46 protein-coding genes, 1 tRNA gene and 1 pseudogene are annotated in these 57195 nt (G+C 42.7%); 18 read left to right on the top strand and 30 right to left on the bottom strand.

All coding sequences use genetic code 11. The annotated features are described in order from the left end of the window. The 4 genes and pseudogenes from HWQ23_RS03215 to HWQ23_RS03200 all read right to left on the bottom strand — a co-directional run. Positions 1 to 227, bottom strand: a pseudogene (locus HWQ23_RS03215) (molybdate ABC transporter substrate-binding protein); the annotation flags it as partial. A gap of 368 nt (positions 228 to 595) precedes the next feature. Next, the gene (locus HWQ23_RS03210; RefSeq protein ID WP_292823445.1) at positions 596 to 1273 is read right to left on the bottom strand and encodes a hypothetical protein; all 678 of its coding nucleotides are present in this window, start codon (positions 1271 to 1273) and stop codon (positions 596 to 598) included. 789 nt (positions 1274 to 2062) lie between these two features. After that, a complete protein-coding gene (modD, locus tag HWQ23_RS03205) occupies positions 2063 to 2914 on the bottom strand; it encodes a ModD protein (RefSeq protein ID WP_292823442.1) in 852 nt (283 codons plus the stop codon). 537 nt (positions 2915 to 3451) lie between these two features. Beyond that, positions 3452 to 3522, bottom strand: a tRNA-Cys gene (locus HWQ23_RS03200). A 94-nt stretch (positions 3523 to 3616) separates the two neighbouring features. Between HWQ23_RS03200 and HWQ23_RS03195 the strand changes: the two genes are divergently transcribed. Continuing rightward, positions 3617 to 4819 (top strand): site-specific integrase, encoded by a 1203-nt coding sequence (locus tag HWQ23_RS03195; RefSeq protein WP_292823440.1) that lies wholly within the window; start codon positions 3617 to 3619, stop codon positions 4817 to 4819. 475 nt (positions 4820 to 5294) lie between these two features. On the opposite strand, the gene HWQ23_RS03190 is transcribed toward HWQ23_RS03195, so the two are convergent. Both HWQ23_RS03190 and thrC read right to left on the bottom strand, forming a co-directional pair. After that, on the bottom strand, positions 5295 to 5885 hold the full coding sequence (locus tag HWQ23_RS03190; RefSeq protein WP_292823438.1) for a chromophore lyase CpcT/CpeT: 591 nt from the start codon (positions 5883 to 5885) through the stop codon (positions 5295 to 5297). A gap of 103 nt (positions 5886 to 5988) precedes the next feature. Next, a complete protein-coding gene (thrC, locus tag HWQ23_RS03185) occupies positions 5989 to 7080 on the bottom strand; it encodes a threonine synthase (protein ID WP_292823436.1) in 1092 nt (363 codons plus the stop codon). 666 nt (positions 7081 to 7746) lie between these two features. Between thrC and HWQ23_RS03180 the strand changes: the two genes are divergently transcribed. Beyond that, a complete protein-coding gene (locus HWQ23_RS03180) occupies positions 7747 to 7938 on the top strand; it encodes a hypothetical protein (RefSeq protein WP_292823434.1) in 192 nt (63 codons plus the stop codon). A gap of 101 nt (positions 7939 to 8039) precedes the next feature. Here the strand turns inward: HWQ23_RS03180 and HWQ23_RS03175 are convergent, their stop codons facing one another. Further along, positions 8040 to 10415, bottom strand: coding sequence for a hypothetical protein (locus tag HWQ23_RS03175; protein ID WP_292823432.1), 2376 nt, complete (start codon positions 10413 to 10415; stop codon positions 8040 to 8042). Positions 10416 to 10724: 309 nt separating this feature from the next. Between HWQ23_RS03175 and HWQ23_RS03170 the strand changes: the two genes are divergently transcribed. Continuing rightward, complete coding sequence (locus HWQ23_RS03170; RefSeq protein WP_292823454.1) at positions 10725 to 12398, top strand: iron uptake porin; 1674 nt, start codon at positions 10725 to 10727, stop codon at positions 12396 to 12398. Between the two features lie 1068 nt (positions 12399 to 13466). Next, positions 13467 to 14123 carry a DUF2996 domain-containing protein gene (locus tag HWQ23_RS03165; protein ID WP_292823430.1) on the top strand — a complete coding sequence of 219 codons (657 nt, stop codon included), beginning with the start codon at positions 13467 to 13469 and terminating at the stop codon, positions 14121 to 14123. Between the two features lie 64 nt (positions 14124 to 14187). On the opposite strand, the gene HWQ23_RS03160 is transcribed toward HWQ23_RS03165, so the two are convergent. Then, entirely contained in the window at positions 14188 to 14685 is a 498-nt protein-coding gene (locus HWQ23_RS03160; protein WP_292823451.1) for a TM2 domain-containing protein, read from the bottom strand. 610 nt (positions 14686 to 15295) lie between these two features. Between HWQ23_RS03160 and acsF the strand changes: the two genes are divergently transcribed. Beyond that, on the top strand, positions 15296 to 16372 hold the full coding sequence (gene acsF / locus HWQ23_RS03155) for a magnesium-protoporphyrin IX monomethyl ester (oxidative) cyclase (RefSeq protein ID WP_292823428.1): 1077 nt from the start codon (positions 15296 to 15298) through the stop codon (positions 16370 to 16372). A 101-nt stretch (positions 16373 to 16473) separates the two neighbouring features. Here the strand turns inward: acsF and HWQ23_RS03150 are convergent, their stop codons facing one another. Beyond that, the gene (locus tag HWQ23_RS03150; RefSeq protein ID WP_292823426.1) at positions 16474 to 17649 is read right to left on the bottom strand and encodes a type I restriction endonuclease; all 1176 of its coding nucleotides are present in this window, start codon (positions 17647 to 17649) and stop codon (positions 16474 to 16476) included. A gap of 489 nt (positions 17650 to 18138) precedes the next feature. Continuing rightward, complete coding sequence (hisD, locus tag HWQ23_RS03145; protein WP_292823424.1) at positions 18139 to 19419, bottom strand: histidinol dehydrogenase; 1281 nt, start codon at positions 19417 to 19419, stop codon at positions 18139 to 18141. 354 nt (positions 19420 to 19773) lie between these two features. Here hisD and HWQ23_RS03140 point away from each other — a divergent pair, with 354 nt between their 5' ends. The 4 genes from HWQ23_RS03140 (at position 19774) to HWQ23_RS03125 (ending at position 23523) form a co-directional block, all read left to right on the top strand. Next, positions 19774 to 20040, top strand: a complete 267-nt coding sequence (locus tag HWQ23_RS03140) for a Precorrin-3B methylase (protein WP_292823422.1) — start codon at positions 19774 to 19776, stop codon at positions 20038 to 20040. A gap of 444 nt (positions 20041 to 20484) precedes the next feature. Then, positions 20485 to 21336, top strand: coding sequence for an alpha/beta hydrolase (locus tag HWQ23_RS03135; RefSeq protein WP_292823420.1), 852 nt, complete (start codon positions 20485 to 20487; stop codon positions 21334 to 21336). Between the two features lie 922 nt (positions 21337 to 22258). Continuing rightward, on the top strand, positions 22259 to 22441 hold the full coding sequence (locus HWQ23_RS03130; protein WP_292823418.1) for a hypothetical protein: 183 nt from the start codon (positions 22259 to 22261) through the stop codon (positions 22439 to 22441). A 386-nt stretch (positions 22442 to 22827) separates the two neighbouring features. Next, the gene (locus HWQ23_RS03125; RefSeq protein ID WP_292823416.1) at positions 22828 to 23523 is read left to right on the top strand and encodes a pentapeptide repeat-containing protein; all 696 of its coding nucleotides are present in this window, start codon (positions 22828 to 22830) and stop codon (positions 23521 to 23523) included. A 96-nt stretch (positions 23524 to 23619) separates the two neighbouring features. Here HWQ23_RS03125 and HWQ23_RS03120 read toward each other — a convergent pair whose 3' ends face one another. From HWQ23_RS03120 to HWQ23_RS03085, 7 genes are all read right to left on the bottom strand, one after another. Further along, entirely contained in the window at positions 23620 to 24591 is a 972-nt protein-coding gene (locus HWQ23_RS03120) for a polyphosphate kinase 2 family protein (RefSeq protein ID WP_292823414.1), read from the bottom strand. 161 nt (positions 24592 to 24752) lie between these two features. After that, positions 24753 to 25829: a molybdopterin-dependent oxidoreductase gene (locus HWQ23_RS03115; protein WP_292823412.1), complete on the bottom strand. Its 1077-nt coding sequence runs from the start codon at positions 25827 to 25829 to the stop codon at positions 24753 to 24755. A gap of 70 nt (positions 25830 to 25899) precedes the next feature. After that, on the bottom strand, positions 25900 to 26685 hold the full coding sequence (locus HWQ23_RS03110) for an ATP-binding cassette domain-containing protein (RefSeq protein WP_292823410.1): 786 nt from the start codon (positions 26683 to 26685) through the stop codon (positions 25900 to 25902). Between the two features lie 146 nt (positions 26686 to 26831). Next, positions 26832 to 27617 carry an aliphatic sulfonate ABC transporter permease SsuC gene (ssuC, locus tag HWQ23_RS03105; RefSeq protein WP_292823408.1) on the bottom strand — a complete coding sequence of 262 codons (786 nt, stop codon included), beginning with the start codon at positions 27615 to 27617 and terminating at the stop codon, positions 26832 to 26834. Between the two features lie 222 nt (positions 27618 to 27839). Then, positions 27840 to 28916 carry a sulfonate ABC transporter substrate-binding protein gene (locus tag HWQ23_RS03095; protein WP_292823406.1) on the bottom strand — a complete coding sequence of 359 codons (1077 nt, stop codon included), beginning with the start codon at positions 28914 to 28916 and terminating at the stop codon, positions 27840 to 27842. 736 nt (positions 28917 to 29652) lie between these two features. Then, positions 29653 to 30633 (bottom strand): aldo/keto reductase, encoded by a 981-nt coding sequence (locus HWQ23_RS03090; protein WP_292823404.1) that lies wholly within the window; start codon positions 30631 to 30633, stop codon positions 29653 to 29655. A gap of 553 nt (positions 30634 to 31186) precedes the next feature. Further along, a complete protein-coding gene (locus HWQ23_RS03085) occupies positions 31187 to 31687 on the bottom strand; it encodes a hypothetical protein (RefSeq protein WP_292823402.1) in 501 nt (166 codons plus the stop codon). Between HWQ23_RS03085 and HWQ23_RS03080 the strand changes: the two genes are divergently transcribed. After that, entirely contained in the window at positions 31667 to 32041 is a 375-nt protein-coding gene (locus tag HWQ23_RS03080; protein ID WP_292823400.1) for a hypothetical protein, read from the top strand. The two genes, HWQ23_RS03085 and HWQ23_RS03080, sit on opposite strands and share 21 nt — an antisense overlap. Before the next feature lie 462 nt (positions 32042 to 32503). On the opposite strand, the gene rpsU is transcribed toward HWQ23_RS03080, so the two are convergent. Beyond that, positions 32504 to 32647 carry a 30S ribosomal protein S21 gene (gene rpsU, locus HWQ23_RS03075; protein ID WP_375466538.1) on the bottom strand — a complete coding sequence of 48 codons (144 nt, stop codon included), beginning with the start codon at positions 32645 to 32647 and terminating at the stop codon, positions 32504 to 32506. Between the two features lie 152 nt (positions 32648 to 32799). Then, the gene (locus tag HWQ23_RS03070; protein WP_292823398.1) at positions 32800 to 33111 is read right to left on the bottom strand and encodes an RNA recognition motif domain-containing protein; all 312 of its coding nucleotides are present in this window, start codon (positions 33109 to 33111) and stop codon (positions 32800 to 32802) included. A 396-nt stretch (positions 33112 to 33507) separates the two neighbouring features. On the opposite strand from HWQ23_RS03070, the gene ilvA reads away from it, so the two are divergent. After that, the gene (gene ilvA, locus HWQ23_RS03065) at positions 33508 to 35019 is read left to right on the top strand and encodes a threonine ammonia-lyase, biosynthetic (protein WP_292823396.1); all 1512 of its coding nucleotides are present in this window, start codon (positions 33508 to 33510) and stop codon (positions 35017 to 35019) included. A gap of 163 nt (positions 35020 to 35182) precedes the next feature. Here the strand turns inward: ilvA and HWQ23_RS03060 are convergent, their stop codons facing one another. From HWQ23_RS03060 to HWQ23_RS03040, 5 genes are all read right to left on the bottom strand, one after another. Beyond that, positions 35183 to 36217: a hypothetical protein gene (locus HWQ23_RS03060; RefSeq protein ID WP_292823394.1), complete on the bottom strand. Its 1035-nt coding sequence runs from the start codon at positions 36215 to 36217 to the stop codon at positions 35183 to 35185. A gap of 10 nt (positions 36218 to 36227) precedes the next feature. Further along, positions 36228 to 36473, bottom strand: coding sequence for a hypothetical protein (locus HWQ23_RS03055; RefSeq protein ID WP_292823392.1), 246 nt, complete (start codon positions 36471 to 36473; stop codon positions 36228 to 36230). 342 nt (positions 36474 to 36815) lie between these two features. Further along, positions 36816 to 37064, bottom strand: a complete 249-nt coding sequence (locus HWQ23_RS03050) for a hypothetical protein (protein WP_292823390.1) — start codon at positions 37062 to 37064, stop codon at positions 36816 to 36818. A 425-nt stretch (positions 37065 to 37489) separates the two neighbouring features. Then, on the bottom strand, positions 37490 to 40057 hold the full coding sequence (gene glgP / locus HWQ23_RS03045) for an alpha-glucan family phosphorylase (RefSeq protein WP_292823388.1): 2568 nt from the start codon (positions 40055 to 40057) through the stop codon (positions 37490 to 37492). A gap of 657 nt (positions 40058 to 40714) precedes the next feature. Beyond that, on the bottom strand, positions 40715 to 41038 hold the full coding sequence (locus HWQ23_RS03040; RefSeq protein ID WP_292823386.1) for a hypothetical protein: 324 nt from the start codon (positions 41036 to 41038) through the stop codon (positions 40715 to 40717). A gap of 594 nt (positions 41039 to 41632) precedes the next feature. Here HWQ23_RS03040 and HWQ23_RS03035 point away from each other — a divergent pair. The 4 genes from HWQ23_RS03035 to HWQ23_RS03020 all read left to right on the top strand — a co-directional run bounded on the left by HWQ23_RS03035 (position 41633) and on the right by HWQ23_RS03020 (position 46557). Continuing rightward, on the top strand, positions 41633 to 41761 hold the full coding sequence (locus tag HWQ23_RS03035) for a hypothetical protein (RefSeq protein ID WP_256091202.1): 129 nt from the start codon (positions 41633 to 41635) through the stop codon (positions 41759 to 41761). A 646-nt stretch (positions 41762 to 42407) separates the two neighbouring features. Beyond that, positions 42408 to 43103, top strand: a complete 696-nt coding sequence (locus HWQ23_RS03030; protein ID WP_292823384.1) for an acyltransferase — start codon at positions 42408 to 42410, stop codon at positions 43101 to 43103. 227 nt (positions 43104 to 43330) lie between these two features. After that, on the top strand, positions 43331 to 43447 hold the full coding sequence (locus tag HWQ23_RS03025) for a photosystem II reaction center protein I (RefSeq protein ID WP_292823448.1): 117 nt from the start codon (positions 43331 to 43333) through the stop codon (positions 43445 to 43447). Between the two features lie 197 nt (positions 43448 to 43644). Continuing rightward, positions 43645 to 46557 carry a DUF3769 domain-containing protein gene (locus HWQ23_RS03020; protein ID WP_292823382.1) on the top strand — a complete coding sequence of 971 codons (2913 nt, stop codon included), beginning with the start codon at positions 43645 to 43647 and terminating at the stop codon, positions 46555 to 46557. A 190-nt stretch (positions 46558 to 46747) separates the two neighbouring features. Here HWQ23_RS03020 and HWQ23_RS03015 read toward each other — a convergent pair whose 3' ends face one another. Then, the gene (locus HWQ23_RS03015; protein ID WP_292823380.1) at positions 46748 to 47032 is read right to left on the bottom strand and encodes a hypothetical protein; all 285 of its coding nucleotides are present in this window, start codon (positions 47030 to 47032) and stop codon (positions 46748 to 46750) included. Positions 47033 to 47162: 130 nt separating this feature from the next. Here HWQ23_RS03015 and HWQ23_RS03010 point away from each other — a divergent pair, with 130 nt between their 5' ends. Next, the gene (locus tag HWQ23_RS03010; RefSeq protein WP_292823378.1) at positions 47163 to 47315 is read left to right on the top strand and encodes a hypothetical protein; all 153 of its coding nucleotides are present in this window, start codon (positions 47163 to 47165) and stop codon (positions 47313 to 47315) included. A gap of 22 nt (positions 47316 to 47337) precedes the next feature. Here the strand turns inward: HWQ23_RS03010 and HWQ23_RS03005 are convergent, their stop codons facing one another. Both HWQ23_RS03005 and murJ read right to left on the bottom strand, forming a co-directional pair. After that, positions 47338 to 47850, bottom strand: a complete 513-nt coding sequence (locus HWQ23_RS03005; protein ID WP_292823376.1) for a porin family protein — start codon at positions 47848 to 47850, stop codon at positions 47338 to 47340. Between the two features lie 207 nt (positions 47851 to 48057). After that, positions 48058 to 49662: a murein biosynthesis integral membrane protein MurJ gene (murJ, locus tag HWQ23_RS03000; RefSeq protein WP_292823374.1), complete on the bottom strand. Its 1605-nt coding sequence runs from the start codon at positions 49660 to 49662 to the stop codon at positions 48058 to 48060. 422 nt (positions 49663 to 50084) lie between these two features. Between murJ and HWQ23_RS02995 the strand changes: the two genes are divergently transcribed. Continuing rightward, entirely contained in the window at positions 50085 to 53102 is a 3018-nt protein-coding gene (locus HWQ23_RS02995) for a GAF domain-containing sensor histidine kinase (RefSeq protein WP_292823372.1), read from the top strand. A 324-nt stretch (positions 53103 to 53426) separates the two neighbouring features. On the opposite strand, the gene HWQ23_RS02990 is transcribed toward HWQ23_RS02995, so the two are convergent. Together HWQ23_RS02990 and HWQ23_RS02985 are read right to left on the bottom strand one after the other, a co-directional pair. Then, the gene (locus tag HWQ23_RS02990; protein ID WP_292823370.1) at positions 53427 to 53933 is read right to left on the bottom strand and encodes a pentapeptide repeat-containing protein; all 507 of its coding nucleotides are present in this window, start codon (positions 53931 to 53933) and stop codon (positions 53427 to 53429) included. Between the two features lie 251 nt (positions 53934 to 54184). Continuing rightward, positions 54185 to 55705 carry an LCP family protein gene (locus HWQ23_RS02985; RefSeq protein ID WP_292823368.1) on the bottom strand — a complete coding sequence of 507 codons (1521 nt, stop codon included), beginning with the start codon at positions 55703 to 55705 and terminating at the stop codon, positions 54185 to 54187. 115 nt (positions 55706 to 55820) lie between these two features. On the opposite strand from HWQ23_RS02985, the gene HWQ23_RS02980 reads away from it, so the two are divergent. Beyond that, positions 55821 to 56885 carry a mannose-1-phosphate guanylyltransferase gene (locus tag HWQ23_RS02980; protein ID WP_292823366.1) on the top strand — a complete coding sequence of 355 codons (1065 nt, stop codon included), beginning with the start codon at positions 55821 to 55823 and terminating at the stop codon, positions 56883 to 56885. 42 nt (positions 56886 to 56927) lie between these two features. Here HWQ23_RS02980 and HWQ23_RS02975 read toward each other — a convergent pair. Continuing rightward, positions 56928 to 57195 (bottom strand): hypothetical protein (locus HWQ23_RS02975; RefSeq protein ID WP_292823364.1); only part of this gene is annotated, 268 nt, incomplete at its 5' end.

The following is a 57195-nucleotide window of genomic DNA, read 5'->3' as shown; positions in this document are numbered from 1 at the left end:
CCCAGTTGGAGTTCTGTTTCTATTGCTTGCTCTCTAATCCCTGATGGGCCAAATAATGTATTCGTTCCTATTCCTGTTTCTTGGGTGAAGTCTTGGCTGACTTCCGTTAGTGCATTTCTTAAACTACCTGCTCCATATAAGTTGAGATTAGCTGCAAAAGCTTGATTTGGTATCAGAACACTAAAGGCACAAGCTGCCAAAGAACCTGTCAAAAAATATTTTTTCATCTGTTCGCTAAAATCTTCAAGTTTTTGGGTATTTTATCCTCAAAGCTAACATTACCAACTTAATTGGATAAATGTCAATCAATTACTTTATATAGACAAATGTTGACTTTGTTACTTATAATCCTCGGTTAAGAAAGTTATCAGTTGAGGCAAGCAGTTATTGAGCAGTTCTTGAGAAAGAATTATTACTCAATAACTCTTTTCCCTCCCCTGCCTCAACAGCTTATCCAAACCGTATTGGGCTTTGTTAATTATTGAAGATATGGTGGGCGTAAAACAAGTTTTACACCAGTCATACTCAATAGACTTACAAATGTCTCCAGAAGTTATTGCTGATATTATTGAGATTGACAACCTTAGTCTCTATATCAGAAATATTTTGGTTTCAAAGGAGAAGCAGGAGCAGATAATATGACGATGTTTGTCACATTACTAACGTAACGACCTCCAGCTTTGTCACCTGGAACTACTAAACGAGCAAATCCTTCGTCTGTTAAAGGCACGATTTTACCATCATTACCTTTTTTTGCAAATGCAACTAGCACTGTTTTCCCTTCAAAGTTAGGTTGAATTTCACCAATAGCTACGACTGCACCATAGCAATCTGTGGCGTCAACTAGAACATATTGCCTCAAAAAAGAGTTTTTAGAATTCACCCCAGAATTCCCAGGTTTTAGACCACCTCCGGCTTTCGGATTATTAATTAATTCCCATAGAGGGATTCCATAGTATGTTTCTGTTCGTGGCCCTGAGCCGGTTTGAAAGCTCACAGTGATTTCAGTAACTAATGCTGGATTTTGTTTTTTTAAAGTATCTCGTAACTTTTGCAGTTTTTGCAAGTTATAAGTGGTTGGATTATTGAGTTCTCCACCTAAGCGAAAACTTTGCGAATCACCTCCAAGACACTTATTTTTATCCCAGACAGAAGGTGTTTTTTCTTCTTTTTCTGAGGGAAGACTACTTCTTGAGTCAGCTAAAGTAGGCTGCCATAAAACCAGTATCGATAGCATTAAAGACGCAATGGGTATCGTGCGGGTAAAACGCATAAAACATTTCTCCGTTTACTATTGAATATTGAAAAAACTAGATTGTTTTGCTGAAAGCTGTTTGCTCACCAAAAATTAGTATCGTTATCGCCAAAATTGAGCAATTTGACAATAGGTTCTGTTAGATAAAAATCAAAACGGTTCTATCGTTAAACTTTCAACTCCTTACCAAACGCTACTAAATAGTTAGTTTTTAATAACTCATATTAAAAACTAATGAATCCTGACGCCAAAGTTAGCCGCAAACCTCTTGTTAGATTTGCGTTTTTCCAAATGGATAAGTGTATCTGTGTAATCTAATGAAGATAATACCAACTTATTGAGTAAATTACCATCTTATTTGGTAATCAAACGCTAACAAAATTAATTGTTATTTCTTTTTAAAATAGTGAAGCTTAATCTTGTATATAAACTTGCTGTGATTATTTGCTTTATAAATAGGTTACTATCAAGCTAATAAAGTGTTCATAAGTGAGATTTACCTGTAAATTAGAAAACTGTCCGATTTATGGAGAAGGGTTGTAGTTGTGCCGACACTATAGTTGGAGCAAAACTATCCAGCTACTAGACTCGTAGTGTATGCAACCAATAGACTAGTGGAACGGTTCACAGGTGCGGTGAAGAGAGCGATATAACCGTCTATCGCTCTATTTCATCAACTACTTAAGAGCTTCGTAAAACGCCTACTCTACTTCCGTTCTAAGCCTTGCGTAAACACTATTCTTTCTGGCTCAACTCCTGCGTTTTAACAACTGCAATCTTAAGTATTCAAACTAAATTAAAAATGCACTACTGTGCCATCGTCATTTTGACTGCAATATCGCACGGTTTACCAAAGTACGGTGAACTTGTCACTAAAATATCTACACCACTGCTAGCATAATCTTTTATATTTTCAGAGGTAATACCACCAGCCGCTGCTAGTTTTAAGTTTGGATACTGCTGCTTCAACTTCAAAACTAGAGGCTCAAGGTCTGGTAGGGGAATTTTATCAAACTGAATTAAATCTACACCTGCTTGAACAGCCATCCAAGCATCTTTTGGTGTATCTACTTCAACGCAAATACGTTGTTCTGGAAACTGTCGTCGCAGTTCATTCATGCGCTCAATTAGCGCAACTATACCTCCCAGGAATATCAGGTGTTGGTTAAAGATCAGAACTGTTTCAGATAATCCTAAGCGATGAAAAAATCCCCCGCCAGCTAGAACTGCTTTGATGGAAAGCGCTCTAGTACCTGGAAAACATTTACGAGTAGTCACAATAGAAACAGACTGATTTACTGATAAAGCAGTATCTACTAATACTCTTGTACGCGAAGCAATGCCGGAGGCGTATTCCATCAAATTTAAAGCAACTCTCCAGCCACTGTGCAAAGCTTCAGCAGTGCCACTAGCTTGAAGAATTAATTGCTTTTCTTGGCAGACTGTACCACTTTCGACTTGATAATGAACTTCGGCACCACAATATTTTAATACTCTGGCTGCTTCTTCAGTAGCGCAAATGGTCATCGGATGACGGGTAGAAAACTCGATTTCACCAGGTTGCTTGCCAATGCCAAGTCCGTAGGTTGTCAAATCTAGGTAGGAAACATCTTCCTGAATTAACTTAGCGATCGCCTCATCTGAGAAGAAAACACTCATTTTAGTTTTATGATCGGCTGACAAATAAATAGCTTAATCAAGATTCACACTCAACCTAATCTCATTCAGTTGTAGGAATTGTAATAATTACTACTATTCTCCCAAATAGTTGGTAAAAAAATAACTTTATTAATAAGGATTTGATTTAATCAACTGACTTTTAAGCGCCCAATCACAGCAAGCATTTATGTTTGTCAAAGTACGTTTAGCTGCATTAGCGCTAAGATTTGCAATGAGATAATCTGGAATTGCGATCGCATCATCCAATGTTTTATTTGGGAAACTGGCGATGTGATTGCGATACTTTGAGATTTTTTAGACTGCATAAGGTTAATTAACTGGGGTAAAAATCTTTACCTTGTTCCTTTACCCCAGAAATGTATATTGGGGTAAATACCTTTAGCTTACAAATTTACCCCAGTTCTTTACCCAAACTACCCAAAATTACTCCAAAAATATTGGAAGGCTCTGGAAACAAGCCCTACAACTACCATTAAAAAAGGGCTTCAAAGCCCTGTAATGCTTATATTTCTTAGAAGGCGGCACCCGGATTTGAACCGGGGGTGGAGGTTTTGCAGACCTCTGCCTTACCACTTGGCTATGCCGCCATCCTTTCTGTAGACCTGTTTTGAGCTTTCCTCTTGCTATTTAGCTACCCTTTAGCTACCATTAGGTAAGGCAAAGGTAGTAGGCTAGCTTAATATGGTACAACCCATAAGAACTAGACAAGCCAGAGGTACAGTAGGCATAGAAGACCATAGAGGTAAACTAAGGCTTAGGTTGCCTACCATGCTGACCAAGCAAGGTCAGAGCAGGTATATGATGACAGGTCTAGATGCATCTGACTATAACAGAAAACAGATGAGAATGCTAGTCGCACTAATGGATGAGGAAATAGCTACCGGACTGTTTGACTGCACACTAGAGCGCTACAAGAACAGACTAGAGGGTTACAACAGACCTCAGCTAACCATAGTCAAGCCTCATCAACCTCAGCAAGACTTAGCACAGCTATGGGCGGCATATTGTGCTTATATGGAACCTCAACTCGCTGCAACTACCTACCGAAGGGACTATGCAAGGAAATATACTAACCATATTGCTGCATTACCTACTAAGGACTTGAATGAGGCTATTGCTATCAGAGACCATCTATTAGCTACCCTATCCCCTAATGCAGCTAAGAGAGTCATAACCTACCTTGCCGCTTGCTGTAAATGGGCTGTAGGCTCTGGTATGGTCAAGGATAACCCATTTGCTGGCATGTCAGAGGATATTAAGCTACCAAAGCATGATGCGGATGCTATTGACCCATTTAGTAGGGAGGAAATGCATAGCATCATTAAGGCATTTGAGGTGACTAGACCGCATTATGCCCCATTTGTCAAGTTCTTATTCTGGACAGGTTGCAGGACAGGAGAGGCAATAGGGCTAACATGGGGGCATATTAACCAGGAATGTACTCAGATAACCTTCTGCGAGTCCTATGACTCTGGGTTGAAGGTTAGGAAGGGTACTAAAACAGGTAAGGCTCGAAAGTTCCCCTGTAATAGCCAACTCAGAGAGCTATTACTATCCATTAAACCTGCTGATGCGGCTAAGGATACATCAGTATTTACCAGTCCTAATGGAGGCATGGTTAACAATACCAAGTTCAGTACTCAGGTCTGGAAAGGCGGTAGAGCAGGCGATAAGACTTACAGAGGGGTAATACAAGGCTTAATGGACTCAGGCGCTATTAACCGCTACAGATGTCTTTACAATACTAGGCATACTTTCATTACTTTAATGTTGGCACAGAGGTATCCAGTCTCTACAGTTGCTAGGTTGGTAGGAAACAGCCCAGCTATCATTCTTAAGCATTATGCGGGTAATGGAATACCTATAGAGCTACCAGAAATGTAATAGCGGCTAAGGAATATTGAACCCTCTTAGTAATGTACTAGAGAGGGTATTTTAATGGGTAGTATCTTGGGTATTAACCGGGTATTGACCGGGTATTGACTTCAGTAGTAGCTATAAATAGTATATAGTTAGTACCTAGTTAGCATGGTTAGTATAGTAGGTAAGGTTGACTCTTTGCAACCTCTGCCTTACCACTTGGCTATGCAGCCACACCAGGATTCCCTGAACTACTCTAATGTTTCTAAGATGTTTTAGTCACCATTCAGTAGCTATAGGGCGCTAGTTAAACCATGATTGCATAGGATTGTGAGCTAGAGATAGTGGGTTAACTCGATGTTTCTGGTAGTCTTTAGGCGATCGCTAGAAAATTCTGATCACAAGTTGACTATATGCTACAAACAACTCCTAGTAGATTCAGGAGAGTGATGAGTTTTAATTCCTAACTTTTAACTCCTAACTCCTAACTTCTCACTTGTTACACCTTAACTTCATCGGCAAAACTGCTCCAACGGACAAAGTGAAATGGGCCGGCGATAGAACCCCACAGATGTTCATTTGTGTCTAAATCCCTTCCGCGATCGAGGCTGAAAAATTCTTTAGCGTCAATCTCAAATTCGTTATCCAGATAAGTATTTTTGCCGTCACGAACCACAATGCAGCCTTTACCAGGTTCAACCTTACCTTTGAAGCTATTACCTGTCCACTCTACAACCATGTTGCAACCTGGCATTTTTTCCAATTGATCAACGGATAAAACTTTTAAACGTTCGGGATCACGAGATGCGCCGTAAAATTTTTGTTCTTCTTTAACCGTGTAGTGTTCAATAACAATGTGGTTTTCTGCCGGAATCAACTTCATTACCCGCATCCGGTAGGGTTGATTGAGCATAAAATCATAAGCTTGTTCGAGAAACAAACTTACCCCTGAGAACAATTCCAAGGGAAGGGGACGGATACACACGCGAATGTGGGCATAAAAAGGCGGATTTTCAAAAGCTTGTTCTTGATTGCTAAAGTCAGCTGCCATCCACCCGGCTAAGGTGGCAATATCAGTAGAATGAGTCACGTCGCTTCGCTCCGAATTCAAAATTCAAAATTCCTCTGGGAAAGTTCTGATGCCTACGCAATTTTTCAATTAGCTTCAGTAGATCGCTTTTAGTGCCAGAGTGCTAAAATCCCATTGCCTGGGCTACTGCGCCCAATTCTGCTGCAATACCCTGTTGAAATTGACTGTAATTGTGTTTAATGGCTGTATCTGGGTCTTTTAGACCATTGCCTGTGAGGACACAAACCACTGTCGCCCCTGTAGGAATTTGGTCTTTCACCTGCAACAACCCGGCTACAGAAGCGGCGCTAGCAGGTTCGCAGAAGATACCTTCTGATGCTGCCAAAAGTCGATAAGCATCGAGAATTTCTGCATCGGTAACGGCGTGGAAATTTCCCTGACTTGCGGTTTGCGCTGCAACAGCTAACTCCCAACTAGCAGGGTTGCCAATCCGAATTGCTGTCGCTAGGGTGTCGGGATGCGCCACTCGCTGACCGTGTACTAAGGGGGCTGCACCTGCGGCTTGGAATCCCATCATTCGGGGTAAGCGATCGCACTTCCCATCTTGATGATATTGACAAAATCCCATCCAATATGCTGTGATATTTCCCGCATTGCCCACGGGGATACACAGCCAGTCTGGCGCATCACCCAGCACATCAACTATTTCAAAGGCTGCTGTTTTCTGTCCTTCTAGGCGGTAGGGATTGACGGAATTCACCAAAGTGACCGGATAGCTTTCGGCCATTTCGCGGACAATTTCTAGCGCTTGGTCAAAATTACCTTTAATTGACAATACTTCTGCACCGTAGAGTAATGCTTGGGCTAACTTGCCCAGCGCCACATAACCTTCGGGTATCAACACAAAGGCATTCATTCCCCCACGCCTTGCATAAGCGGCGGCGGAGGCTGAGGTGTTGCCCGTACTGGCACAAATCACTGCTTTTGCCCCTGTTTCCTTAGCTTTGGAAATTGCCATAGTCATCCCCCGGTCTTTGAAGCTACCGGTGGGATTGAGACCGTCATATTTTACAAAAACACGCACTTGTCTGCCAATGCGTTCTGCGATCGCTGGCACTGGTATTAGGGGTGTGTTTCCCTCCAACAGAGTGACAGTCGGTGTTTTTTCGCTGACGGGCAAGTATTCACGATAGGCTTCTATCAGTCCGGGCCAGGGTTGGCGATGAGATTTAGCAGTAGACAGGCTCAAAGTCACGGGATTTAAAATTTCTTAATGTAAGGATCGGATATTTAGAAAGTGTGGGAAAAGGAACCGCAGAATCGGGAAGAGGAAGAAAGTAAATTTTTCTTTGCCAGTTCGCAGTTGAGAGTTCCTTAATTCCAAACGTATATTATTAAGAATATTATTTTTTGTGGTGCAGGCGTTTTACTTGCTATTTTTATTTTATTTGAGAATGTCAGTTTATCATAACCGCGACCGCGACCTTCGGTTTAACGAAATATAGTCTATCTAATTTCTTGCGTAAATTTCCTTAAAGTACAAAATAATTTATACAACCATAATTAAGGACTGAGAAATAAAAAAATACTCAACTACTTCTTGTGCGGTGGGTGAAAAAGGCTGCCCATAGCTTAAGGCGGGCTTTTCGTCCCACCCCAAAAGATGGATAATTTATTTATTGGAAATCCCTTAACAGGCTATCAATTAAGTATTGCTAAGTACCGTCGAGTGGAACGAAGCTTTGCACACTTGGGGCGATATATTCTCTGGAACACAGCCATTATGATCACCGTCTCTTATGATTGAACCTGAAATCCATTAGAGTAATTGATTGAAAATATCCAATATTATAATAAAGCTGAAAAGAGAATTATTATAATATTTCTAATGGTGTGAGTTAAATTGTGGATTTAATTAGCGATGCCTACTTGTTTATCTAGTGTTTCCGATCGCGAGTCCCAGACTACCTGGGTGACTCAGTTAACCAAGTCTTATTATCAAGACGATCAGCAAGCTAAATTTATGCATTTACAAGCAGAGGTAGACTCCCTGTTGCAGCAGTTGGAAAACCTGAAGCACCAACGTCTAGCCGACACTAACCAACAAGAATAAGTCACTCTTGTAGATAGCGATGTCTACGACGGGCTACGCCGGAGCTTTTCCCCTCTCTAATCTAAATTTTAGTCAGGGGCTAAATTTTGGTAAGGAACCTGCTATTCAAAGCGCTGATTTTTCTCTGACCAGCGCCTCAAACTGTAGTTATGGGCATTTTCTACAAGTAAAGCTAAGGATTGCCCGCCTGAAAGCTTGGCGATCGCAGAGAGTTTTTGTAAGTAATTTCCTGTAAAATCTGTGTAAATAACTTTATTACTATCAGACAAAATTATAGTCCGTTCACGGCGTTGCTCTGTGTTTTTCCCCGGAATTCCAGGTTTAGGCTGATTCAAGGATGCTATTTCTTCTACTGAGATAGTCAGTATTATTTCTGGTTGAGCGTTATTTGTTAAATCAATCACTTGAACCGGCCAATCACCCAAGTTTTCTTGCATCTGCTCAAAGGTAGGAATAGCACCACCTGGAAGTTCACCAGATTGCTGTAAAGATTGCCACAGACTCGATAAAATTACCTTCACCCCTTGCGGATTATGTTGATACACTTGTTGTAAAGTGATTGGAGATGGTTGCACCCATTCCAGTGCTGCATTTGTCAAGGCTAAAGATTTGGGTTGGAGAACATCGTTTCGATTCTCTAGAATTTTTGGGCCAGCAGCTAATAGGCGCAAAACTTTCCCCCGTAGTTGCACCGCTTTGATAGCGGCTATAGTAATTTTTTGTTCTCCATTTGGCAACCAGGACACAATCTGGATTTCAGGGTCAGAAGTGATTCCCAAAGTTTCCCAGAAAAATTTGGCGGGGGGAGTTTTGGGTGGGTTGAAATTCTCAAAGGGGGAATTTAGCCAGCGTTTCCCGTCATTAAATGCACTCACTTCCACCTGATACCAAGCTTGGTTATTTGTGAGTTTCAAATCTGCTGGGGAATTTAGTTGCAGCCATTCGCTGTTGATGACTTGAGTAATTGGTTGCACTGTACCAACAATTTGACTAGGGTGAGTAGAGGATGACTTTGTACTCTCACCATTGAGTCTTGCTAACAAACCTTGAATATAGACAAGATTATCTTTTGTAATTTCTGGTTGCGCCTTTAACCAGGAATTAGCATGTTCTTCTCCCTGCTGAACTGTTAAAATCAAAGCGAACCAAGCTTGCACGTCTGTCCTATTTGGGTTCACCCGCAACGCCGCCACTGTGCGATTCCACAACCGTTTTTCATCAGCTTTGAGTAGGGTAGCAATTTCTTGGGCATTATGTGGCGACGCTTGAAATAGCTGTAAAGCTTTGCCCCAGCGACCATCAATCAAATCTGCCAGCACTTCTTGACTAGGACTTGCCCAAATTTTCTGGGCTTGGGTTTTAGTAAGTTGGGAATGCAAGCGAATCAAATCCATTTGCGCTTGCGCCGCCTCTGGCAAAACTCCTTTGCGCTGTTTCTTGATGAATTTCAACCATTCAAAGGCTGGTGTCCACAGTCCACTACGGGCAATTGACAGGGCGTTTTGGTATGCATAATCCTTGAGGGCTGGTGAGTTGAGAGTAATCGCCTCCAATTGAATTGGTCTGAGGAATAATTTCAGAGGCTTGACTCGGTAAACCTGTAAGTGCGGTTCTAAACCTACTGTTTGATCAACAACTAACTCTTTTGTAGCATCACCAGTTACCTGCTGCCATTTGGGCAATTGTCCATTCGGACTAATCCAAGACAACATTTGTAGTAAATTGGTGCGTTCTGGATTGTAGTATACAACGTAACCGTAGGCGAACGCACCAGTTCCCTGTTGGCGTTGACCCCGCAAATTAAACCAAACTCCTGGTGATGGTGTCCCACCTTCAAAGCGTTGCACTTGAGTTAAAGGTAGGGAAATGTTGATATCCTGGGGTTCTGATGTCCCATCAAGCAAGGGAGAAATTACAAAGGATTCCTCTGATACAGTTATAGGTAATTGAGTCGCTAGATAGTAGTAGTTTTCTGATTGGGATTTAAACTCTAACTCTTGTGAGCGTTCGTAAACCCTGAGTTCCACAAGTTCTTCACAATCAGATTGGCAATTAGCACGCTGTTGAAAAACTGGCAGTAAAAATGAGTTTTCCGCATCCTGATTTAAAGGCAGAGTTTCCCCAAATATTTGGTTTTTCTTACTTAAATCGAGTTGAATTTGTTTGAGAGTTTGGGGGCGTTCGTGCTTACCAAGGGGGATTTGTACCCATGCAGGTAAAATTTTATTTAGCCAGCTTACCTGATCTGGATTGAAGATGAAGAGAACACTAATCCAGGCAAAAGCCATAATTAGACTAGCACTACTCAATAGAATTGCGTAGGCGCAGCCCGTCGTAGACATCGCTAGTATTGACGACAACCAACTTCCCCGTTTTAGCTTTTTCTGGGGTTTTTTCGCGAGGCGTTTCATCCCACCAGCATGAGGTTGATTTCCTTTAGAGGCTTTTGGCCTCAGCTTGCGTGACCGATTTGCCATATTAGTTTTCAATCAATCCAATAAGACTTATTAGGCATTGGGCAATTCAATTTTGGATTAAATTTCAATTCTTTAATCTAAAATCTAAAATCTAAAATCTAAAATTCTTACTCCCCCACTCCCCACTCCCCTGTTATACTCGTCCTTTCAGAAGTTGCCCAGAAGCATTAAGTCTAATTTTGGATAAAATCCGTAAATATCCCCATGTGAACGCTAACTGATCGCGAATACACTCTTCACTTAAGTATGTGAGCCGAGTGTAAAAAGTTGAAAGGTAGACTTATTAGCCGCAGTCATTGCAAAACCAGGATATTGGCATGGTTACTAATTGCCGGAGTAAATGGAGTTGCACAAAAAGCACTAGCACAAGAGTACATAAATACAGTAACTACTCAGGAGTCAAAAGTTAAGAACGATAATATTATTCCCTCATCCCCCTCTTTCCCCCTCTCCCCAGAAGATCCGATGGCGCAAGTTACATCGGTTTCTCAACTCAAGGACGTACAAACCAACGATTGGGCATTCCAAGCCTTGCAGTCTTTGGTGGAACGCTATGGTTGTATAGCAGGCTATCCAGATAGCAGCTATCGCGGTAATCGCGCCTTAACTCGGTATGAATTTGCCGCCGGTGTGAATGCTTGTTTAGATAGAGTCAACGAATTAATCGCTACAGCCACCAGCGATTTAGTCACCCGCAAAGATTTAGCAATAATCCAAAAATTGCAGTCAGAATTTGCCCCTGAATTAGCAACTTTCCGGGGTCGTGTCGATAGTTTAGAAGCCAGAACCGCCGAAATCAAAGCCAACCAATTCTCAACAACAACCAAACTCAATGGATTATTGATAGTTGGCATTCAAGGACGGACTAACAATCGTGGTGATGTTAATCTTAGAGATGGACAAAAAGATACAAATGATGCAGGGACAAACACTAATATTATATCGCTAGCGCAACTATATTTAACTAGCCAAATTACTCCCAGCAGTTACTTGTTTACAGGTCTTATAGATGGTAGAGGAAAAACTTCACCTAGATTTACCAATAGTGTTTCCCGAAATGATGTTTTACTTGGTTACGAATTTCCTACAGATGGCTTGATTATAAGTGACCTCAATTTTCATTGGCTGGTGACAGATAGATTAGCAATAATGGTGGGAACAGAAGGCGTAAGTATGCCAGCTGCTTTCCGAGGCCCCAATCGGGTAGAAAGTGCTGCAACAGGGCCGCTGTCTTATTTTGCCCAAAGAAACCCAATTTTAAATATGGGATATGGCCACGGCGGTATAGCTATTGATTGGCAATTTGCTAAACGCGCTAGTTTGCAGGCAATTTATACTAGTTATCAACCAGGAAATCCTGGTAAAGGTAGCGGTTTATTTGATGGAACCACCACTACAGGTGTGCAATTGCTGCTGACACCAACCAATACTCTAGATTTAAGTTTGTATTACGTTAACAATTACTCCTCAAATGGTTGTTTACTAACCTTTGTTGGCGATGAATGCTTAACTACAGTTAATACCAGTACCGGAAAATCAGCACCTCTGCAAACCAACGCCGTGGGTGCAACTCTAACTTGGCAAATTTCTCCCCGTATTACCGCAGGTGCGTGGGGTGGTTATACTAAATCTTACATTCCTGGGCAATCGGGAAATGTAGAGACGACGAATTATATGGTATTTCTAAATTTCCCTGATTTATTTGCTAGAGGAAATTTGGGGGGAATTTATGTCGGCCAACCTCCTAAAATCACTAGTAGCAACTTATCTGTAGGGAATAATGTCCCTGATTTTATTAATACAGGTTTAGGACGTGCAGGTGGACAACCAGGGACGACCACTCAAATTGAGGCATTTTATCGTTTTCAGCTAACAGATAATATTAGCATTACACCAGGAATAATTCAGATATTTGAGCCTGGTAATACACCAGATAGTGACTCAGTTACCATCGGCATTATGCGGAGTACTTTTAGTTTTTAATTCCGCTTGCAGATAAATATTATAGAACTTAAGTATTGATACACGTTTATACCCAATAGGGCACAACGAACTTTTGAATATCTCTTTTCTAATACCCCATACGCGACAGATTAATATTAATAGTCCTAGTCGAGACAATATCTCTCTTAATTGGGATGGTGTTCCAGCAGTTTAGTATATTTGAAACGCTGACTGTTACAGAAAACATTGCCCTGGCGCTGACTGCTAGCGAAAAATAGAATTTATCAGGAGTTGCTAAAAGAATTCTCACCCTATCGGCAGTATACGGTTTAAATACAATACGCTTGGATTAAGGCTAAAAAATAAAACTGGTGTAGGTTGGTTTGAGGAACGTAACCCAACATTATCAAGGCTTTGTTGGGTTTCACTTCCCTACGGGACGCTGTTCGCGTTCGTTCAACCCAACCTACGATTCTTCTTAACCCAAGCATATTGGGTTTAAATAAATTAGGACTTACGCATTGACAAGAAATACTAAATATGAATCAAGATTAAAAACCATATCTTTCGTAAGGGCACAGCAATGCTGTGCCCCTACAGCATGATCTATTTACGTAGTTTACCGCCGTAGGCATCGCAGGATAATTAAGAAAAGCCTGAAAACTTCCTCAATAGAATTTATTGCACATCACGATGCATTTGTACAGTGCGTAAGTCCTATAAATAAGCCCTTTCAAGGTGGTGAAATTTTTGGACAATAATTCCTCTTTTCTCTGTGTTCTCTGTGCCCTAGAACGTTAGATAAATTACTTTTAACCCGCATATGCACGGAGGGAGCAGAAAGAAGAAAAGAGATTTTACGAGTCACCTTGAAAGGGTTAGTCCTATAAATATAGACGGCGATCGCCATTGCAGATACTAGCCGCGATGAAATTGGACGCAGGATGGCGGGAATTGGCTTTGGTTAGGCATTGCTACTTAAAGATTCCGCGCGGGTTCCTTTTTTAAGAATTCCGCGCAGAGGTAGTAGTATGTCAAAATAAAAATACCCGATACCTCAAGGTGAGCGATCGCTCCCAAAGCTAGATTAAAGGATTGACCTGAGCAATGGCAGACCAAACCAATCACAATCAAGCGGGAGAAGTAGCTCCCAGCACTGTTGACAAGCAAGCTCCCAGTGTGTCCGAAGAACACGCTCCTAGTACAGACTCACCCGAAGCCACAGACATTCCTACTGCCAACGCGCCAGATCCTAAAACCGCAAACTCTGAAGATAACCCCAATTCTGCTAAACCAGCTGCTGCATCAGCCAAGCGAGAAAAACCCGCAGCCGCAGTCGGCGAAAAACCCGCAGCCGCAGCTAAAGCCGCCAAAAAGGAAAAAGCCCCAGCTGTTGAAGATAAGCCATTTGTAGAGTTCATCGAGCAAGATTACTTACCAGCTTTACAAAAAGCGATCGCTCAACAAGGCGTGCAAGATTTAGAGGTGTCTTTTGCCAAGCAGAAAATGCCAATCACTGGCTTTGAATCCGCCGAAGAATGCTGGCAAATTATCGGCAAATGGAAAGAAACTGGTCTGCGTCAGTTTAACCTCTATTTCCCCGAAGAAGATATTCAAGGGAAAAAGGGATTTTCCTGTAATGAAGGCAAAAAACCTAGCACTCTTGAGTCATTCTTAATCGATGAGCGCCGAATTACACTCGATTTGTTGGTATATGGCTTAGTTCAGCGCTTGGACGGTCAAAAGTGGTTAGGTATAAATTAGTAATTGGTTATTAGTCATTAGTCATTGGTTTTTGACAAAAAACAAAATCACTAATGACTGTTGTTTAAAGTTCGTGGAAATGGTAAATAACGGCTCCAGTATTGGGGTCGTTATCGATTTTTACATAACCTGATTTATACATCTCATTCAGAGTAGCTTGCACTTGGGCAAAGCTAGCTCCCGTGAACTTCACGCCTTGAGTGACAGTTAAAACACCGCTCTTGCTTTCCGCCGCTTCGATTAGTTTAACCATGAGTTCGTTACCACTTGGCGGGTGGACTTGAGAAGCAACCACTGCTTGATTTAACGGCACACCAAAGGGAGATACACCCGCTTTTAATCTCAGCTTGTGTTCGTATTCGTTAACCATGTTGGGGATGAGAAGCAGATCCACGATCTGCCCTACAGAAAACAAACCAAAAGTACACAGCCACAATAAGCCTGTCCCTATTTTGCCATTATACAAGCGGTGCAGCCCTCCCACCCCGAAAAATCCGACTGCACACAAGATGTAAGAAATAAGAAGTCGGTCTTTCTGCTGCTGATTGTTTTCAAGATTCATCTTGTTTTCAACCCTTTGGATTTGCTCTTGTTGTGTAAGATAGTTTTTCCATACTGTTTTGTTTGATATCAGCATGGATAGCGAGAGTAATTAGAAGTTTTAACTAATCGTGCCAGTCATGGATTGTTAATTTCAAGATGATCAACTGATGATCAGACCCCTTAATTCATTGTAGCAAGAACTACAGAAAATCACTGAAATACTAGTACAGAGGGCGCGTCAATCGAGCAATCATCTCAATTAACCAGACAAGTTGCTCTAAGCTTTTTGTTAAAGGTAGGTAAACTGACGCCGTGTTGTACTAGTGTTTTGAGAATCCGATGGGCGTGTGCTAGTTCATTTCACCTACTTGAGTTGACTACTAATCTCCGATTTTAGATTCCGCAAACATTGAATCATTGTTGCAACTCTTAATGTTTCACTTACTAATTTGTAACCCACACCTTGGTAGACTAAACTTTATACAAATGGATTATTGTCGGCTGTTGCGCCTTGCCAGAGCATTACCCTTGGGTTTTTGGTGAGGCAGTCGCTTAAAGGGGTTTTCCCCATGAAGAACTGCCGAACGCGAAGGGTGTATTCAAAATAAAGACGAAAGAGCAATCAAGACATGGTAGATTCCCTTAAAAAACCAGGCTTTGAAGAAATCCGGCCAGGGATTAAAGTCCCGGCAAAAGAAACCCTGTTAACACCTCGGTTTTATACTACCGATTTTGATGAAATGGCGCGGATGGATATCTCCGTCAACGAAGATGAGTTAAAAGCCATTCTCGAAGAGTTCCGCACTGACTACAACCGCCATCACTTTGTTCGGGATGCCGAGTTTGAACAATCCTGGGATCATATTGATGGGGAAACTCGCCGATTGTTCGTTGAGTTTCTGGAACGTTCATGTACAGCAGAGTTTTCTGGCTTTTTGCTGTATAAAGAACTTGGTCGTCGCTTGAAAGGAAAAAGCCCCGTCTTGGCAGAGTGCTTTAACCTGATGTCACGGGATGAAGCGCGTCACGCTGGCTTTTTGAACAAAGCTTTGTCGGACTTTAATCTGTCCCTAGATTTAGGGTTTTTGACTAAGAGTCGCAGTTATACGTTCTTTAAACCGAAATTCATCTTTTACGCAACTTATCTTTCTGAGAAGATCGGTTATTGGCGCTACATCACCATTTATCGCCATTTAGAAGCACATCCCGAAGACCGGGTTTATCCAATCTTCCGGTTCTTTGAAAACTGGTGTCAAGATGAAAACCGTCACGGCGATTTCTTTGATGCGATCATGAAATCTCAGCCGCAAATATTGAATGATTGGAAAGCACGGCTGTGGAGTCGGTTCTTCCTGTTATCTGTGTTTGCGACAATGTATCTTAATGACATCCAACGCAAGGACTTTTATGCCACCCTTGGGCTGGATGCGCGAGAATACGACATTCATGTAATTAAGAAGACCAACGAAAACGCAGGTCGGGTGTTTCCATTGATGCTGGATGTAGAAAATCCAGAGTTTTATCAACGGTTGGATACTTGTATAAGCAATAACGAGAAGCTGGGTGCGATCGCTAACTCCAGCACTCCGAAATTCCTGCAAATCTTCCAAAAACTGCCGCTTTACATCTCCAATGGCTGGCAGTTATTGCGGCTGTACCTGATGAAGCCGATTGATACTATTTCTGCTCAAGGGGCAGTTCGTTAAGTTCTAACAGGTTTGCGAAAGCTTTAGTGGTTCTGTTGATTGCAGAGCCACTTTTTTTTGTCAAAGTTGGGTAGGCGTAGTTTTGCAGTAGATACCTTGAGTTAAGCTGATTTTTCCATTCTGATTACATCTGGGGTGAATGTTTGATGCTTCGCTACTTCTGCCTCATAACATCTGAGAATCAGTGATGTAAGTTTATCAAAATCACTGACAGAAGAAATAATTACTTTTGATGCGGCATCCCCCAGAGAAGCTGTTACTTCCTGCACTTCAAAGTTTGAAGCTAGGGACTTTACTTCATCTACACTTAGTCGAGTGATAAAACTTTTTTTCTGCGAAGACAGATATAGTCTCAGAAACCACCAAGTACTTTTGCCAACAAGATTGATACCAAAGTATGAAGCAGTATCCTTATATTGGGGTTCCAAATTGTTACTCCTTGAGGTTTGCGTAATTGCTTTAATTTTTTCAAAAGCTTCGATTTCTTCAGCAGTTGTTACTACTTTTGATTCTTGAGATTCTTGTTGTTTTTCCTCTTCTTCAATCTCTTGTTCTACTTCCAGTTCAACAGGCTGAGTTATTTCTTGGCTAAGTGAGCGAGTCATTAACTCTACTAAACTTCCCTGAATCGACTTTTTAACAATTGGTTTAAATTTATCAATAATTTTACCAGTAATTCGACCTTTAATTTCATAACTAGGGGCAACTGTACCGAGTTCAGCCACTAAGAAGCGAACAAATTCTTCAGAAGGAGAACGTAAAAGATTTCCTAGAAGCTGAGTCATGCCTTTTACATAAACCATTTCCTCCGCATGGTTGGTAATAGCTGTAACCTCAAAATTATCACGGTGAAAAAATTTGAGGTTATCAATATCTTTAGTATCATATTCCAGGATATTAAAAGTAAAAAATGGCTCCTTGTCCATGACATTTTTATCACGCAAGTCTGTAAAGAAACGGTACTCAACCCCATTAGTGACAATAGCTACTTTTGTTGTCAAAAGTCCATTAAAATAGCGGCTCAACTGCCCATCATGTGCTTCAGCTTTTTGACCACGGGCTTTTGCCTCTACGAGCATAACTTTAGTACCGTTAATAGCTAAAGCGTAATCTACCTTTTCAAACTGCCCTGCTTTTTTAGTAGCAAAGTCTGCTACATATTCCGGCATTACTTCACTAGGATCATAGACATCGTAGCCAAGAGCGCTTAAAAAAGGAACAATCAGTGCCATCTTAGTAGCTTCTTCGCCAATAACTTGGTCAAATCGCTTACGCACTTGTTCAGACAGCTTGATAATATCTTCAGTGAATCCCATCTTGCTTACTCCTGGTAGATTAGCGATTTTTGATACACGTTTTTTATAAAATAGGAGTGATTGCAGGGTTATATAGTAGATTGAATTTGAAAGTTTTAGCGCGATCGCCTTCTGGATCACTCTTATAAAAGTATTCCCAAATAAGTACCAGCCTGTAACACTCATGACCGGTTAATATTTTTTACTTTAAAAAACTTCTGTATTGATCAGTTTGAAAGAATTCCGGGAATTCTCCAATGGTTTTTGTTACATAGCGATCGTTGTCATGAATGCGCGATCTACCGAAATGAGAAAGCAATATGCCTTTTTGCTTGCTGAATCTACCGAAATGAGAAAGCAATCAAGCATTTTAAGAAAGTAATAAGTTATAAATATTCCCATTTAACCTACTTACTCTTAAATTTAGAATTGCTGACTGGGAATGAAGAACTGCAAAATTATCTCAGCTTCTTATTGCAGACGCACAGATACACTACCGGCATGGGCAGGTAAACCTTCTGCTTGTGCTAACGTCACGGCTGCTTTGCCAAGTGTCTGTAATGCTTGTTGATTGCATTCCAAATAGGTAATCCGCTTGAGAAAGTCGTAGACACTCAAGCCAGAGGCAAATCGGGCAGAACGTGCAGTAGGCAGTACATGGTTGGGGCCTCCTAGATAATCGCCAATTGCTTCTGGGGTATAACGTCCGAGAAACACGCTACCAGCACACTTAATTTGATTGGCAAGTAATTGTGGGTTGTCTGTGCACAATTCCACATGTTCTGGAGCTAGTTGATTTAGCAGTGGTATACTTTCTGTCAAATCGCTGACAATAATCACGGCTGCATAATTTTGCCAACTGGCATTGGCGACTTCTTTGGTGGGCAGATTAGCGAGAATTTGCTCAACCGCCGCTATCACTTTGTGAGCAAAAATTTCCGAATCAGTAATCAAAATTGACTGGGCGCTAGGATCGTGTTCTGCTTGCGATAGCAAATCCCAGGCAATCCAGTCTGGGTTATTATGTTGGTCGGCTACCACCAGAATTTCTGAAGGCCCGGCGATGCTGTCAATGCCAACAGTGCCAAATACTTGACGTTTAGCTTCAGCAACATAAGCATTACCAGGGCCGACAATTTTATCTACGGGGGCAATGCTTTCTGTACCATAAGCTAATGCTGCGATCGCTTGCGCCCCACCAATGCCGTAAATTTCCGTGACACCAGCAATTTGGGCAGCTGCGAATACGGCGGAATTAATCTCACCGCCAGGCATCGGTACTGTCATAACGATTCGTTCCACGCCGACAATTTTGGCAGGTAAGGCGTTCATCAATAAAGAACTAGGATAGCTGGCACGTCCTCCAGGTACATAAATTCCCACTTGAGACAGCGATATCCAATTTAATCCCAGTTTTACCCCGGCTGTATCGGTGTAGCTAATATCTTGCGGTAGTTGTTTTTCATGGAAAGCCACAATCCTAAGAGCAGCAAATTCCAGCGCCGCCTTGACATCAGCAGGACATTGTGCTGCGTGTTCGGCAATAAAGGTTTCGCTCAGATGCAAAGACTGGGGATTGTAGTGATCAAAGCGGCTAGTATAGTCCTTGAGAGCAGCATCACCACGCACTTTGACATCAGCTAGAATCTCGCGTACTGTCCCACTAACATCAACTGTAACTTCCCGGCGATCGCTAACAAGGGTTTTGAATCTACTAGAGAAATCTTTGTCGGTAGTTTGAAGCAGCTGCATAAACAGTACCTTGCAAGGGGTGAGTTCTCTAATTAGTTTACACATGAGTTCGACGGGTTAAAAAAATTATCACTCCTATAAAAGTATTCCCAAATAAATATCAGCCTGTAATACTCAACATCTGTTCATAAGTGCAATGGTGTTAGTAATGAATAACAATAAATCAGAATGTTTAGACATAGGAGTAGAGACGTAGCAGTGCTACGTCTCTACAAGGGTTCTGGGTAAGGCATATTTAATTTCACGCCTATGTCTATTTTTGATATCGATTTGCGAGTTTGACTTGTTTGGGTTGCGATTGTGAGAATGAGTCTGACTCGTTAGGATGGCATTAGAAATTTATCGCATTTGAGTATGGCAAAGCAAGAACCTCCACTCACACCAGAAGCGCTGATTAAAGAAGTGTGTCGGCGGATTCGAGTAGCCCGCAGCTATTGGGATGCTCATAACAACGCTGCCTGTCGGGGTGAGCGCGATCGCGCAATCTTCCTTTACAATACACTGACCAAGGAACAAAAAGAGCAGATTCCGCAAGTGTTGCGGGTGTGGCTGCGCTATCGCAGTGAGAAGTATTTTGGCGCACACCGAACACCACCCAAATCGGCACGAAAATCAAAATAGTCCTTACCAAGGCAACACCTCGCCGTTGATATGCTAAAAGATACATTGTTGATGATCGTTGTGCGATCGCTAAAACAAACGATAATTATTTTTTTTGACCTTTATATAGCGTTTCCTAATCACATTGGCTATAAGTAAGTCGGCAAGAAAATTTTAATGGATGTAAACAAATATAAATTAACGTAGGGTGTGTTAGACAAGAGTACGGCACCATCCATAATTCAAGGTGCGTTACTAACGCACCCTACAATTAAAATTTCTTTTCTTAACATAGTTATAAATATTCCCACTTACCTACTTAGATCAAAATATTGTTACTTAATGACTTACAACCTGCTGTCTTAAACCCATTTCTTCATCCACCATTCGTATACAATACCCAACTTCATTCTGACGACTAACACCTTTATTCTTGATAAAGCTTTACCATATCAATAAAATCTCATGGAAAAACAGGAAGTTTTAAAACTGCTAATTGGTGATTTTACTTGGCAACGGCTGGTTAAATCTTTAATATTTATCTATATATTTTTTAGTGGATATGTATATTTCCGAGCAGATAGCATGATTTTTCTGTCTCAACCTTCTAGCTATCAAGATAATCCAGAAATTATTAAGTTAATAAGTGGGAAAAATACGAAGATATCAGCTACATACTTATTGAACAATAAAGCTAAATATACGATTCTTTATTCTCATGGTAATTCCGAAGATTTAGGAGATATCAAACAGCTCCTAGAAAAATTACACGCATGGGGTTTTAGTGTCTTTGCTTATGATTATCGTGGTTATGGTACAAGTGAAGGAAAGCCGACAGAAAGTCACGCATATGAAGATATTGATAGCGCTTACAATTATTTGACCCAAACTTTAAAAATATCACCTGAAAGAATTATAGTTTTGGGGCGTTCAGTTGGCGGTAGTTCTGCGGTAAACTTAGCAATGCGAAAACCGGTAGCTGGTTTAATTATTGAAAGTTCGTTTATTTCTGCTTTTCAAGTAATAGTACCTTTTCGGATTTTACCTTTTGATAAATTTCCCAATCTGGATAATATCAAAAAAGTAAAATGTCCGATATTAGTGATTCATGGAAAAGCGGATGATATCATTCCTTTTGCTCATGGGGAAAAGTTGTTCAATGCTGCAATATCCCCAAAACTTTATTTGTGGGTTGAAAAGGCAAATCATAATGATTTATTCTGGGTAGCTGAAGAAAAGTATCAGAAAACTTTGCAAGAGTTTACTAGCCTTGTAAAGGCAAATCAGCAATTGTCCCGTCATACTATTCTGCCTTAGAGACCATTTATAAAGTAAAACTTAAGTAGGGTGTTGTTACGGCTTTGCGATCACGCACCCCTATATAACATGGTGCGTGATAGGGCTCATGCCATGTTTTTTGATTCAAGCGAGGAAATATGCCAGCAGGGATGTCTGCCAAATCTAACCAGTAGATAGATTGCTATGTGTTTTCTAGTAAATTGCTAGCCAGTTGTAAAGAAGCGATGACCGAGCGCTGTAAGTTGCCTGAGAAGATATTCTACAGCGTTGGGCCAACAACTGGCGATTTGTGGAGTTACTGAGGCATAGGGTAAACCATTGCTCGTGTAACCTTTGGGCTGTCCCGTTCTCTTGATATCTCATTTAAACTGCAAAACAGAGACTTGTAATGCCAAATTGGCAGAATCTTTCTATCTTCATTTGAAGTGCTGCCGTAACTTCAACTTTTTCTTCAAGGGCGAATGCAATAGACATAGGCGTGAAATTAAATATACGTTACCCAGAACCCTTGTAGAGACGTAGCACTGCTACGTCAAAACAATTCTTTTTCACTCCTATGTCTAATACTGCTCCGTTAAGAATATTCGTAGGTTGGGTTGAGGTTTTGCGTAACCCAACAAACCCCGCTCTTAGGTTGCGTTACCCTGCCTTAAGCCCCAACTCTTCTCTACGAGAGGCTGCGCCAAGGAGACGCTGTTCGCGTTCGGGTCTACACCCAACCTACACATTTTTATTTTTTAGGCAAAACCTACGCAGTATTGAGGGCGAATAGAAAGAGTATGGCGAATGCCAGTTGAATAGATAACTTTTAGCAAAGTTCGTTAAGCACGTACAATTTAGATCGGTTGTCACACACACCAGTCTGATTGTGATTAGTCATAATGTAGTGTAGTAGTGCAATATATTGCACTGTTACAAAAGCTAAATACAGAGGTAAACTATGTTTCCTTTTTGGGGTAATACCTGTTATGGAAGCGAACCCATTTCGCGCAAAGCTGGCTTAGAGCGGAAATTAAAATTCTTGACTTGGATGCGAGATGATTTAGAGTCCAAACTGGCTGGCGTTAATGCTTCTATTGATACGATTCGGCAGCAAATAGAACGCTCAGACTCAGTTGTTTAGAACTTAGTTCTTGCATTTGTAGTTAAGCCGATTGTAACTCCTTTGTGACTGGGCGCTGTAAATGGGCTGCATCACTGTTGTAGGTCTTTGTGCAGCGCTCTGTCACAACTGGCAGTCTTGAAAAACGAAGCTTAGTCTTTTGTGCTACTGCAACTAACTTTGAATAAATAACTCAAGACAGAGGTAGGTAAACAGAGTTTATTAATATCTTGAAGTTAGGGATTTCCAATAAATAAATTATCCAATCTTGTGGGGTGGGCCGAAAAGCCCGCCTTTGGTTACTGGGCGGGCTTTTCGGCCCACCCCACAATAAATAGTTGGATATTTTTTTATTTGTCAGTCCCTTAGAGCCGTAATCCTCACTTAACGCGCCAAAAGTTATAAAAATGAAAAATATTATCTCGATTGGTTGGAATAGCTGGTTAAAACGGCACAAAGAATCTATTTTACTATTTGACTCAATTGCTGCTGCTAGTGAAATTGCCTTTATGCTTAACGGGGAGTGGGATGGCTGCAATGGTGTGATCATAGCTAAATGTGATGAGGTAGCTGTTAACACTGCGGCCAAAATATTAGCAGCTACATGGTGTTATCAAGGCGCATCAAAAGCTGTTTTAGGCAGAGTAACAACTGATGAAATTTTACGCCGTTATGCAATCGGAGAAAGAAATTTTATTAATGCTAATTTGAGGTGTGCAGTACTTGCATCAGTAAAGCTGAGTGAAATTAACCTAAGTTATGCCTCGTTGAGTTGGGCAGACCTAAGCCAAGCCAATCTAAGTAAAGCTGATTTAACAGCCGCAGACCTAAGTGAAGCTAATTTAAGTGGAGCCGACCTAAGTAAGGCATACTTAATGAGAACAAACCTAAAGGGGGCAGACCTGCAACTAGCAGATATGAGGGGGGCTAACCTAAGTAGCGCCTGTTTAAGTGAAGTTAACCTCACTGATGCAGACCTAAGAGGAGCCAATCTAGCACTAGCAGACCTAAGAGGGGCAAATTTTCACTTGTGCAATTTGAGTGGGGCTAACTTAACAGGTGCCAAGATAATTGAAAGTGACTTGGCTTTTGCTAGACAATGATCGCGCTTCGGGGCGATCGCACTTACATGCGGTTTGCTTAAATAACCAACGATAATAATGTGCGATCGCGTGGGCGACTCCCGCTATCCCGTCGGATTAATCTGGAACCACAATATTTTCTAAACCCTTTTCTGCTGGTGGAAATTGCGGGTTCATTGCCTCTAAAGTATCTGCGATCGTTCGAGCTACTACCAAGTTACGATACCACTTATTGTTTGCAGGTATGACATACCAGGGAGCATGAGCAGTCGAGCAATTGTTAATCATGTCTTCAAAAGCCGCTTGGTAGTCATCCCACAGCACCCGCTCTTTTAAGTCGTTGCTAGAAAACTTCCAATGCTTATCTGGATCTTCTAGCCGACTTTCCAAGCGGCGTTTTTGTTCGTCTTTAGAAATGTGAAGGAAAAACTTGATCACAGCAATGTTGTTGAGTGTCAGCATATGCTCAAACTCATTAATCAACTGATAGCGATCGCGCCAGATATCCTCCGGTACTAGCTGTTTGACTCGCACAATTAACACATCTTCGTAATGAGAGCGATTGAAGATGCTAACCATCCCGCGTTGTGGTGCCCGTTGGTGGTAACGCCAAAGAAAATCATGGCTTAATTCTTCATCGCTAGGCTTTTTGAATGACCAAACCTGACAGCCTTGTGGGTTCAGACCACCGAATACATGTTTGATAGTACCATCTTTGCCCCCGGTGTCCATCGCTTGCAGCACGATTAGCAAACTACGTTGGTGTTCAGCATATAACCGTTCTTGTAAATTTTGCAACCGTTGACGCTGCTTTTCCAATTCTTCCTCAATCTGCTTCTTTTTCTTGTAGTCCTCAGAGGTATTTGGATCGAAATTAGCCAAGGTGATCGGCTGTCCGGGATGAACTCGGTAGCGAGGATAGTCTGGTTTAGGCGGTGGCTGATCTACAACGATTTTTTCAGGTGCCATTTCCTCGGCATACTTAGTTGTAATCTTTGCTGCCGCTTGTTTTGTCTTACGAGATTCTGCTGCTGTTGTCTTGCTGGCGGCAGTTGAATCATTATTTTTTGAACTATTTGACTGGCTCATAGGTTCTTTTAACTTAGATAGGGTTTACCGTAAGATATTTTTAACAAAACAAAATTCAGGAGTCAGGAGCCAGAATTCAATTGGAGAATTCTGTGAGACTGGTGAATGAATAAACGGGTTTAAGTCCCCCACGAGAGTAGATTCTGAATTCTTCTTCAAGGCTATCTGTTCACCTCAATTTGATGCCAAGAGTTATTCATGTATCCCTTGAAATTCCAAATCGTTCTGATATTTTCTGGCTGAGTGTTACCAGCAGAATCCCAGGCACGCACAATAACTCGGTTATTGGCATTTTTAAGATTTATCTGGCTGCGCCAAAATTGCCAAGTCCAGGGATGCTGTGATTCTTGAAGCTCTACTTGCATCCAAGTTTCCCCTCCATCGGTGGATAGCTCGACGTATTTAATGGTGCAATCTCCAGTTGCGATCGCATACCCCTCAATTAAGATCGGGTTTGCTAGTATTGTCTCTCCATCGAATGGATCACAGATTACAGAATTCACGGTTATCTCCCCTAGCATCTGTCCTTTAGTCCAATCAGCCGTCTTTGATTGAACCTCTGGTGCAAAGAGTTTATAAGCATGTTGCTGAAAGTAATTACTAGAAGGGCTAGTTTGCAGCGTGATGCTCGATAACCATTTAACGCTACGAGCGCCAATATAACCAGGTACGACAACCCGCAGTGGGAAGCCATGCTCAGAAGTTAAAGGCTCACCGTTCATCTCATAGGCTAAGAGAACCTCTGGACTCATCGCCTTCTGAATGGGAATAGAACCCCCAAAGCCGAATTTCTCGCCTTCTTTTTCAACTTCATCGAAACTACTAAAGGCTACGTGTTGGGCATCGGCTTCGATTCTGGCTGCTTGCAGTACCTCAAAAAGTGGAACACCACCCCAGACTGCGTTGCTAATTGCTCCTGCACTCCAAGGTTCTTCACCTTCAATCGGCTTGGCTTTGATCAACTCATCACGCCGATTGCCAGCGCAGTAAAGCGTTGCCATAACTGTACGTTTCGGGAATTTTTCTCGAATTTCATTCAATGAAAAATGCAGTGGCTGACCTACACTGCCATTAATAGACAAACGATAGTCGGCTGGATCAATATTCGGAATTGAGCCATGATTGCGGATGTAAAATAATTCTTTCGGTGTTACAAAGTTTTGCCTTAACAGCTTCAACGGTGGCTCGGCATTTAAAGGTATCTGCTCTCGGATAATTAGGTCTGAATGCTTAATCATGGCGTTTGAGTATGGAAATTTTCTGGCTCAAGAATGAATGTCTTGGCCTGTTTTTACTTCAATACCTCACTTAACTAGTCTGTACCATCTGTTGAACTTTTTCTTCTTCCCCATTAATTAAACCTGCTTCATCACCCATAACGCGCTCTAAGATTTCTTCTGCTAGAGTGAGGAATTCTGGGTCTTTGCGTTTGCGAGGACGTGGTAGCGATATGCGCTGATCCATTGTGACTCGACCATCTTCAAGGAGAATGATGCGATCGGCTAGCGTTACTGCTTCATCCACATCATGAGTAATTAAGAACGCCGAAAATTTTTGTTCATGCCAGATTTTTTCAATTAATCGCTGCATCTCAATGCGAGTCATGGCATCCAAAGCACCAAGCGGTTCATCTAACATTAATAAGCGCGGCTCTCTCACTAAAGCCCTAGCAAGTGCCACCCGTTGCTTTTGTCCTCCCGAAAGGACGGCCGGCCAATCCTTAGCTCGTTCTTTTAAACCTACTTGCTCTAGTGCCTTCTCTGCCTTTTGCCGCCAGTCTTTTTTGTTCAATCCTAATCCGACATTTCCTAGAACATTGTCCCACGGCAAGAGGCGGGCATTTTGGAACATTGTTCGCGCATTGCGATTACGCCCGCGCAATGGTTGCCCGTCGATTAAAACTCCGCCGTCACTCGGACTTTCAAACCCAGCTATCATCCGCAGCAGTGTACTTTTACCGCCACCACTGCGTCCAACGATCGCAATAAATTCTCCCGGTGCTATATCTAAATCGAGACTCTGCAACACCTGATTACTACCATAGGTCTTTGTCAGACCCATCACTTTTACCTCTGCGCCTTGTAAGGGTGCCATCTTCACAAACCTCTCTAAAAACTGCAACAGAATTTTGAATAATAAGTAGCTGTTATAATCTGGCTACACCAGAAAGAATGGAAAAGTGAGTAAAGAATATTAAAGTTTTACTTCCAAGCTTTTGCCTTTTTACAGCCAGATAAACTTTAAGCAGCTTGGTAGTTAGAATCCCACCTTAACCATTTTTCTTCTAAAGCTTTGGCAGCGACATCTGCTAACTTGCCCAACAAGGCATAAAGCAAAATGCTCAAGACAACGACATCGGTTTGCATAAATTCACGCGCGTTCATTGCCATGTAGCCAATGCCAGAGTCGAGTGTGATAGTTTCAGCAACAATCAAGGTTAGCCACATAATTCCCAAGGCATAACGCAGACCAACAATAATTGAACCCAATGCGCCTGGGAAGATGACTCGCTTAAATAAAGACCAGCCATGCAAGCCGTAGGATTTCGCCATTTCAATCAGTTCTGGATCAACCGTGCGAACTCCGTGAAAGGTATTGAGATAGATGGGAAAGAATACTCCCAATGCCACAAGAAAAATCTTAGCTTCTTCGCCAATGCCAAACCACAAAATTACGAGTGGAATTAACGCTAAGTGAGGAATATTCCGAATCATCTGCACTGAGGTGTCCAAATACTCCTCTGCTGGACGAGCCAATCCATTAAGTAATCCCAAGCCAAAGCCAATACTACCTCCTAGCAAGAACCCAATCACAGCCCGGATTGTACTGATAATCAAGTTTCGCCATAGTTCCCCGGAACGGGATAAACGAACTCCTGCAAGTATTACATCTGAAGGGGCAGGCAATACTCTTGTAGAAAGCCAGCCAGATTTCACCAGTAATTGCCAAAGAATAATCAGAACAATCGGCACAATCCAAGGTTTTAGCTGCCGAAACCCTGCTTGATAAAATCGGTTTTTTTTCATCTTGAAGCTCCTTCTGCGGTACGTTGTTGCTTAGGAAAATCTTGGTTGGCGACAATTTCACCAAAAGGACTTAATACGTGCTGTTGTGCTGTACTAAGTAAATTCTGAAGTGGTAAACGGGGAAAGAGTAATTCAGCTACTCGATAGGTTCCATTGAGACTCGACTCCTTAAGTGTTTTAGCTATAACTGCAAGAATGCGCTTATGTAGCTTGCAAAGAGTTTTAATTAGGCTTCTGATCAGACACCATAGCTACTTGACTGACATCAATTTTTTTAGGAACTAATTTCAGACGATAAAAAGTATCAGCAAGCCTTTGTTGATAAGCTACAACTTCCTTGGTAATTAGTTCTAAGCCATAAGCTCTTCTTTTTGCTACCTGCTCTAAAACACCAGCATCAATCCCAATTAAAGGTGAGAGAATTTGTGCAACCTCTTTTGGTCTAGGTTTTGCCCATTCATCTACTTTTTTGATTTCCTCTAAAACGACTTTCAAGCGGTCAGGATGCTTCTTGGCAAAGGTTTGAGAAGCAAAAAGGAACTCTCGATTTTCGACTATATTTGTAGCATCTGTAAGTATTCGCGCCCCTGTAGCTTGTTCGGCAGCTGCAAAGTATGGGTCCCAAATCGCCCATGCATCTACTTTTTTCTGCTCAAATGCTGCTCTAGCATCAGCTGGCGGAATAAAGACTGTTTGAATATCGCTATATTTCAAATTAGCTTTTGCCAATGCCTGTACAACTAAATAATGGACATTTGAGCCTTTATTTAAGGCAATTTTTTTACCTTTTAAGTCAGCAATATTGCGAATTTGAGAATCTTTTGGGACTAGAATTGCTTCGCCTTTGGGATTAGGAGGTGAACTGGCAACATAAAGCAGAGGTGCGCCAGCCGCTTGAGCAGATATGGGAGGGGTTTCTCCTGCATGTCCAAAGTCAAGCTGACCAGCATTCAAAGCTTCTAATAGTTGCGGCCCAGCTGGAAATTGATTCCATCGCACCGATAAACCCATTGATTTAAACTTTTCCTCCAAATCTCCCTTTGCCCTTAAAAGGCTGAGAGAACCAAACTTTTGATGACCAATACGAACTACCTTTTCTGGGTCTTTACCTATGCTAAACGACGGCAGAGATGCATAAATTACCGAATTATTTGGAGAACAAGCAGAAATTATCAAACTCAAGCTGAGACTAACAGCAAATAGGAAAGTAAATATTTTGCTTGAATGCTGTTTTAATAACTTTATAGCTTTGTGCCATCTTACTATAAGTGCAGAAAATTTATCCTGATTTAGAAACATTTCATCCTCAGTTTGAAATTCCTCAGTTTCAAATATTGAAAATTTATAGTTAAAAAGTATTAAAACCTTAACTAGCTTTCATTACAATTTTTTGATAGTGTAAAACTACAGTAAATCGGGCGGGATAATGTAGGATCTAGCTAAAGGATGATATTGTAATGTTTATATCTTGTCCTAATGATATAAAGTAACGTGAGTTCGACGGTTATAAAAAGGCAAAAAGCTTGCTAGAGATGATTTGAGAAACTGGGTAGGTATTGGGATGCGATCGCTATGAGCAAAGAATGCACGCTCCGAATTGTACCGAATGCTACATAAACTGCGCTATGGCTCGGTGGCTGATACCAATTCAATTTATGACTGCAACACATTTTTGCGTAAAGACGCGATTCATCGCGTCTCTACAAATGGTCTATTTGTCGCTTTCTTTTTTCCAATTGGTATGAGGCAATACAACTGTGATCCGGCAGCTAGCAGGGGAAGGGCAAATATGTGTTAAATATTACATATAAGTAAGTCGGTGAGAATAAATCAAACTAGATTAAGTAATGTAAAAAATCTTGAGATTAGTTCGTAGTGAGGACTTTAGTCCTCAAATGATGGCTGAAGCCCTCACTACAAACCTTGAATTATTCACACCGCTCTACTTATAACAAGTTAAGGCTATTTCAAAAAATGTGACTGCAACTCATAGCCAAGCTAATGGTTAATATTCAAATTCAGCAAAGTTGAAATTTCACTTAGTTTGAAAGATATTTTGTACCATTTTTTTGTCTGCATTCGCCGCCGCCCGATCCAACTCTGCAATTTCACTAGCGTCTAATTGCCAACCCAATGCACCAATATTCTCCCTCGCCTGTTCCACGCTTTTTGCTCCAGGGATAGGAATGGTTCCTTTACAGATGCACCAATTAATTGCTACCTGTGACATAGTTTTGTTTCTGGACTGTGCCACCTCTTGCAAACATGCCAAAAGCGATCGCATTCCTGGTAATATCTGCCTAAACAGCAGACCTCGGATGCCTTTAGGCAGACGTCCTTGCTCAGAGTATTTTCCTGTCAGTAGCCCCAAGGCCAGAGGGCTGTAGGCAATCAGTTTAATTTGCAACTGATCACAAAGGTCTTTGAGCTTTAGTTGGGTGACAGGATATGTAGACAACAAAGAGTATTGAACTTGCACACTAGTAATCGGAACGCCTCGTTCAGCAAACTTTTTCTGCACTTGCTTAAGCTGTTTTGGCCCATAATTGGATAGTCCCACTCCCTTGACCAGTCCTTGCTCATACAAATCGGCAAGACCATCCAACAGCCCTTCCTCTTGCCAAGGAGCATAGTTTGCTGTAGACCAGTGCATCTGTACCAAATCAACGTTTCTTCCCAAGCGTTGGGCAGATGACTTGCAAGCCCTTACCATTGATTGACGTGTCCATCTCCACGGGTAAGCAGCAATCTTAGTAGCAATACAAATATTTTCTTTGCCTGAACCTAGATATTCTCGGTTGAATCGTCCCAGGAGTAACTCACTGCGACCATTCAATCTCCCAGTTCCGTAAGAATCACCTGTATCAAATAAAGTTACACCGTTGCTTACACAAAGGTTAAAGACGGCTTGCAACTGGTCATCCATACTTTCGTCATATCCCCAAAGCAGTTGATTGCCCCAGGACCAAGTCCCGCAGCCCATCATTGGGAGGGAGAGTTTTTGGAGAGTCTGCATCTTTGCTCTCTGTAAATTGCCTTATTAATTATCAGGCATATAGCAGGTATTAACGCGCGATTAGGATGATTAGCAGGCAAATAGGGAAAACCTTCTAGAGCCTCGATTCAGTATAGGACTTACGCAAAATATCTCTCAAACTCTGATTTCTCCGTGTCGCGCCAGTTGCTACAACGGGGGGAACCCCCGCAACGCACTGGCTTCTCTGCGCCTCTGCGGTAGCCTGCGGCAAGCCGCTCCGCGTCTACGTTATTCCGTAACTCATGCGTAAGTCCTACAGTAATCAAAAACCTAACCCCCCAACCCCCTTCCCTGCGTTCGCGTAGCGTCTCGTTGGCGCAGCCTCTCGTAGAGAAGAGAGGGAAGGGGGAGAGGTTATTCCAGGATTACTGAATTGCTGTTCTAGCACTCGTGCAACGTTGCCTATTTTTTTTAAAATTTACAGAGGTTTGGGACGTTCCCCAAAGTAGGCTCGCTACTTTCTTATTGGGCAAACAAAGCCCAAGCACATATATTTGTAGTCGGTTGCTAAAAGAGCGATTAGTACCAACCATTAGGATATTGTCGGATTTGCAAGCAGCCAAGCTTTCTGCGTCCATGCGTTATTAAAGAATCCAACCTCTGGCGCTTTTAATTCAAATGAATGAGGCGGTGATTGTAGCAACAAGGGCGAACCTTTGTCATGAGCCTCAACTAAGTTAACTATCCAGGGAAGAAAGTCTAAGATTTCTTTTGGTAGTACAGTTAACTCAAAGTCCCACAGCAAATTTAGACCTCGGCATACTTGTCCTTTTCTTAACATTGTGATACCAGAACTTTTGTTAATAGCCAGTCGAAGGATGAACGGGCGGAATGGGACAAATTCATCAGGTGCTGTATAAGCGTATATATTTACATAGTTTAGCCTTTGCCTATGATCCATCCAAGATGCGATCGGAGAATTACTACTATAAGATGTACCAGTTATGATCACCGGCATATTCATAGCAGCTGCAAAGTTAGAGTAGAACTTATGCCTTAGTTCGCTAACAATATGTTTAACTTCTGGGTTCATGGTTGCTACGCCTATTACAAAAACGATACCTACAGTCAGACAATGCAAGGATTTTGGATTTTGGATTTTAGATTGATCTCAGCAATCAAGTCAGGGGCAAGTCATTTAATTTTAGATTTTGCCCAAAGTTGCTCTTGCGGCTCTGCCGCGCCACTTCCTTCAACTCTCGGAACCCCCCTTCGGGTGACGCTACGCACAGTCGCTACCGCTACGCTAACACCAGTCGCCTACGGCGGGAAACCCTTTCGGCAGTTCCTCATGGGGGAGACCCCCTCTGAGCGACTGCCTCACTACAGCGCTGGATTCACCGCAACGGAGTGGCTTGACTTGAGCAAACTTTCCAAGACGGATTAAAGAATTATTCTCGCGTTTAAAGAAAGCTTGCTCTGGGATCTTTTTAAATAATGGAACGCAAGAATCTTCTCTTCTTAGGCTTCGCCCAATAATCCAAAATTTAAAATCTAAAATTAGGTAAGCTACGCTAACGCATGGCTTCAAAAGAGACAGTTTTAACAATTCACGCATTCAAAATGACGCTCTCTTACGCGGACTCGTTGGCGGAGCCTCTACGAAGGCGTAGCCCAAGGTAGAGAAGAGTTGAGGCTGCGCTAACAAAATTCTTGCATTGCATTAAAGACATTTTGCCTACGGCACGCTATAGGGAAGAGACTCTTATTTAAACCACGACTGTAGCAAGCAAGATCCCCGCAGGGTAACTGAGCGGAGTTTCGGTGGCTTTGCCTCGGCGCTACGTGAAATGGTTGGGGTCTTAAACCTTTTAATTTACGATAATTAATTGCGGAAACTTCTCTTATGCTATTTGTGCTTGGCAATTGCTTTGCGTTTGCACTTTTGCAGGGGCGTTTCAAAGTGATGGTGCTTTCTGATATCTACAAAAATCCCCGCTTTCGATACTTCTGGCTTAAATCGACATAAGGCTGATTCAATCCCTTCACTTATTGTTTACCATTATTTGGGTCATACTATATTTTTACTAAATAGACTTAATTAGTGGTTGGGTTGTGTTAAATACTCCAGTCAACCGAAGCACAAAAAAGGCAGACGCCTTGTCTGCCCTCAAGAATTTAGAGTTAAATTCTTGATTTTAGACCTTAATAGCGGCTAGAGGAGGCATCACCACCACCATAGTTTCCTCGTCTACCACCAGAAGAACCTCCGTCTATTTTCGGCTTCGCTTTATTAACTTTTAAGCTCCGACCCATCCACTCAGCATTATTAAGCGCCTCAATCGCAGCTTCTTCTTGTGGGCCTGATTCCATTTCTACAAAACCAAAACCTCTCACCCGACCTGTTTCTCGGTCGATAGGCAATTGAACATTTTTTACAGTCCCGTATTCTGCAAAAACCTGCCGGAGGTCATCTTCTTTAACCTCATAAGATAGATTACCGACATAAATTGACATAGAATGTCTCCAGAATCAGGGGGTGTAGAGATTTACATCCGGAGAGGTCTGTAATACAAGTATATATAAAAACAAACTACACAGCCGAATTCAATCTTTCATGCCTACTTTAACATAAATTGAGAAGTTATATTTATCAGCAACACTATACTAATTTGTTGATCTAAATACTCGGACAGTTGGCAAAACTCGTTTAAAATCAACTTACCAGCGATCGCATTAAATTTGAAGTCACCAAAAAATCCAATCAATGAATATTTTCTCTTGAAATAGTATTATTAATTTTTAAATTTTATTCACTCAAAATTTCGAGAGAGTGCAATTAAATGAAACCAGTGCGATCGCTTGTAACGTAAAATTAATCTCCATCCGGCATTTGCTAACACTTTGACGCCCATGTATTGCGACTACCTCATCCAAATCCTGACTGCCCGTGTATACGATGTTGCCCAGGAAACACCACTGGAGTATGCCCCAAATTTGTCTGCGCGGCTGAATAATCAACTCCTGCTGAAACGTGAAGATATGCAATCAGTATTTTCCTTTAAACTGCGGGGTGCTTATAACAAAATGGTGCAACTGCCACCAGATATATTGGCGCAGGGTGTAATCGCAGCGTCTGCGGGGAACCATGCTCAGGGAGTCGCCCTTGCAGCCCAACGCTTGGGAACTAAAGCGATTATCGTCATGCCAATAACCACACCCCAAGTTAAGGTAGACGCGGTTAGAATGAGGGGCGGAGCAGTCGTGTTACATGGAAACACTTACGACGATGCTTATAGCTATGCCCGTGAATTAGAAGTAGAAAAAGGATTGACCTTTATTCATCCCTTCGATGATCCCCATGTGATTGCTGGACAGGGAACAATTGGGATGGAAATTTTACGGCAATATCAGCAACCCATCCATGCGATTTTTGTGGCAATTGGCGGGGGTGGATTAATTTCTGGGATTGGGGCTTATGTGAAACGGTTGCGGCCGGAAATCAAGATTATTGGGGTTGAGCCAGTAGATGCTGATGCGATGTCTCAATCGCTAAAAGCCGGACATCGGGTGCGCTTGTCTCAAGTGGGGTTATTTGCTGATGGGGTAGCGGTGCGGGAAGTAGGTGAAGAAACCTTCCGTTTGTGTCAGCAGTATGTAGATGAAATTATTCTGGTGGATACAGACGCTACTTGTGCTGCGATTAAAGACGTGTTTGAGGATACGCGATCCATTTTAGAACCAGCAGGTGCATTAGCGATCGCAGCTGCCAAAGCCTACGCAGAACGGGAACAAATCGAAGGGCAAACCTTAATTGCTGTTGCCTGCGGTGCAAACATGAATTTTGATCGCCTCCGCTTTGTGGCAGAACGGGCAGAGTTCGGCGAACGCCGCGAAGCGATCTTTGCAGTCACAATTCCTGAAGAACGGGGAAGTATTCGCCAATTTTGTGAATGTATTGGCAACCGTAATCTTACCGAGTTTAATTATCGCATTGCCGATGAAAAAACAGCCCATATTTTTGTCGGTGTGCAAATTCAAAATCGTGCCGATGCTGCAAAGATGGTAGAAACCTTTGAAGCTCATGGATTTGAAACTCTTGATTTAACGGACGACGAACTAACTAAATTACATCTGCGGCACATGGTGGGTGGGCACTCTCCCCTGGCTGACAATGAATTGCTTTACCGTTTTGAGTTTCCCGAACGTCCCGGCGCATTGATGAAGTTTGTTACTTCCATGAATCCCGCCTGGAATATCAGTCTTTTTCACTACCGCAACAACGGCGCAGACTACGGCCGAATCGTTGTCGGTATCCAGGTTCCTCCACACGAGATGGAAGAGTGGCAAGCTTTTCTCGATCACCTGGGCTATCGCTATTGGGATGAAAACAAGAATCCCGCATACAAGCTGTTTTTGGGATAGGTGAGGAGTGGAGAAGGCAATAGGGTACAGGTTACAGGGAATAGGGTACAGGTTACAGGGAATAGGGAATAGGGTACAGGTTACAGGGTACAGAAGATTATTCCCTATCACCTGTCACCTGTCACCTGTCACCTCTCCCGAATCCCCAATCCCCAATGCCAATTTAACGAGAACTCCCCTCCAATATCAGATTGGAGTCCCAAGTATAGAAGCCAATTTGGTTAGGAACCCTAGAGAATCTGCCTGTCCGATAGCCTCTAGATAATTCATTCAGCACCTTATTTTTGATCTCTCTAAGTTGCTGAGAATTTAGTTCTCCATAAATTCCGGCGATGACTTCAGCAACGCTGAAAACTTTACCTGGATTTTCTTCTAACAGAGAGGTGAGGGCATCGATTAAAAATTGACCCTCAAAGGCTTTGAGCATTGGTACTGCTTTTGCCGGAGGTACGAAAGGTTTCTTCTTTTTGTTTTTGATGCTTTTAGAAACACCATTGCCATTACTTGGGACTACCAAACTTAAATCCAGAGTATAACAACCTGGCTCATCGGGAATAGTTGACCAGTAATTCCTTTCTCTGCCTTGGGTGAGGGAAGATTGAACCCTACCTTTAACTACTTTGAATAGATTGGAATCTAACTCTCCATAAAGCGATCGCACGATAAAATCGATATGACAGACAGTGCCTATCTGCTCTTGCAATAGCTGTTTTATCGCTTCCATTCGCGAGAGAGCATGATCATACTGGGGTAGCATTGGGATTTCCGCCACCTTCGTTGAATTATCGTTGTTCTCTGTGGATATCTCTATATCTGGCGATGTCGTTAAAGGTTGAATCTCTTTTGTATCAACAGCAGAAAAGGAATTATCTATCTCAACCTTATTTGAGTCTTTTCGTTCTGACTGTACAGACTCCCCGATGTTTTCGTCGATGTCATCAAGGGATGATAAAAACACCAGAGAGCCTTCTTGGGAAAGATTTGAGGTTTCATCAGCCGCCGTTAATCTTGATATCTGCTTGTTGGCATCAGAAAAAGACCAGTTAGACAACAACGCTTCTACATGATCGAGCTGAATTCGCGCCTGCACAAAGAGGCGTTCATACTCTTCTGTAAGGCGAGCATAATAGTCTCGTAATTCCAACAGTGGTGAGACAAAGGTGGCTGGAGGTGATTCTAATTGTCCATTTTGAGTCATAAGGCTTCAATTAATTTAAATCGATGTCACTTTTGTAAGTCATTGCTCTGGGTTTTGCTTTGTGAGGTGTTGGCTGGGATTTCTTAGGCGGTTGGGGAGGGCGACATCTCTCACAATATAAAGGTCGAGGTCCGAAAGTCTCGCGTTTGGTCGCTTCGTTACACTCTTTACAGACAAAGTTGAAAACACGAGTATGAATCTGTCTTTTGTGCGCCCTGACAGTATATTCTCTAACATCAATGAATTTACTTGCCATAATCAGGAATTGTGAATTGCTGTCGGATCAATGTCTTATCAATATAGCTATTCAAGCAAATCAAACTGCATCAGTGTGTGTTTATGTAGAAGTTTTATTCAAATCAGTGAATTTGACGCCTAGCATAGAAGTGCAGATGAGCAACTTGATAATTAGCTATTGACTATCCTCTAAGCATATAATTGGTGATCAGCAAACACTACTACCATTCCTTAGGCGCAGGCGATTTTCATCGCCCTGATCAGGGAAATTGGGGATGGTGAAGTAGGGGATTATTCACTTCCACTTCTATTGATTGGCAAAGGGCGCGATCGCCAGTGTCCAGTGTGTGTAATTGTCCATCTAAACCTCCGGGATACTCCCGCACACCGCAGGTTGGTGGGACACTTCTAACCCCTCTTCCTGATGGCAGGTATCGGCAACTAAACAGGTAATGTCGGTTTCATCCAACGGAGCCAGCATTAAGGTATTGAGATTGGCATCTCGTTTTTGCAGTTCTTTCAGGATTAGCATCAACGGATGGGCAGGGAAAACTTCGTTATCTCGATAGGCTCCGAGTATGAGTAAATATCCTGCTTCCGACTCGCTCATTAACAATTTCAGCAGGTTCAAAGAGGCAGAATCAGCCCACCCTACTAAGAGTTGAGGGTGGGGACTTCCGGGATACGTTAAAACGGTTTTGGGACGTCTACGACGGGCTATGACGCTCGTTCGCTTTTAGCGTCTCCCCTTCTCCCAAAGGGAGAGGCTAGCGCCTGCCGTAGGATGCCCGCAGGGCTGTAGGGAGATGACTCGCTACCGCTTCTCTACGAGACGCTACGCGAACGCTATCGGTGACGCACATATCCTTTTGATTCATGGGAATTGAGTTGGAGTACTGGATCGCTCCACCTATCTCCTCGTTATAACAGATACTAAATATTAATTTTCTACCTAAAAATATGTAACATAAAAGGCGTTGCTAAACTTAAATCAGCAACGCCTAATCTTGAGTATTCAATAACTACTCAGCACTCTTATTCTGCCCAAGCAATCAACCTTGGTTCATAGGGATTAGCCAGATTTTGATTTTTCGGCAATACACGCAAAGACAAGCCTTGCAAACCAGAAGCTGTATAGGTGATATTACCCGTGTAAGTACTCAATTGCCCTGCATCTTCCCCTTGGTAATCCATCACCACTGACACAGCGTTGACAATCTCACCATTGGCATCGATCGCACCTTGATATAGCTCTACCTGCACATCATTATTCGTCAAAGTTGCCAAGTCAAGCTTGGCTTTGACAGCAACGGTTTGGTTAACTTCAATGTCGTCTGAAGGTGCCGATGCGTCTATATTTTTGATTTTGATGTTGAACCAGTGTTCGCCCAGTTTTTCTTTCCAAGCAGCTAGTTCTTTGGCTGGGGCATAGTTATCGACAGTCAGGGTATGATAGCGATCGCTGGCTGGGAAATAAGCCCTTTGTGCATATTCTCCTACCATCCGCGCTGTATTAAAGAAGGGACAATTCAGGCGAATTGCATCCTTCATTTTGGCAACCCACGGACGGGGTAAGCCATCACTATCGCGGTGATCGTAAAATAAGGGTACAACTTCCTTTTCTAACAACTCGTAGAGAGCATTTGCTTCTACTTCATCTTGGTAGTTAGGATCGTCGTAATTCTCTCCATGTCCAATTGCCCAGCCCGTGCGGACATAATCAGCTTCATCCCACCAGCCATCTAGTACACTTAAATTCGGCAATCCATTCATTGCTGCTTTCATCCCACTGGTACCAGAGGCTTCCCGTGGACGACGCGGTGTGTTTAACCAGATATCGCAACCCGCAACCATCAACCGGGATATGTAAATGTCGTAATTGGGAACAAACACTACTTGTTTTTCTAAGTGTTGTTCATGGATAAAGTGATTGATATCGCGGATGAGTTCTTTACCTGGAATATCCTTCGGGTGTGCCTTACCAGCAATCACGAATTGCACTTTTCGGTCTTTGTTGCCCAGCAAAAGCCGCTTAATGCGATCCAAATCACGCATCCAGAGGGTGGCACGTTTGTAGGTGGCAAAGCGACGGGCAAAGCCAATGGTGAAAGCGTAAGGATCTAAAACTTCTTGTGCCTGGACAATTTCGGAGGCGGAAGCGCCGCGATCGCGCAAATGCTTGACCAAATGCTCTCGCACATACAAAATCATATCTAAGCGGCAGCGTTCGTGATTGCGCCACAACTCCTCATCGGGTATGGCGTCCATCCGCTCCCATAATGGGCTATCTAGTGGGGCTGATGACCAGTTTGGCCCCAGGTAGCGATCGTACAATTCTTGAGTCGATTTTGCCACACAACTCCGAGCATGGACACCGTTAGTAATGGCGGCGATCGGCACTTCCTCTACTGGCACCTTCTTCCACAAGCCCTGGAACATTTGCCGCGACACCACACCATGCAGTTGTGCGACACCGTTAGAAAATGTTGCCATCTTCAGCGCCAGCACCGCCATACTGAAAGGCCCAGATAAATCGCCTGTATTCTCCCGCCCCAGTCCTAAAAATTGCTCTTTGGGCAACCCAAATATCTCAGCATAGTACCCCAGGTAGTACAACATTTTGTCGGGAGCGAACAAGTCAATCCCTGCTGGTACTGGTGTATGGGTGGTAAAGATATTACTAGAAGCCACCACCTGTTTAGCTTGGGCATAATTCAGCCCCTCTTCCTGAATCAGCAAGCGGATACGCTCTAAAGCAGAGAAGGCGGCGTGACCTTCATTCATATGGTAAGCGGTGACTTTCAGCCCCAAGGCTTTGAGCATTTGCACACCACCGATCCCCAGCATGATTTCCTGGTGGATACGCATATCGATGTCGCCACCGTACAACTGATCTGTGATGTCGTGATCGTAAGTATTGTTGGGTTCAATGTTGGTGTCCATCAAATACAGAGGCACCGTTCCTACCTGTACACGCCAAACTCTGGCATACACCTTGCGTCCTGGATAATCTACCGCAATTCGCAGTTCTGAACCATCAGGATTGCGCTCTAGATGCAAGGGCATATTGTAGAAATCGTTCATCAGGTAGCGTTCTTGCTGCCAGCCATCGGCATTAAGATACTGGGCAAAGTAGCCTTGCTGATACAGTAAACCTACACCGACAAGCGGTAGCCCCAAGTCACTAGCAGATTTGAGGTGATCCCCCGCCAGAACGCCCAAGCCCCCAGAATAGACGGGTAAACAATCTACAAGTCCAAATTCCGCCGAAAAATAGGCGTAGCATTCTTTTGGTTTCTGCTCCCGTTGTTTTTGATACCAGGTGCGCTCTTGCAAATAATCTTCTAACTGACGGTCAGCTCGATCCATTTGCGCTAGAAAGCCTTCATCTTCGACAACTTCCAGAAGCCGCGATTGAGAGATAGTACCCAGCATTAACACCGGGTTATGATGGGTAGACTCCCACAGGTCAGAGTCTAAGCGACGAAATAAATCTTTAGTGTCAACGTTCCAATCCCAGTGCAAGTTCTGTGCTAGCCGCCGCAGTGGTTCGAGTCGTGGCGGTAGTGAAGGGGATACGTTAAATGTGCGAATTGGCTGCATAGGTTGGCAAAACTCCAAGTTTAGCTATGGTTATTGTTTACTCTCTTTACCAATGTTGCCAATTCTTTATACTGTATTTTGTGAAAAAGCCATGACTTTGTTAAGCATTGAGAATTCTTTTTAACCTCGTTGCTAAAGTTTACACCAAGGTGTTTCTAATTCTATGCGTTACCGTCAGCCATGTACTTGGTATATTAAAATTTAATCATTTACTGGCTGGCATGTACCACTTAAAAAAATCTAGTTTTGAAGAAATAATTTATATTTATTTTAGTATTGCTTCCGGGGAGCAATTCTAGGGTCTTGGCTGAGGGTGAAAATTCCTCATAGCTGTGTCCAGTCAAGTTAAATTTTTAATTATTTTTTAATAAAATTGCCCTGGCAAAGAAGTACGTTAACAGCTAGCTCTGCTAACCTACGATGTTTATCTGTGGTTCAATTATTTTTTTGTACCTTACTTGTACGGAAACCGCTATATTATGATACTTCAGTAAAGGTTAGCTTCAGGTGATGCATACGCGTAGCTCCTCGTAGACATCGCCTAAAATGGGATCGGATGAAAAACCGACCAAGCAGTTAACCAGGAAAAGCGACCCCTAACTACTTGGTATTAAATATATAGACTAAATCAGGAAAATAACTTAGAAAGGTGTTATTTTATGCACCTAATGAAGGCTGATCTTTAGTATTTTTTGTCATCGTCAGAGCTACAGCTGCTGCATAAGCAATCTCCGCAGCCATTTGATAAGCAAGTTTGATATTTGATGAAGCGTCCTTGGCTTTAGGAGAGAGGGAAGCTTTTTTTCGGCGCGACTCTTGTTTGACATCACCTGCTGCAATAGCTCGCTGTAAAATTATCCAGGCATCTAAGTCCTCTGAGTCATAATTACTTTGAAGCTGCGATCGCAGATGATCTTCAGCAACAACACTCAGATAGCCGGTAGTTAGAGCTTGTTGCACAATTTCTTTAATTAAAGCCATAATTTGAACCAAGTGTGTGAGTTAAAACCGATACCTCAATTTGGGCATTTAATCTTGTTTTGTGGACTTCTCCTAAAAACTAAGCTACGTTTTAGCTTTCTTTAATAAAATTTATAATGAGTAGTGCCAAGCACGCATCACCCGCTTGGCTCACCCGGATGGGTGATTTACAAATTTTTAGATATAAGTAATAGGGTAGAGGAAAATTTTTATTTTTAGCTTTGCTTTTTTAGGAAGAGAGTGTCACAAGTATAGTAGATATCATTCTGAGTTGAACGTGGAATCATAAAATTACTTGGATCAACGGGAGAAATATAGACAAAAATGCCAATTAACCGCTTCTAGCATTTTTCAACTCCCTTCCTCAATGGATTTTATCTAAGTGTATAAAATTATTTTGGGTAGCGATTGCTCCTGTAAAAAAGTTAACTGATTTCCCCCATTCTCATCAACAAGCAACCTAGAAATCAACTTATTTAATCAGAGTGTTCCACTAAAAATAAAATGTGTTATCGTTAAAAACAATTGTTATTAAAAGCTATTCATGTAATTACAAACGTGAATTGGCTAGTCTGTAAATCATCCGAGTGCAACATGATTGGAGCAGCATACTCTAGAAATTCGTTGCAAGAAAGCCGTCATAGCAGTCGGGGAAGCGCTTACTTGTTTGCACCGATGGTTAACTTCAATGTGATGGCTGATGTGGGAGATAATCCACCCTAATTGGGTTTTATTTGGGCAAAAATACCCAGAAAAATCCAACAATAATTACATTGCCATGCTAGGCATAAATTTTATCTAAACTTTGAATATAGTCTAGTTAAATGTATTTTTTGTTGCAAAATAGCTTGTGAAACTGAGTTGTTTCAAAAGACTAAAACCGCTTGAGAAGAAGTAGCCTCAAGGCAAATAACTCTATTCCTAGTTGCGTAACAAGCTTTTCAAATTTGCCGGATAACCAAAACAGTAGCCTATCTAAAGGGAGCAAATTTTCCGATCAGACAATTTAATAGTCTGAGGTTTGACCCTGCAATGCACTGAAATTGTTTTGTTAATTGATCTGGTGAAAAAGAAGCGAAACTTTTACGTACATATAGTACAAAAGCTTCTAGCCGATTAACACAATTGTGCATATCAATTGAGTGATTATACACACCTAATTTCAATAATTGCTCAGATAGTCAAAGCCAGACTCTGGTTTTTCAACATTTGAAAAACCATCTAAAAATATTGGGAAATTTTGGCAATCCTGCCAATTTAGCTGCTGTGTAAAGCAATACTAACACTGTTGGTATTGGCAGAAGATTAGGATACAGACAAAACAACTTTCAACACTGTCAACAACAATTGATTGAAGAGATATGTAGCCATGCAGAACAAGCAATATTTTTCAAAATTGCAGCGCGTGCAAGAACTTTTAGTAACTACGGTGTTAGGAGATATTCCGACACTTCTTTTGGGGCCAAAGTTGCGTAATTTGGGATATCGTAATATTTTTGCCCAGATAGGCAGCCCAGTCTATATTCAAAATGGTGTTGAATTTAACGGTACCTCTTGTATTGAGATAGGCAGTGGAGTCTATATTTTCAAGGGTGTGCGGATGGATGCTAGAGGACACAAAAATAATAGAATTCATCTAGGAAATAGAGTCGCTATTGAGCGAAACGTTGATATAGGGTCTTTGTCAGATACGTATATACATATTGATGAAGACACCTTCATTGCTCCCAACGTGTCTATTGAGGGGCCAGGAGACATTAAAATTGGTAAACACTGCTTGATTGCTGCCTACTCAGGGATATATGCCAATAACCATAATTTTGCCGATCCGATGCAGCCGATTAAATACCAAGGTGTTACTCGCAAGGGAATTGTGATTGAGGATGATTGTTGGCTAGGACATGGCGTAACAGTATTAGATGGCGTTACTATCGGCAAAGGCAGTGTTATTGGTGCCGGAGCAGTTGTCAATAGAGATATTCCTCCTTTCTCCGTTGCTGTAGGCATACCTGCACGAGTAATCAAAAACCGAATTGGCAAAGACTTAAGCATTACTTCAAACTGAGAAATAGGGTATTGGGTATTGGGCATTGGCATAATAACCATCCCCTGTAACCTGTAACCTGTTCCCTTTTTTAAGAAACTTTTGCCGTTAGTCAACGTCACAAGAGCAAACGTCCCCAGAGTTCTCTAAAAAAGGACGAGATTTGGGTAATATAAAGGAGCTATCTTTTCTGCATGGCAGATCCTGAAAGAAAAGCTCTTTTTGTCTTACCCGTTGGAGATATTTCTATGCTGACTTTAAAAATCGCTGTTTATATTGTTGTTGCCTTCTTCGCTGCTCTCTTCGTCTTCGGATTTTTGTCAAACGATCCAGCTCGTAACCCCGGACGTCGGGACTTAGAGTAAAAGGGCGATAAATCATCCGTGACTTTGGAAGGCGGAAGATACTAAACGCCACGGAAACTTACTAAACTTTCGTCTAGTAAGTTTCCTCCTCCAAGTGGCTTGCTGCAAGGTAGCAGAAGGCGACAGTCGGAAGGCAAAATGTATGTTTATCCTTCCGTCCGTCATTTGGCTGTTTGTTAGCCCGATTTTGCTCAAATATGCTTCATCCAGTTCTGCCACCCGATCCGCCTTTTATCCTCGAATCTTTACAACCTGTAAATCCCGCCTCATCTGCTAGTCATACAAAGTTTCTTTCAGGTGTAGATACTGGAATACACGAAAAGACAGACAAATCCAAGCAGCCCAAAGCTCTGGCACAGTTGGCAATTGCGAGTAACACCAAGAGTGATCCTTTATTGCCAACTTTGATAAACTCAACTTCCGATGACTTGGTAATTGCCGAAACTCCCTCTATACCTCATTCACCAGAAACCTTCCCACCAGAAACTTCCCCACTCACCAATTCTGGAACTGCTGCGCTTTTGGGGCAGCCGCTTGTCGTTGGTTATCCCACGCAGAAGGTTACAACCTCTAATCGCCAAGAGAAAGAAGACACAAAGACAAGTCCCAGCGTCGGCATCCGGCGCTCGGAATTTCTGCTGATGTCGGCGCTGCGTAAACGGGAGACGCAAAGACAAGTCACCGCGTTGCCAACAAAAGTTGGAGCGGAGGCGAACGATCTAGACGCAAAGGGTGAAGCTTCTGAAAAACTCGGTCAGCGATATCTAACGACAAGCCGCTCCGCGTCTACGCTAGATTCAAACTCTAGTGGTGGAGAAAAACAAACTTTTTTGGCCTCCCCTAGTTTTAGCTATAGAGTTTCCCCAAATCCCCTTGTCGCCCAGTCTTTGCGTCCTCTTCAAATTGCCCCAAGTGCCACAAACAGCAACAAGTTAGTCCACTCCAAGGCAGAAATTTTAACTTCTCAGTTAACCCAGCAAAAACAGCAAAGTGATATTACTGCACCACAGTCTCCAAAAAAAGACAATATCTCTGTATCTGCTGCTGATCTTGCACCAAGTTCTCAATCAGTACAAAATTTTATAGAATTCAAGTCTCGCAGCCCGACAAGCCAACTCTCAAAGCCCATCACTGTAGAATTCAAGTCCCAAGCCCAACAACAAACTCAAGCACCAACGCCTACACCACAGGTAAATACCACTAATCAGCCACAAGGTCAACCATCTGGTACAACTGCACCAGCTAGCACCCCGCCAGCCAGACCGAGAATTGTAGAAGTCACTTCAGATCGGCAAGAGTATGACGAGCAACGGCGAATTGTTACAGCTGTAGGTAATGTAGTTGTGCGATTTGATGGGGCGGTGGTGGATGCCGATCGCCTGCAAGTCAATTTGGATAACTTGATCGCTGCGGGGGAAGGCAACATCACTTTAACACGGGGCGATCAGGTACTACACGGACAACGCTTTACCTATAACTTTGTTCAAGATAGTGGGGAACTGGAAAATGGTAGAGGAGAAATTTACGTACCCTCAGCACAAACAGATTTTGCTTTTTCACCCACGGATGTAAATGCTGGTGGAGTGCCAAAACGTCCGCCAAGCGATCGCATTAGAGCCAATCAGCCGCTTTCGGGTGTGAGCAGCCCTGGAGGACTTGATGTGACATTTGGTGGTCAGGCAGGCGCTACCAACATACCAGCACCGAAATCAGGGGGTGTAGTCAATCGGCTCAGGTTTGAAGCTGAACACATTGACTTCTATCCGCAAGGCTGGCAAGCAAGCGATGTCCGCATCACCAATGATCCTTTTTCCCCCCCAGAACTAGAATTACGCGCAGACAAAGTAACTCTAACGCGAGAATCACCTTTGGTAGACCGGATCAGGACACAGCGACAGCGTTTGGTATTTGATCAAGGACTCTCCTTACCAATTCCGGTGAATGAGCAGACTCTTGACCGCCGGGAGCGGGACGTTACACCTGCAATAGTCTCCCCCGGCTATGATGGAGATAAGCGGGGTGGGTTGTATGTTGAGCGTGGCTTTCCAGTGATCGATACAGAGCAGACACGCTGGACGATCACGCCCCAATTGCTAGTACAAAAAGCTGTGCAAGAAGGCACGGGTGACTTAGGCGCACTGTTTGGTGTAAAGACAAAGATAAATTCTGTTTTGAGTCCACGAGCAGTAATTGAGGGGACTGGGGAGTTAACTAGTTTTGACTTGAACAAGCTAGAAGATAATTTGCGGGTGAGGTTAGGATTGCGCCAGACATTAGGGACTTCCCTTCCCCACATATTGAATCTAGAGTATGGCTACCGCGATCGTTTTTACAACGGTACCCTCGGCTTTCAAACTGTCCAGAGCAGTATTGGCGGCATTATTACCTCTCCTGTAATTCCTTTAGGCAAGAGTGGCATCAACCTCACCTATCAGGGAAGCGCTCGATATATCAATGCCAACACCGATCGCCAAGACTTACTAAAACCGCAACGGGAAAACGATCGCATCTCACTAGGTCGTTTACAAGCCAGCGCTAGCCTCAGTCGTGGGCTGTTACTGTGGCAGGGAAAACCATTACCACCCACACCCACTGAAGGATTACGATACACGGCTAACCCTGTAGTTCCTTACTTGCAAGCGATCGCTAGCCTCACAGGCACTACCAGTTATTATACCAATGGTGATAACCAAAGTATCTTGACTGGTACGGTTGGGTTGGTAGGGCAAATTGGTCATTTTTCTCGACCTTTTTTCGACTATACCGCCTTTAATATTAGTTACTCTCAAGGCTTAAATAGCGGATTATCACCCTTTTTGTTTGATCGCTCCGTTGATAACAAAGTCTTGAGCGCTGGGATCTCACAGCAAATCTACGGCCCTTTTCGCTTAGGCTTTCAAACATCTGTTAACTTGGATACTGGTAGAGAAACTAGCACCGACTACATTTTGGAATATAGCCGTCGCACCTATGGCATCACTTTGCGTTACAATCCGGTATTGGAGTTAGGCGGCTTCAGCATCCGAATTAGTGATTTTAACTGGGGTGGCGGTACTGATCCATTTTCGGAAGTTAGGCCAGTAGTGGGCGGCGTGGAACAAGATTATTAGCTTGAACAGTTAGCAGTTGCCTCAATACGGTTCGGATAAGCTTTTGAGGCTCTTGAGGAAAAAGGTTATTGGGCAATAATTCTTTTTCCCCCTGCTCAAGAACAGCTCACCTCAACAGATAACTTTCTCTTTTCCGAAGCATATTGCAATGGATATTTTCTATTCACAGATTTTCTATCTTTTGCCCAGTCTAAGGACTTGGCACGACTCGACAGCTTATAGCACAATTGGTTGATGCCGCACCTGGTATTCTCAGGTTGGCATAGTCGCCGCTTAGTTGAACACTTGAGGGTGGTTGGTGTAGGGTTGCACAGCATCTTTGCACTGCGGCTTGGTACTCTCGCCATTGTTTGCGGATTGCAATACTTGCAGCATCATCACCTAAGTCTGAAAATCTTAGCCCAGACCGAATTAGCCAAGATTCCACGTCAGTTGTTTCACCAACTATTCTTGGAATGGGATTAATCTTTTCCATGAGTAATATCTTTTATGCGTATTCAAAATTGGCCATTCAACTGTAAAAGAAACTATTGATAATAGCCAATATAATTTTTTATCAAAATCATCAATAAAAATGATTAAAAAAAGAGTATGGATACTCAGATATGACAGAACTAATTACTATTACGGCTCTGATTTGGATGCAATACAATTTAGGGGCACAGCAATGCTGTGCCCCTACGAATGGTCTGTATTCTATGCAATTAAGAACTGCTATATTACGGCTGGGAAACATCATTGCTTTAGCTAGCGAATAAGGTGTTTTCTAGCTCGTAATCATTAGAAGCGATAGCCTAATCCGGCTTGGAAGCTGACGGCATCAGCATCACTATTTCTGTAAGCGTCAATGCCCCATTTAGCATCGCCGTAGGCAATGACATTGTTCCTAACTTCTGATTCAATACCAAGGGTGACTACAGGTGCATTCTGATTGCCCAATGGGGTTTTTTGACCTTCGTCAGTTACAAAAGAATAACCACCACCGAAGTAAACGTTAGTATTTGTGGCGATCGGCGCATCATAAGTCACTATGGGCATAATTGCAGCAGCATCACCACCATACAGCACAGAACCCCGTAGTGAAAGAGGTGTTTGGGGAACGGCGTAACGTCCTTGGATATTGCCACCAACTTGTGCTTCATCGTTTCCTTGTCCGCCACTGGTTGCACCAACCGCAATCCCAGCACCGACGTAATTACCGTTTGTACCGGCTGTTTGAGCAGAAGCAATTCCCGCCGAAAAGACAATGGAAGCAACAGCAAGGAAAGAGGCAGCTAATTTTGTAAGTTTCATAGGATTCTTCTCACCAGAGTTAACTAAAATCAATGTTCTCTAGTACTAGAATCTCTTTTTTTACAAAATGTAACCTCGCACATTTGGTTCACCCTACTGGCTGAATTATTGTTCACCCACTTGGGTGTACCAACTGAAATATTTAAATAACAGTTATTTTATCGAAACAGAATTCTGAATTCTGACTTCTGACTTCTGAATTCTTCTTCAATTCTTCAAAAAGCGCTGACGCAAACGAGATATAAATCTATTCACTTCTGGTATTTTCATCGATGAAGCGATCGCAGCAAACACCGCAATCCCCACCAAGCCAGATACACACAACTGCAACACCAGAATCAGTAAACCTTCTTTACCTAAGAATTGCTGAAAAGCAACCAATGTCCCATAGCTTGCTACCCCAGCTACCAGGCTACCAGCAGTCAAACCCAAAATCGGCAAACTCCACTCACGCCAAGGTAAACCATTAAGTTTGCGATCGAGCAACCATAACAGCATTAACATTGAACTGCAATTTACACCCACTGTTGCTAACACCAAGCCGGGAGCGCCAAAAGGTTTAACAAAAAACCAATCTAATAAGATGTTGAGCAAAATGTTAAAAATACTGATGCGAAAAGGTGTCTGTCCATCGCCTAAAGCATAGAACACCCGCACCAAAACATCACGTCCCAAATAGACAAACATGCCAATTCCATAAGCGACTAGCAATGATGAAACTAGCTGTGTGGCTTCTGGTTTGAAAGCACCGCGCTCATATACCACCTGCACAATGGGTACAGATAACGCCACCATCAGCGCCCCTAGCGGTAGCATGGTGAAGGCAGTGAGTAGCAGTCCTTGGCGAATGCGTAATTTTAGCTCTGGCCAATTTTCGGGGCTGGCAAGTTTGGCAAATATCGGTAATAGGGGCAGTAAAATAATATTAGAAATAATCCCTAAAGGAGTTTGCACTAATAGATTGGCATAGTTAAATCCTGCCGCAGCACCAGGGATAGGACTGGCAAAATAAAGGTCAGTGGCAACATTAATTGGCATCATTCCAGAGGAAACTGTTGCCGGAGTCATGATTTTAATTACTTCTTGAACGCCTGGAGATTTAAACTCAAACCGCAGGCGTAATGTGCCTAATCCTAACCGCCACTGGACAATTAGCTGCACTAACCACTGGAGAACGGCTCCTGCCAAGGTTCCCCAAGCTAAGACCATTCCCCCGATTAAAGCGTACTCCGGTTTAATAATGTCTTTGCCCAGTTGCATAGCCAAGATACCAAGACCGGCAACAACGGTAATACTAGATAATAAAGGACTAATGGAGAGTAACCAATATTGATTGGCTGTATTGAGAGTACCAAAGCCAATGCCAATTAATCCCGAAAATAAAGCCATTGGTGCCATAATGCGGAGTTGTTGAATGGCGATCGCTCTGGTTGTCTCTTCCAAACCATGACCGACTAAATCAACGATCGCATCCGCAAATAAAACTTGAGCAACTGTCACCAACAACAGCACTCCAGCCACCAGCGTTGTCACAGTTTCCACTAGGGGAGCCGCTTCTTCTCGCCGACGCTTGGCTAAAACGCTGACGATCGCACTGTGTAATGGCCCATTTACACCACCGAGTAATATTAATAGAAAGCCAGGGATAATATAGGCATAACTATAGGCGGTGGCAGCAGCACCAACACCAAAAGCGGCAGCGATCGCTTGCTGCCGCACTAAACCGAAGACTTTACTAATTAATGTGGCTGCGGCAACAATGCCAGCAATTCCAGCGAAAGAACGAGAGGGTTTTTGGTCTTGTTGTGTCACGAATATTACCCGACAACTCTTGCAGAGTGCATATCTTAAAACATTTAACCTGAAATTCCGCAGTCTGTCAGGTAAATTTCAATAAATTAGTTATTTTAAGTGCGAAGGCTCAAAATTAAATTCCTGAGATTGCTATCATACAGCGAATTGAGGGTTGAAATTTCAACCCATAGGCACGGCGCGATCCGCAGAGAACTCGCTACGATTCTACGCAAAGCTGTACTTAGTCATATCTTCTGTTGTCTACAAGCCAAAATTATTTTTAACACTATTACGAGGATAGATCAAGAAAGGGGAACTATAACAATAACCACCTTCTGGGAAATAATTGAACACTGCAAAAATTTGCAGATGGTCATATTTTTGACTTTATGAAGTTTGGGATGAAGAATCATTGTATAAAAACGACATAATCCAGAGCAATGGAACCAAATTCAAATTTCACGGAAAATCAACTTCTCTTGTCAAGCGCTCAACTTCAAGAGCAACTAGAGCAACAAAAGGCTCTGGCGAGTGTAATTGTGCGAATTCGGGAGTCTCTTGACTTAGAAACAATTTTTCAAACGACCGTTACACAAGTGCGTCAGTTGCTAAATGCTGACCGTGTAGCAGTCTTCCAGTTTGACCTGGAAAAAGATTGGGAAGGACAATTTGTTTGTGAGGATGTTGCACCTGGCTGGGACTCAGCAATGACAGTAAAAGTTTACGACCACTGCTTTGGAAAACAATTTGCTGCCAGTTATCAACAAGGTCGAGTGCAAGCAGTAGCAGATATTTACAAGGCGGGACTGAGTGATTGTCATCTGGGAATTTTGAGTAAATTTCAGGTACAGGCTAATCTCATTGTCCCTCTATCGCGCCAGAACGAACTGTGGGGATTGCTTTGCATTCATCAGTGCAGTCAGCCTCGTGACTGGAAAGAATCGGAAATTGAGTTTATTCGTCAAATTGCTGACCATCTTTCCGTTGCGATTCAACAAGCGAAGCATCTCCATGAAGTTCAATTGCAAGCCGCAAAATTGGCTCAAGCAGTTCAACGCGACCAAGTAATAGCTCAGATTGTTGATGAAATTCGTTCACCCATTGATATTGAAACCATCTTTAAAACCACAACTCAAGAAATACGCAAGCTGCTGCAAGCTGATCGAGTTGCCATCTTTAGCTTCAATCCAGATTGGAGTGGTAACTTTGTTGCTGAATCATTTGCGGAAGGCTGGACTCCCTTAGTTGGCGTTCAGCGTGCGATCGCTGATACTTATTTACAACACACCCAAGGTGGACGTTACGTTGACAACCAGACATTTACAGCTAATGACATTTATCAAGCCGGATTAACAGAGTGCCATATAACCCTGTTGGAGCAATTCCAGGCAAAATCCTTTGCAACTGCCCCCATCCTCCAGGGAGATCAACTTTGGGGAATCATCGCTGCCTACCAAAATGCCTCACCCAGACAGTGGCAATCTTATGAAGTCGAATCATTGACCAAAATCGGCACACAAATTGGTGTGGCACTGCGACACTATAAGTTGTTGGCATACGCTCAGTACCAAGCAGAGCAACAAAAGACATTAACTAGCGTGATTACTCGAATTCGGGAGTCCCTAGATTTAGATACAATCTTCCAGACTACTGTCACCGAGGTACGGCAAATGCTGCAAGCAGACCGAGTGGCAGTCTTTCGTTTTGACTCTCAAAAAGATTGGGAAGGAGAATGTATTTCTGAGGATGTTGTACCTGAGTATAACTCGGTAATAGCAGAAAAATTTTATGATTATTGCTTCGGTGAAAACTTTGCACCCCTTTACGCACAAGGTCGAGTAAATGCGATCGCTGACATTTATCAAGGAAAGTTTCCAGCTTGCTATATCCAAATCCTAGAAAAATTTCAAGTGCGTGCAAATATGGTCGCACCTCTCTTGAAAAAAGGTGAACTTTGGGGGTTGCTGTGTATTCACCAATGTAACGCTCCTCGTGACTGGCAACCCTCTGAAATTGAATTTGCCAGTCAAATAGCCCAGCAATTGGGAGTTGCATTAAAACAGGATTCTTATTTAAAGCAAGTTCAAATGCAGGTTGTCCAGTTAGCAGAAGCCACCGAACGCGAGAAATCAATGGAACGGCAAGAATTGTTGGCTGCAACCATTGATAAAATCCGCCAGTCACTCGATATTAAAACTATTTTTATAACTACTACTCAATCTGTGCGAGAGTTGCTCGAAGTCGAGCGAGTTGCAATCTACCGCTTCAACTCGGATTGGAGCGGTAAATTTGTGGCAGATTCCTTCAAAGATGGTTGGAAACCTGTTACACCAGCCCAACCAATGATTAGAGAAACTTTTGAGGACACAGACGATGATAACGAACTTCCGCGCAACGAAACCTTTGTTCCGATTCGGGAAGGCGAAAAATTATGGGGATTATTAGTTGCTTATCAAAATTCGCAACCACGTTATTGGAAAGAGGAAGAAATCAATTTACTAGCTCAAGTAGGGGTGCAATTTGGAATTGCAATTCAGCAAGCAGAATTACTCGAACAAACTAAACGCCAAACCTCAGAACTTACTCAAGCTCTGCAAGAATTAAAACAAACTCAGACCCGGTTAATTCAGGGTGAAAAAATGGCAGGTTTAGGACAATTACTTGCTGGAGTCGCGCATGAAATTAACAATCCTGTAAGTTTTATTTTTGGCAATCTTATCCATTTAAATGAATATACTCAAGAATTGCTAAATGTAGTGAAACTTTACCGTCAAAACTCCTCTTTATTGCCAACTGTCCAAGAGCGAATTGACAAGGCTGATTTGGACTTTCTCATCGAAGATTTACCCAAAACCCTTGAGTCAATGAAAGTAGGAACAGAGCGGATTTGTGAGATTGTACTATCACTGCGTAACTTTTCTCGTACAGATGAGGTTGAATTGAAGCCAGTAAACATTCATGAAGGATTGGATAGTACTTTGCTAATCTTAGGGCATCGCCTCAAAAATAATAAAAAACGCCCAGCTATTGAGATTGTTAAAGAATATGGTACTTTACCTTTGCTCGAATGCTATCCCGCGCAATTAAATCAAGTGTTTATGAATCTTTTGAGTAACAGTATTGATGCATTAGAGGAAAAGCTTAAAACTATACAGGAAAAGTATTTAAATTTATCCCAAAGGTGTCCGAAAATACCCTTAACTATCTGGATTAGTACGCAAGCCGTTAATAACCAGATTGTAATTAGAATAGCTGATAATGGTCTGGGGATTCCAGAAGAGGTGCGATCGCACATTTTTGACCCCTTCTTCACCACCAAAGCAATAGGTAAAGGTACAGGGCTAGGATTATCTATCAGCCATCAAATAATAGTTGAAAAACATCATGGTCAAATTAAATGTTCTTCCAAAACAGGAGAAGGAACAGAGTTTTTGATTGAAATTCCTAGCGTTAATTAGAGGCGACTGATTTTTGACAATTCTAATAATAGTATTTCACGAAATACCTGCTACAGATACACGCGTAGGGACGTACAGATGTACATTGGTGTCAACTTAAGGTGAAAGCCAGTATATAACCAGCTTTTAGAGATTGTCTCGTTCCCAGTCTCTGACTGGGAATGCCTATGAGAGGCTCCGCCTCCCTGACTCGCGGCAGAGCCGCAATTGAAGAGCATTTCCAGCCTCTGGCTGGAAACGAGGTTTTAAAAGGTTTTGGCTGAATTTGTATTTTCCATTTTTTCGCTAAAATGTCTCTGTTTTCATGCTCAACGCGGAGACTCTTCACTTACAACCCAAACTATCTCGCGTTGACACACCTGTAACCGAATTTACGCCATAGGCTCTTTCACACAGCAGCGACACTTGATAACGGTCAATTAAAGCATCTGTAAAATCGGCACCAGTGATATCAGCATCGTAAAAACGGCTGCTCGTCAAAGTTGCTTCTGTAAAAATGACATTTTTTAGGTTAGCACTATCCATAGTCACGCGATCAACTAAAGCGCCGCTCAAGTTCGCACCTTCGAGATTGGCTTTTAATAAAACTCCTTTAGTCAGAATTGCATTGGTTAAATTCGCCCCTTGGAAATTCGCCCCCCGCATTTCTGCTGCGACAAAAGTCACACCTGCCAAATCAGCATGAGAAAAGTCACGATTTTCTAAATTTATATTGTTGTAGTTGATTGTGTTTATTTGAGCAAAAGCCGGTTTGGGATTAAGTATTATCCACAAAAATGCTAGTGTCAAAATCGCAATCAAACCAAAAAAGCGCAGTAAAATCTTTTTCATAACTTTATTATTAATAAGGCGCACAGATATGGATTAGTGTCAACTTAAGCTAAAACCTTTTTTAAAACTCGTTTCCAGGTAGAACCTGGAATGTAAGTCATTAGGCTGCTGCCGCGAATTTGAGAGGCAGAGCCTCTAATAAGGCATTCCTAGTCAGAGACTAGGAACAAGGCAACGAGGGAATGTCTCAAGGTTTCTTGTAGACTGGCTTTAACGTGAAGTTGAAACAGCTAGCTGTGCGCCCCTAATGACTATTTCCAATCTTTACCAATGCGGATTGTGAGATCAGATTCTAAATCACCGATCGCCGACACTTCTATTTGACCCAAGCCTAAGACTTTTTGCAAATCAACTCCAACTCGTCGGTTGCCTTTTTGGACAACAATCTGAGTTTGACGTTGGGTATCTGGCCAATCAGGCACTTTGTAAATATTAGTAAAGCCTTTTTGTTTGAGATAAGCAATAACTTTTTCAGTTAGCTGAGGTTGATTGGAAGCATTTTGAATAGCAATTTTGAGGTTAGGAACCCGGCGCATATCTGGCTTAAGACCAGGTACATTTACCCCAACATAATCATTCAACAGGCTCTGTTGTCCAGTCATGTTCAGCCAATAGCTATCAGGGTCTTTGCTAAAACGGCTAAACGTACCAGGCAACATGGTCATTTGGAAATTATCCCGATCCAAGTTGAGTCCGAAGTTCACCAACGCCATCATTTCTTCCATCTTCAGGTTGGTATCAAAATATTTTCGCATCAAGCGAGTTAATTGAGGCAACCTGGGTAATATGGTAGGACTATTGAGGCGTTGCAGCAATGCTGCTGTTAGTGCTTGCTGACGCTGCACTCTGGGCAAATCTCCCAAACCTGGCTCACGGAATCGGACAAACTGTTCTGCTTGTTCGCCGTTGAGGGTTTGCCAGCCACTGACTAAATTAATCGACAGCCGACTGCTGGAGTCTTTATATTCCATTGATTCGGGGACAAAGACCTCTACTCCGCCTAACTGATCGACTAACTGCCGTAAGCCGCTAGTAGAAATGCGGATGTAGCGATCGATTGGGGCATTATTTAAGGTACGGCTAACTACCCGTGCTGCCAAGACTGGGCCGCCTTTGGCATTGGCATCAGATACCTTAGTTAATCCCTTTTCTCCCTTTTCAGGGATGGCGATCATTGTATCTCTGGGAATCGAAAGCACCCTTACAGATTTTTCGCTAGGGTTAAGCCGTACCAGCAGCATGGAGTCGCTTTTCCCAGCAAAACTTTCTGGTGAACCATCAACAGTACCACTGACTGGTTCAATCCCCATAATTAAAATATTCATCGGTCGTGAAAGCTGGTACTGGGAGAGTTTGCTCCATAACTCCCCTGGTAGTGGTATTTTTACCTGGTCTTTAGCAGTAGTTCCTAAATCTTCATCTGTTCGATCTAGATTGCTCCACAAAGGAGTCCAAAGCGCTAACGTTGATACTAGCAACCCAGATAAGATGATGCCGATGACAACCGTCATAATCCACAACAGCCATCGAGGCATGGTTAAGCCCAGTCTCTCGTAAAGCTGATTGGGAATCGCGCCTACAGATTCGACGACGCTACGGTTCGGATTCGCTGGCGAGTTTAGTTCTACCTCCTCCTCCTCTAAATCGGCTACTGGTACAGGTGTTACTTGATTTTCCGTTCGTTGAAGTTGCGGCGATCGCACCTCATTTTCAAATTCTGCTACTTGTTGAGATGTAACCGGATTATCCGACCATTCGACTTGTTTTATCACAATTATTTCCCCACTCAACCACTCCCTAAAAGTATGTTAATCCAAGCTACAAATATTGCCAGTGGAAAACCTCACTGTAAACTTGTAATGTTCTTCGGTAAGCGTGTATGACAACATGAATACTTTATTGTTCCCCGTAATCCTTGCTGGTGGTAAAGGTGAACGTTTTTGGCCCCTGAGTCGCAAAGACCGACCCAAGCAATTTTTAAGTCTTGATGGTAGCTCTAGAAGTTTATTACAAGCAACCGCCGATCGATTGATAGAACTTGCTGGCGGGTGGGATTCCTTGTGGGTGATAACTTCTAGTCAGATAGCTGAAGGGGTACGACAACAATTACCTGATCTACCAGTTGAAAACTTACTGATTGAGTCGGAAGGAAGAGACACTGCCGCAGCCGTTGCCTGGACAAGTTTAGAAATCAAACGGCGCTATGGAGAAGACGCTGTTATTGGCTTTTTCCCTGCTGACCACTGGATTGCTGACCAAGAGGCGTTTGCACACACATTAAGCGCGGCTACGCAACTAGCAGCAAGCACAGCAGCGATCGTTACACTGGGGATCAAGCCTACTTTTCCATCAACCGGTTACGGCTACATTGAACAAGGTGAAAAAATTGGTAGCTTTAATGAGTTGCCAGCTTATCACGTCAACCGTTTTACTGAAAAGCCCAACCGGGAAACGGCAGAAACTTTTTTATCTACGGGACGCTTTAGCTGGAATAGTGGGATGTTCGTTTTTCAAGCAGGGGTTGTTCTCAAAGAACTACATACCCATGCTCCAGAAATTATCGAACCTTTAGAGCAACATGGCCCTGATATCTATCCCCAGTTGCCTAAGAAGAGTATAGACTATGCGCTAATGGAAAAGACAACTCTAGCATACGTTTTGCCAGTTGATTTTGGTTGGGATGATTTAGGAGATTGGAATGCGATCGAACGCTTACTGAAGACAGAAGATACTCCGAATGTGGAACTCGCTACCCACGTAGGGCTGGATACGCAGGGGGCGATTATTTATGCCTCAAATCCAGAAGATGTAGTTGTTACTATTGGTTTAGAGGACGTGGTGATTGTGCGCGATCGCAATGTCACCCTCGTTGTTAAAAAAGAACGTACCCAGGAAATCAAGCAGATCCTCAAAATTCTCCAAAGCGATTCCCGATTTACCGACCTGCTATAAAAGTTAAAACCCTTGGCAGAGGCGAAAAAGTCTATTTTCCCATTATAACTTGACTGTCGAAAAGCAGAGCATAGGGCATTGGGCATTGGGCATGGGGCATGGGGCATAGGGCATTGGGCATTGGGTATTGTTAAATAGTTCATCTCCCCCTGTTTCCCCTGCTCCCCCTGCTCCCCTTGCTCCCCCTGCTCCCCACTCCCCACTCCCCACTCCCCACTTTCCACTCCCCACTCCCCACTCCCCACTCCCCACTCCCCACTCCCCACTCCCCCCTCCCCACTCCCCAATGCTTTTACTAAATCCCGGCCCC

Origin of the sequence: Nostoc sp. JL33, from assembly GCF_017114985.1 — a bacterium.
Lineage (GTDB): Bacteria > Cyanobacteriota > Cyanobacteriia > Cyanobacteriales > Nostocaceae > Nostoc.
This window is presented reverse-complemented; position numbering and strand designations above follow the sequence as displayed.

Coding starts and splice junctions, on each gene's coding strand:
- HWQ23_RS03175 (WP_292823432.1), bottom strand. CDS start 10,415: ATGGCAAATCGGTCACGCAAGCTGAGGCCAAAAGCCTCTAAAGGAAAT.
- HWQ23_RS03030 (WP_292823384.1), top strand. CDS start 42,408: ATGCAGAACAAGCAATATTTTTCAAAATTGCAGCGCGTGCAAGAACTT.
- HWQ23_RS03090 (WP_292823404.1), bottom strand. CDS start 30,633: ATGCAGACTCTCCAAAAACTCTCCCTCCCAATGATGGGCTGCGGGACT.
- glgP (WP_292823388.1), bottom strand. CDS start 40,057: ATGCAGCCAATTCGCACATTTAACGTATCCCCTTCACTACCGCCACGA.
- HWQ23_RS03115 (WP_292823412.1), bottom strand. CDS start 25,829: ATGATTAAGCATTCAGACCTAATTATCCGAGAGCAGATACCTTTAAAT.
- HWQ23_RS03035 (WP_256091202.1), top strand. CDS start 41,633: ATGATTGGAGCAGCATACTCTAGAAATTCGTTGCAAGAAAGCCGTCAT.
- HWQ23_RS03005 (WP_292823376.1), bottom strand. CDS start 47,850: ATGAAACTTACAAAATTAGCTGCCTCTTTCCTTGCTGTTGCTTCCATT.
- HWQ23_RS03125 (WP_292823416.1), top strand. CDS start 22,828: ATGAAAAATATTATCTCGATTGGTTGGAATAGCTGGTTAAAACGGCAC.
- ilvA (WP_292823396.1), top strand. CDS start 33,508: ATGTATTGCGACTACCTCATCCAAATCCTGACTGCCCGTGTATACGAT.
- HWQ23_RS02990 (WP_292823370.1), bottom strand. CDS start 53,933: ATGAAAAAGATTTTACTGCGCTTTTTTGGTTTGATTGCGATTTTGACA.
- hisD (WP_292823424.1), bottom strand. CDS start 19,419: ATGCAGCTGCTTCAAACTACCGACAAAGATTTCTCTAGTAGATTCAAA.
- HWQ23_RS03010 (WP_292823378.1), top strand. CDS start 47,163: ATGACAGAACTAATTACTATTACGGCTCTGATTTGGATGCAATACAAT.
- HWQ23_RS03140 (WP_292823422.1), top strand. CDS start 19,774: ATGGCAAAGCAAGAACCTCCACTCACACCAGAAGCGCTGATTAAAGAA.
- HWQ23_RS03135 (WP_292823420.1), top strand. CDS start 20,485: ATGGAAAAACAGGAAGTTTTAAAACTGCTAATTGGTGATTTTACTTGG.
- HWQ23_RS03195 (WP_292823440.1), top strand. CDS start 3,617: ATGGTACAACCCATAAGAACTAGACAAGCCAGAGGTACAGTAGGCATA.
- HWQ23_RS03120 (WP_292823414.1), bottom strand. CDS start 24,591: ATGAGCCAGTCAAATAGTTCAAAAAATAATGATTCAACTGCCGCCAGC.
- HWQ23_RS03015 (WP_292823380.1), bottom strand. CDS start 47,032: ATGGAAAAGATTAATCCCATTCCAAGAATAGTTGGTGAAACAACTGAC.
- HWQ23_RS03130 (WP_292823418.1), top strand. CDS start 22,259: ATGTTTCCTTTTTGGGGTAATACCTGTTATGGAAGCGAACCCATTTCG.
- HWQ23_RS03160 (WP_292823451.1), bottom strand. CDS start 14,685: ATGAATCTTGAAAACAATCAGCAGCAGAAAGACCGACTTCTTATTTCT.
- HWQ23_RS03165 (WP_292823430.1), top strand. CDS start 13,467: ATGGCAGACCAAACCAATCACAATCAAGCGGGAGAAGTAGCTCCCAGC.
- ssuC (WP_292823408.1), bottom strand. CDS start 27,617: ATGAAAAAAAACCGATTTTATCAAGCAGGGTTTCGGCAGCTAAAACCT.
- HWQ23_RS02995 (WP_292823372.1), top strand. CDS start 50,085: ATGGAACCAAATTCAAATTTCACGGAAAATCAACTTCTCTTGTCAAGC.
- HWQ23_RS03095 (WP_292823406.1), bottom strand. CDS start 28,916: ATGTTTCTAAATCAGGATAAATTTTCTGCACTTATAGTAAGATGGCAC.
- HWQ23_RS03025 (WP_292823448.1), top strand. CDS start 43,331: ATGCTGACTTTAAAAATCGCTGTTTATATTGTTGTTGCCTTCTTCGCT.
- HWQ23_RS03020 (WP_292823382.1), top strand. CDS start 43,645: ATGCTTCATCCAGTTCTGCCACCCGATCCGCCTTTTATCCTCGAATCT.
- modD (WP_292823442.1), bottom strand. CDS start 2,914: ATGAGTGTTTTCTTCTCAGATGAGGCGATCGCTAAGTTAATTCAGGAA.
- HWQ23_RS03180 (WP_292823434.1), top strand. CDS start 7,747: ATGCCTACTTGTTTATCTAGTGTTTCCGATCGCGAGTCCCAGACTACC.
- HWQ23_RS03080 (WP_292823400.1), top strand. CDS start 31,667: ATGTTTAACTTCTGGGTTCATGGTTGCTACGCCTATTACAAAAACGAT.
- HWQ23_RS02980 (WP_292823366.1), top strand. CDS start 55,821: ATGAATACTTTATTGTTCCCCGTAATCCTTGCTGGTGGTAAAGGTGAA.
- HWQ23_RS03040 (WP_292823386.1), bottom strand. CDS start 41,038: ATGGCTTTAATTAAAGAAATTGTGCAACAAGCTCTAACTACCGGCTAT.
- HWQ23_RS03070 (WP_292823398.1), bottom strand. CDS start 33,111: ATGTCAATTTATGTCGGTAATCTATCTTATGAGGTTAAAGAAGATGAC.
- HWQ23_RS03055 (WP_292823392.1), bottom strand. CDS start 36,473: ATGGCAAGTAAATTCATTGATGTTAGAGAATATACTGTCAGGGCGCAC.
- HWQ23_RS03110 (WP_292823410.1), bottom strand. CDS start 26,685: ATGGCACCCTTACAAGGCGCAGAGGTAAAAGTGATGGGTCTGACAAAG.
- HWQ23_RS03085 (WP_292823402.1), bottom strand. CDS start 31,687: ATGAACCCAGAAGTTAAACATATTGTTAGCGAACTAAGGCATAAGTTC.
- acsF (WP_292823428.1), top strand. CDS start 15,296: ATGGTAGATTCCCTTAAAAAACCAGGCTTTGAAGAAATCCGGCCAGGG.
- HWQ23_RS03050 (WP_292823390.1), bottom strand. CDS start 37,064: ATGAGCGAGTCGGAAGCAGGATATTTACTCATACTCGGAGCCTATCGA.
- HWQ23_RS03060 (WP_292823394.1), bottom strand. CDS start 36,217: ATGACTCAAAATGGACAATTAGAATCACCTCCAGCCACCTTTGTCTCA.
- HWQ23_RS03210 (WP_292823445.1), bottom strand. CDS start 1,273: ATGCGTTTTACCCGCACGATACCCATTGCGTCTTTAATGCTATCGATA.